Raw genomic sequence first — 56,106 nt, forward strand, 5'->3', positions numbered from 1 at the left:
GCTACCAGCCAGGTGCCAGCACCGGCGAGCCGCAAGACGTAGTGCTTTATGGTTTTGGTCGCATTGGCCGTTTGTTGGCGCGGGTTATGATTGAGAAGGCCGGTGGCGGCAATTTGCTGCGTCTTCGCGCTATTGTGGTGCGTGGCCGCGGGGATGTCGCCAAAGACCTGGAAAAACGCGCCAGCCTGCTGCGTCGTGACTCCGTCCATGGGCCCTTTGACGGCACCATCATGGTTGATGCAGAGGCCCGCACGCTAACGGTCAACGGCAATGTTATTCAGGTGATTTACGCCGATTCGCCCAGCGATATCGACTACACCGAGTATGATATCGATAACGCAGTGATTGTGGATAATACCGGTATTTGGCGCGATGAAGCGGGCCTGGGTCAGCACCTGCAATGTAAAGGCGCTGCTAAAGCGCTGTTAACAGCGCCGGGTAAAGGTGATATTAAGAATATCGTTTACGGCATCAACCACGAGTCTATCGGCGACAATGATTTAATCGTTTCCGCTGCGTCTTGCACCACCAACGCGATCGTGCCGGTATTGAAAGTGCTTAACGATGAGTACGGTGTGGTCAATGGTCACGTAGAAACCGTGCATGCTTACACCAACGACCAGAACCTGATCGATAACTACCATAAAGGTGATCGTCGTGGTCGCAGTGCGGCGCTAAACATGGTGTTGACCGAGACAGGTGCAGCTAAAGCGGTGGCCAAAGCACTGCCTGAGCTTGAGGGTAAGCTGACCGGTAATGCCATTCGCGTACCGATCCCCAACGTCTCTATGGCGATTCTTAACCTGACCCTAGACAAAACCACTGATGCTGTCGCACTAAATGATTACTTGCGGCGTATGTCGATTGACTCTGCCTATCAGAAGCAAATCGACTTTGTTGACTCGGCAGAAGTGGTGTCGTCGGACTTTGTCGGCAACCGCCATGCCGGTATTGTCGATGCTAAAGCGACTATCGCCAATGGTCATCACGCTGTCGTATACATGTGGTACGACAATGAATTTGGCTATAGTTGCCAAGTTGTACGTATTTTACAGCAGATGTCTAATGTGCGGTTTTTGAAGCTGCCTCGCTAACCTACGGGGGCGGATTGCCCTTATACGGGGCTCTCAGGCTCAACTCGGTTACCAACGCCACCTTCGGGTGGCGTTTTTTTTACCTCAATAAAGCCTTTTTTCGTTGTCTATAACACTTTAGGTGGCCCTCAGGGATGTGGTCATTGGCCGCGCTTATCTTTATAATACGATGGATTTTTCGGGGTGGTTCAAGTGCTGCTTGGGCCCGACTGGTAACAATCTGAACAGAAAACAACAATTCACTGAGCAGAAAAGAAGCATTCGAACCCCATACCTTCGTATATCCGATCCAACAACTGGGCGAGACTATGATCGAAGTCAAAAAAGGCCTGGATCTCCCCATCACGGGAGCGCCCGAGCAGCGTATTGAAGATGCGCGGTTTGTGCGCCACGTGGCAATCCTGGGAACTGACTACGTTGGCATGAAGCCGACAATGGAAGTACAGGAAGGGGATAAGGTCAAACTGGGCCAATTGCTTTTCACCGATAAGAAAATTGATGGTGTGCGCTATACAGCGCCCGCTGCCGGTGAAGTGCTTGCAATAAACCGTGGCGAAAAACGTCGTTTACTATCTGTCGTGATCAAAGTCGATGAAACTGAGGAAGCGGTTGAATTCGCAGCTCACGATCGTAATGCCTTGGCGCAGCTTGAGCGTCAGGTCGTCGTCGACCAACTGGTAGAGTCAGGACTGTGGACGGCTTTACGCACCCGTCCTTTCTCGCGTACACCGGCCATTGATAGCACTCCGGCCGATATTTTTGTAACCGCTGTGGATACTCATCCACTTAGCCCTGATCCTGCACTGATCATTAATGAACAGTCGCAGGCATTCGAAGATGGCCTCAAGGTGTTAGCGCGCCTGACCGAGGGCAACGTCTTCCTGTGTACAGGGGCTAGCGGTACAGGCGAAAATGCCTCAATTCCAGGCGGCGATGTGGACGGCGTAAAAGTCGAAAGCTTTGCAGGCCCTCATCCTGCCGGGCTTGTCGGTACGCATATTCACTACCTTTCGCCGGTCGCGCTGCATAAAAAGGTTTGGCATATCGGCTATCAGGACGTTATTGCGTTCGGTAAGTTGTTTGTCGAAGGGAAGCTGGATATGAGCCGAGTGGTTGCCATTGGCGGCCCGCGTGCTGAAAATCCTCGCTTGGTGCGTACACGTGTTGGCGTCAACACGGATGAACTCCTGGCAGGCGAAGTCATCAAACCCGATGACACCCGCGTTATCTCTGGTTCTGTATTCTCTGGTTTCGCCGCTGAAGGTAAGTTGACTTACCTTGGCCGGTTCAGCAATCAACTCAGTTTGCTGGAAGAAGGCAACAAGCGCACGTTTATGGGTTGGCTCTCTCCTGGTGCCAATCGCCACTCGGTCTTGGGTATCTACATCTCCAAGATCAAGGGCCTGAGCAACTATGCGCCAACTACCTCTACCAATGGCTCTGAGCGTGCTATGGTGCCGGTAGGTGCATATGAGACGGTGATGCCGTTGGATATCATGCCAACTCAGTTACTGCGTTCGCTGATCGTGGGCGACATTGAGGTTGCCATGCAGCTTGGGTGTTTGGAGCTGGACGAAGAGGATCTGGCGCTATGCACGTATGTTTGCCCTGGCAAATACGAATATGGCCCCATCCTGCGTGACAATCTCACCATGATTGAGAAAGAGGCCTGATAATGGGTATTCAACAGACACTCCAAAATATCGAGCCGCATTTCCACAAAGGCGGAAAGTACGAAAAGTTCTATCCGCTCTTTGAAGCGGTAGATACCATTTTCTATACGCCACCGAGCGTGGCTAAAACCACCGCTCACGTGCGTGACGGTATCGATCTAAAACGCATCATGATTACTGTATGGATGTGTACCTTCCCCGCCATGCTGTTCGGTATGTGGAACGCAGGCTGGCAGGCTAACACCGCCATCGACGCAGGTTACGCCTCTATGGCTGGCTGGCGCGAAGCAATTATGATGGTCTTTGCGTCCGGGCATGATCCCAGCAGTTTTTGGGCCAACTTTGTCCTTGGCGCTACTTACTTCCTGCCTATCTATCTGGTCACCTTTGTCGTCGGTGGCTTTTGGGAAGTGCTGTTTGCTATCAAGCGTGGCCACGAAGTTAACGAAGGCTTCTTCGTTACCTCGGTGCTGTTTGCGCTGATACTTCCGGCCACTATTCCGTTGTGGCAGGTGGCTCTGGGCATCACCTTTGGTGTGGTAATCGGTAAAGAGATCTTCGGTGGCACGGGTAAAAATTTCTTGAACCCCGCACTCACTGGCCGTGCATTCCTTTACTTTGCTTATCCTGCGCAAATCTCCGGTGACTCTGTATGGGTGGCCGCCGATGGCTATACCGGTGCAACGGCCCTCTCTATGGCGTTCCAGGATGGTATGTCTGCGCTGACAAACACCTTTAGCTGGTGGGATGCCTTCCTTGGCTTTATCCCCGGCTCAGTGGGGGAGGTCTCGACGCTAGCGATCTTTATCGGTGCTGCTGTGCTGCTGTGGACGCGAATCGCCTCCTGGCGAATCATGCTGGGTGTATTCCTGGGCATGGTGGTGACCAGCACGCTGTTTAATCTGATCGGCTCTGATACCAACCCAATGTTTGCCATGCCCTGGTACTGGCATTTGGTCATTGGTGGTTTCGCTTTCGGTATGGTGTTCATGGCGACTGACCCTGTGTCAGCCTCAATGACTAACCAAGGCAGACTGCTGTTTGGTGCGCTGATCGGTGTGATGACCGTCTTGATTCGCGTTGTGAACCCGGCTTTCCCGGAGGGCATCATGCTGGCGATTCTGTTCGCTAACCTGTTTGCACCGCTGATTGACCATTTCTTCGTTCAGGCCAATATCAAGCGTCGCGTGAAGCGTACCGGCGTACCGGCCGAGGAGACTGCCTAATGGCACAAGGTAACAACTCCATCAAGAAAATCCTGATTGTGGCGTTCTCACTGTGTATCGTGTGTTCCGTCATCGTCTCGACCGCTGCGGTCGCATTGCGGCCCATGCAGCAGCTTAATCAGGAGCTCGATCGCAAAACTAATATCCTGAACGTTGCCAAGCTTTATGAGCCGGGCATGGACGTTGAAAAGGTGTTTAGCGATGAGATCACTGCGCGAGTCGTTGACTTGGATACGGGCGAATACTCCGATGAGTTTGATCCTGATACCTACGATAGCTTTGAAGCCGCCCGTGACCCCGCCTCGGGTCGCACGCTTTCCGGCGATCAGGATATCGCAGGCCTATCACGCGTCGAAAACTACGCTACGGTTTACCTGATTGGCGGTGAAGACGATCCGGAACAGATCGTGCTACCTATTCGTGGTCAAGGTCTTTGGGGCCTAATGCGTGGCTTCCTGGCCGTAGAGGGTGATGGCAATACCATCGTCAGTATCACCTACTACGAGCACAGCGAAACACCGGGTCTAGGCGCTGAAGTAAACAATCCGCGCTGGCAAGCACAGTGGGAGGGTAAGAAAATTTACGATGAAGAGGGCGACCTCTCACCGGAAATTCACCTGACCAAAGGTGGCGCTAGCAGCGAATACGAAGTCGATGCGCTATCTGGCGCTACGCTAACCAGTAACGGCGTCACTAACATGCTGCAGTTCTGGCTAAGCGAAGAGGCTTTCGGTCCGTATTTGGCTAAATTCCGTAGTGGCACTGAGCCGGAAGACGCCGAAGAGTCCGATACCAACTTCGAAGACGTTGAGGGGGCCTGATCATGGCGGACGTAAATGCAAAAGGCGTTTTAACGGCGCCGATTTTTCACAACAACCCCATTGCGCTACAAATACTGGGGATTTGTTCGGCACTTGCGGTAACCACCAGCATGAGCGTATCGCTCGTTATGGCGCTGGCAGTTATTTTCGTAACATCGCTTTCGAATCTGTTCGTATCGCTGATCAGGAATCATATTCCCTCTTCGATTCGTATCATTGTGCAGATGACCATTATTGCCTCGCTGGTTATCGTGGTTGATCAGATTCTTAAAGCCTATGCCTATGAGATGTCCAAGCAACTCTCGGTATTCGTTGGCCTGATCATTACCAACTGTATCGTCATGGGGCGTGCGGAAGGTTTTGCGATGTCCAACACGCCAGGCATGTCGTTTTTAGACGGTATCGGCAACGGCCTGGGCTACGGTTTTGTACTGATGGTAGTGGGCTTTGTCCGCGAGCTGCTTGGTTCTGGCAGCGTATTTGGGTTTACCATCTTCCAGACTGTTCAAAACGGTGGTTGGTACGTTCCCAACGGCTTGCTGTTACTGCCGCCTTCTGCGTTCTTTATTATCGGTCTACTGATCTGGGTGATGCGCTCCGTTAACCCTGAGCAGGTAGAAGATAATGAGTTCAAAATGAAGGAAAACACCAAACCCAAGGAGGCCGTGTAACATGGAACATTATCTGAGTCTTTTTGTTGCCTCGGTGTTTGTTGAAAACATGGCACTGGCTTTCTTCCTGGGGATGTGTACTTTTTTGGCAGTGTCCAAAAAAGTCTCTTCAGCGATTGGCCTGGGCATTGCGGTTATTGTTGTACTGACTGTCACCGTACCGGTTAACAACCTCGTTTATACCTTCTTGCTGCAGGAAGGTGCGTTAACCTGGACCGGTATTAGCGGTGCTGAAAACATTGACCTTTCATTCCTTGGGTTGCTCTCCTATATCGGTGTTATTGCCGCGCTGGTACAGATCATGGAAATGTTCCTTGATAAGTATGTGCCGACGCTCTACAACGCGCTAGGGGTATTCCTGCCGCTGATTACCGTTAACTGTGCCATCCTTGGTGGCGTGCTGTTTATGGTGGAGCGTAGCTATAACTTTGGCGAAGCCGTGGTCTATGGCTTTGGTGCGGGCACCGGTTGGGCACTTGCCATTGCTGCCCTGGCGGGTATTCGTGAAAAGCTGAAGTACAGCGATGTGCCGGGTGGCCTCCAAGGACTGGGCATTACTTTTATCACCGTGGGGCTGATGTCGTTGGGCTTCATGTCCTTCTCAGGCATTCAGCTTTAAGCGCAGCCGGTTTTTCCCAGCGGTGCCAAGCGCTGCTGGGTAATAGAAAACCTCCAGCAATAGGAAACCGACATGGTTGATACAACAGTCATCTTGCTCGGTGTTGTCATGTTCACGGTCATCGTTATTAGCTTAACGGCGATCATTCTGGCAGCGCGCAGCAAGCTTGTGAGTAGCGGGGACGTGACCATCGAGGTCAACGGTGACCCCGAGCACACTTTAAAGACCCAGGCCGGTGGTAAGCTGCTAAACACGCTTGCCGCTAACGGCATTTTCCTCTCTTCCGCCTGTGGTGGCGGCGGTTCTTGTGCCCAGTGTAAGTGCCGGGTAGAAGAAGGTGGCGGCTCTATCCTGCCGACCGAAGAGTCACACTTCACCATGCGTGAGAAGAAAGAGGGCTGGCGCCTCTCTTGTCAGGTACCTGTGAAACAGGACATGAAAGTCGAAGTGCCAGAAGAAGTTTTTGGGGTGAAGAAGTGGGAAACGGAGGTTATTGCTAACCCCAATGTGGCCACCTTTATCAAAGAGCTGAACCTGAAACTGCCAGAGGGCGAAGAAGTTGCCTTCCGCGCCGGTGGTTACGTGCAGCTTGTTGCGCCGCCTTACGATATCAAGTTCTCTGACTTTGATATTGATGAGGAGTACCGGGGTGATTGGGAAAAATTTGATATGTTCAAAGTTTCCCATAAGAACAACGAGGAAGTGATTCGCGCCTACTCTATGGCGAACTACCCAGACGAAAAGGGTATCCTCAAGTTCAACATCCGTATTGCCACGCCGCCTCCCGGCACTAACCATCCGCCTGGCCTGATGTCCACCTTCGTCTTCAACCTGAAAGAAGGCGATAAGGTCACCGTTATGGGGCCGTTCGGTGAGTTCTTTGCCCGTGATACTGACGCCGAAATGATCTTTATCGGTGGTGGTGCAGGCATGGCGCCGATGCGTAGCCATATCTTCGATCAGCTCAAGCGTTTGAAATCGAAACGCAAGATCAGTTTCTGGTACGGTGCCCGCTCCTGGCGTGAAACCTTCTACAACGAAGAGTATGACCAGTTAGCCGAAGAGTTCCCCAACTTTGAGTGGCACCTGGCGCTGTCTGATGCCCAGCCGGAAGATAACTGGGAAGGGCCGACAGGCTTTATCCATAACGTGCTGTACGAGAACTATCTGAAGGATCACCCTGCGCCTGAAGATTGCGAGTACTACATGTGTGGGCCACCAATGATGAACGCCTCGGTTATCAAGTTGCTGCTTGATATGGGTGTTGAGCCGGAAAATATCCTGTTGGATGACTTCGGTGGCTAATCACCTGGCATGAATCGATAGTAGCTGTAAGCGGGGCTGGCCTTTTGGTCGGCCCCGTTTGTTTATAAATGAAGACTCGCCTCAAGCGCTGATATGAATAGCTTGGCTGAGGTACAATAGATCCAATTAATAAAGACTGTGAGGCACTTATCAGTACGGCTGTTGTCGGCAGGTGAGGCCAATAATTTAAAGCTAGGCAATGTAATGCTGGGAGGTTGATATGACGATTTGGCTACTGGTATTTGGTTTTATGGCACTGATCATGGGTGCTATGGCCGTGGGTGTCTTAATGGGCCGCAAGCCGATTGCTGGCTCTTGCGGTGGTTTAAACCAAATTGGCATGAAAGATGGTTGTGATATTTGCGGCGGTAAAGACGAAGTCTGTGAAGAAGAGAACCGCAAGCGTGGCAGTATTCGCCGCCGTAGCGACGAGAGCCGCGGCGCTGACTTAGGCTACGACGCCACCCGTCGATAAGAAAATCGTGTGGTAGAGAAAAGGGTCACGCTTAACAAACGGGAATAGGAGACGCAGAGAGTATGGCGGTTCACAATTACGATGTTGTGGTTATCGGTACGGGGCCTGCAGGGGAAAGCGCTGCTATTAACGCCGCAAAACATGGCAAGCGCGTAGCGATTATTGAGAAGCAGGCGCAGGTCGGTGGCAACTGTACTCACTGGGGTACTATTCCTTCTAAAGCGTTGCGCCATCAGGTCAAACAGATCATGGCGTTCAACACCAACCGGATGTTCCGCGATATTGGTGAACCACGCTGGTTCTCTTTTCCTAAAGTAATGGAGCGTTCACGCGGCACTATCGACAAACAGGTCGAAATGCGCACCACCTTCTATGCACGTAACCGCATTGACCTGTTTCACGGCGTCGCCCGGTTTAAGGATGAGCACACCTTAGTGGTGCGTGACAGTCAGGAAGGTATGGAAGAACTAGTGGCTAAAAAAGTGGTGATTGCCACCGGTTCGCGCCCTTATCGTCCTGCTGATATAAACTTCCGCCATCCGCGAATTTACTGCTCTGATACCATATTAAGTCTCTCGCACACCCCGCGCACCCTGGTGATTTTTGGCGCTGGCGTGATTGGTTGTGAATACGCCTCGATCTTTTCAGGCTTGGGTGTCAAAGTTGATCTCATTAATAACCGTGACAGCCTGCTGTCGTTTCTTGATGATGAAATTAGTGATGCGCTCTCTTACCATTTGCGCAAGCACGGTGTGTTAGTGCGACATAATGAGGAATATGAGAGCGTGGAGGGGGATGACTCAGGTGTTGTTGTGCGCCTTCAGTCAGGCAAGAAAATTCGTGCTGATGCTTTTTTGTGGGCCAATGGACGCACCGGCAATACCGACAGTCTAGGCCTTGAGAACATTGGCTTAACCGCTAATGGGCGCGGGCAGCTAAGCGTCGATGAGCATTATCGTACCGAAGTTCCGCACATCTACGCAGCGGGCGATGTGATTGGCTGGCCGAGTCTAGCGAGCGCTGCTTATGATCAAGGCCTGAATTCGTGCAATGAACTGCTTGATAAAGAGTATCGCTTTGTCAGTGATGTGCCCACCGGGATTTATACCATCCCCGAGATTAGCTCGTTTGGCCCAAATGAGCGTGAGCTCACGGAAGCAAAAGTGCCTTACGAGGTAGGTAAAGCCTTCTTTAAAGATACCGCTAGGGCGCAGATTACCGGCGATACCGTAGGTATGCTAAAAATTCTTTTCCACCAGGACACCCTGGAAATATTGGGGATTCACTGCTTTGGTGACCAGGCCTCAGAAATTTTGCATATCGGGCAAGCCATCATGCAGCAAGAGGGCGGGGCCAATACGCTCAAGTACTTTGTGAATACCACCTTTAACTACCCCACCATGGCAGAAGCATATCGAGTGGCTGCGCAGAACGGTTTAAACCGGGTTTTCTAATCGTGGCTTCCTTGTGCCTTCGAGGTTCAAGAGTCGCTGGGCTCGTGAATAAACGTTTGGGCGTAAGTTTGTGGGTCGTTGTAAGCTGATGGGGCACTGGGGGGCAACAGACTTTCAACACGGTTGCGCCCCAGTGCTTTGGCTTGATAGAGCGCTTTGTCGGCAAACGAATAAAGCTGTTCAAACGTCAGCGAGCCGCTTTGGCACGTCGTCACGCCGATGCTAATGGTTGGGTGGGCGTGAAGGTCTATACCAATCAGCGTATTGACTTCAATTTCTCGGCGCAGCCGATCTGCTGCCTGTAGCGCATCATGGGTAGCCGTGTTGGGCATCAATAAGCAAAACTCCTCGCCACCAATTCTTGCTAATGTGTCCGATGGACGGCATAGCAGGCGAAGCTGTTGACTAATCTGGCGCAAAACCTCATCGCCGGTAGGGTGCCCATAGGTATCGTTGACTTGTTTGAAGTGATCGATATCCAACAGCATTAAGCTGAGCGGTGCCTGATCACGCCGTGCCTGGGTGATCGCGGCGAAGGCGACATTAACCAAATGACGCCGGTTATATAGTCCGGTCAGCTCATCGGTCAGAAGTTGCTGATGCATGACGGTACGCTGACTGCGCAGGTAAATAACCGCCAAACAGAGCGTGGTCGCCGCACTAACCATGAGCACCAGTAGCACACTCACAGCGATTGATAGGCGCTGCATGATCAAACGTTGCTGACTGGCAATGGTGTGAACGTCTTCCAGCAGTTGATTATACAACCATACCTGAGAGGCACCGATCTCCATGGCCGTGGGCTGGAGCGCTTCGACCAGCTCTGGTCGCCGCTGGGCCTCGCGCGTTTGCTGGGTTAACTCAACAAGGTGGTTATTAAGCTTATTGAAATAGCTATTGAGATACTCGACATCTGCAATGAGGTAACGATGGCGTTCGATACTGCCCTGGATGTTATCTAAATGCTGTTTGGAAAGGGCAGTAAAATATTCGATATATTCGATATGCTCGCTATCAGGCCTACGGCTGCCTTCCTCCAGCGCGGCTCGTAACTGAGGTGTCGCTTGCTGAGCCAGTAAAATGTCGCTGATTAACGTGGTGTAGTCGGCACTGGCTTTTTGACACGCACTGTAGACGTAGCTACCCATCACCACGGACATTGCGCAGAGTATGACAGCAAAAATGGACGCAAAGCGCCCGCCAGGCTGATGAAAAAAGAGAGGCATCATCCTAAGATAATCAACGAGCTGGCAGTAATGATGCCCCTCTTTGCATACTGACGAGTAGGCGCAAGTACGATGGGCAATAAAGTGTGGTCATCAAAAAAGTGCTTCCGTAGCAAAGGGCAGTTCTGCATGGCACCTCTCCTGTTAATGGTTAGGTAATCCAATGAACAGCTTCAAGACATCATCCTTATGCAACTTAAGCACTCAGTTGCCATACATGCCATCCCACAACTTTACTAATTACAGGATCATACTTGTGCTCGTTATTATTAATAACGCTGTTAGTGTTTGATATTTAATCGTTATTTAGAGAGTCTAAGGCTAAGCGTGCTTTTCCCTGCCAGCTACCCTCAAGCGATGCTGCCTGGGTTAATGCCTCGCGCGCTTCCTCTGGCGCATCGTTTTGTAGCAGTAAAAGGCCGAGATTTAGCCAAGCGGCGCCCATGTTTTCATCCAGTTCGGTTGCCCGCTCAAAGGCCTTGCGTGCGTTGTCGGGTTGTTGATCAGCGTAAAGCGAGTTGCCCAGCGCAAACTGGCCCATTGCGTTACCAGGATGGTGCTCTATAAACGCTTGCCAGCTCGAAAGCGTGGCACGCGGCCCATGAGACTCCTCGTAGGCGCTAATTGCCTCTAGCGCGTTACGGGCTGTGATGCCCGTGGGTAGTGTTCCCGGCTCGGTGACCACAAACCCCCAGTGCTCCGTGCGTGCCCAAGTGGCATCGAAGCGGCTGAACGACATGCTATGACGCTCAATTTCGCCGCTGCGCAAGATGAGCGTTTCATTGGGCAGATCGTAGCCAATGGCGACGGCGTAGTGCCACATCGGGTAAATTGGCAACGACAAATTCTGCATGACGACCACCGGGTCGCCCGCCGCCAAATGGTTTAAGAGGACATCCATGGTGCCGCGAATAGGAAACGCCAGGCGCTCATGCCGCCGCACGGTAGCCAGCATTTCTGGCTGCACACTGCCATCGCGTCCGGGTAAAAACACCTGGGGGATCAATTGTTCGACGTTTGTGTCAACGCCCTGATGATTGAGTACCATCGCCAGCGTGGCAGGGCCGCACTGATATTCCGTTTGAGCATAAAACGGCACGCTGGAGATCTCTGCATGGGGTGGTAGCGCTTGATAGGTGCTTTGCAGCAATACCGGATTTCGCGCACAGCCGCTAAGCAGCAGCATAATAAAAACGCCCGCAAAGCGGGCGTTAGTAAGCAGGTTGGTCATGTACTGCCTATTGATTAACGAGTAAACGGGTAAACGTCGGTCAGGCCAAGAATATCGGTTACCAGCAGAATGATGAAAACGGCAAATAAAGCGCCTACAACGCCAGCACCAGCAGGCAGTTGCTCAAGCTGTTCGGCCATTTGCTGTGCTTCAGCATCGCTCAGTGCGGCAACACGAGCTTCGACTTCGTCCAAGTCAACACCTTGTTTTACCAGTTGATCTTGCACATCAGCGCGGGCCAGAATTTCGCTGATGCGCTCACGATCAGCGCCAGCATGGTCAGCTGCCAAAGCAGATTGGGTAGTGACTAAATCCATAGATTGAGGCGCAGTGGAAGCAGCTGCTACGGGTAAGCTGGTAATAACAAGCGCTGCAATCAGCAGGGTGGAGAGGTAAGCACGCAATGTCTTCATCGTCTTCTTCCTTATAGACTAGTCGGGATGGTGTGGAATGAGTATAGAAACAAATGGTTTGATTTTTAAGCTTAATATGCAAAATGCTAATTGTTTGCACTAATGCGATAGGTCCACGCGGATTCGGAGAGCAGCCCGCGGCCACCGGCCATGGTCATCGCCAAATCGTGCAGGCCAGGCCATAGCGGCACCGCCGCAGCGCCCTTGACGGCTAAATCGAGTCGTTGCGCCATTAACAGCAATTTGTGTAGTCGTTTCATGGACAAGCGGCCAATCGCTTTCTGGTACGCTGGGCGGCGCTTATCAAAAATCATCGGCTTTTGGGTTTTACAGGCATGGTCAAAACTCTGCCCCTGATCCAAGTGCTGGTGCAGCGAGAGCAGAGTGCGTAGTTCCCTGCTAAGCGCCCAGAGTACAATCGGGGCCTCAACGCCTTCGCTGCGTAGGCCATTGACAATGCGCGAAGCGCGGCTGGGCTCGCCTTTCAAGCAGGCATCGGCCAAGTTGAAAACATCAAAGCGAGTGCTGTCTTCGACCCCTTGGGCAATGCTCTCTACGTTCAAGCGCGTACCCTGAGGATGAATGAGTGCCAGTTTCTGAAGCTCCTGGTCGGCGGCCAGTAAATTGCCTTCGGTGCGCTCGCCTAGCAGTCGAGCGGCGTCCAGGTCAATCTGTAAGCCATGGAGCGATGCCCGGTCTCGCAGCCAGTAGCCCAAGCGTGAAGCATCCACCGGCCAAACGGGTACAAACAGGCCGTGCTTATCCAGCGTTTTGAACCAGGCGGTTTTTTGCTGCTTGGCGTCTAGTTTACCCATGCTGATTAGCAGTACGTCGTCGCTGTTATCCAGCGTTTCAGCGTACTGGGCTAATGCTTTACTGCCTTCTTGGCCTAGCTTGTGATTGCCGAGCCGCAGCTCCAGCAGCTTGCTGGTCGCAAACAGCGAGAGATTGCTCGACATTTCCATCAAGCGGCCCCAAGCGAAGTTGGGCTCGACATCAAGTACTTCGCGCTCTTCAACGCCCGCCTGACGCGCGGCAACCCTCACAGCATCGCAGGCGTCGCGATGCTGTAAGGGCTCATCTCCTGCGACAATGACTACGCGGGGAAGCTTTTTTGCCAACGCAGCGGGTAGCTGATCAGCAAATACCTTCACTGCATGCCCTCAACGTAAGCTAGGCGTTCGATAATGCGATCAGAGAGCTGGCGTGAAAGCGTTTGCTCAGCTTCCATCATCAGTGTTTCACGGTTGAGCAGGTCGTCATCGCTGACCCGAATACGCGTATCCGTGGACAGGGTCTGGTTATTGATGTGATAGGCATTGGACGCTCGCTCCTGTACCGAGAGGCGAATGCTGAGCGTTAGCTCGTGTTCGCGGCTTGCCCGGCCATCGCCACCCAAGCGACGTTCGGTTAAGGCAGGCGTGCCCAGCGTAACCCGCCAGGGCGCACCAGAGGCTACTTGGGTGCCTAGCTGTTGAAGGCGTGAGGCAACCTGCTGAGCGACGGCACTATTGGTGTTGCCCTCCAAGGACAGGGTTGGCAGGGTAGGTAGCGATGCTTGGCCACGAAGATGGAACCCGCAGCCGCTGAGCAGCACCGCCGCCGAGGTGGCGATGCTTGCGGTTAGAAAAGTGCGTCGGTTCATCCGCTCACCACGATATTAACCAGTTTTCCGGGCACTACGATCACTTTACGCACGGTGTTGCCCTCAAGATGGCGCTGAACGTTTTCGTGTTCCATCGCCATTTTTTCAATAGCCGCTTTATCGGCGCTTGCCGGTACTTCAAGGCGCGCGCGCAGTTTGCCGTTGACCTGTACCACCAACTCAATAGTGTCACGAGTAAGGGCAGACTCATCCACCACCGGCCAGGCTGCTTCAATCGCCGGGCCAGAGTGGCCAAGCGCTTCCCACAGACTATGGCACAGGTGCGGGGTGATCGGCGAGAGCAGCAGCACGCAGGCTTCCAGCGCTTCGCGGCTAACCGCTAGGCCAAGCTCTGAGCTATCGTCGAACTTGCCAATGGCGTTGGAGAGCTCCATCACCGCGGCAATGGCGGTATTGAAGGTGGTGCGGCGGCCAATATCGTCGCTGGCTTTCTTGATCGTCTCGTGGGTTTTGCGGCGCAGCGCTTTTTGATCGTCATTAAGCGCATCGCTGTTCAGCGTGCCCGGCGTACCCGCCGCCAAATGATCATTCACTTGACGCCATAGGCGTTTCAAAAAGCGGTGAGCGCCTTCAACGCCGGAGTCCGACCACTCCAGTGACTGTTCCGGCGGTGCGGCAAACATCATAAACAGGCGCACGGTATCGGCACCGAATTTGTCGATCATCGACTGCGGATCAACGCCGTTGTTTTTTGACTTGGACATCTTCTCAATGCCGCCCATCTCCACCGGCTCGCCGTCGCTCATCAAAATGGCGCTGAGCGGGCGACCTTTCTCGTCGCGCTTCACTTCCACATCAGCGGGATTAAACCACTGCTTGCCGCCGTTATCGGTAGGGCGATAGAAGGTTTCCGCAATAACCATGCCTTGGGTCAGCAGCTGCTGGAACGGCTCATCGGAATCAACCAAACCAAAGTCACGCATTAGCTTGTGGAAGAAGCGCGCATACAGCAGGTGCAGAATGGCGTGCTCGATGCCGCCAATGTAGAGATCCACCGGCAGCCAGTAGTTGGCGCGCTCATCCAGCATCGCCTCAGTGTTATCGGCACAGCAGAAGCGTGCGTAGTACCAGGAGGACTCCATAAAGGTGTCGAAGGTGTCGGTTTCCCGAGTCCAGCCATCGCCCAGATCAGAGAATGCCGGCATCTTTTTCAGCGGCGAGCCAGACGCATCCACAGTCACTTCCATGGGCAGCGATACCGGCAGCTCGTCGTCGGTGAGCGGCACGGTTTGACCTTCCGGGCCGTATTTGACCGGAATCGGCGCGCCCCAGTAGCGCTGGCGGGCGACGCCCCAGTCGCGTAGGCGGAAGTTGGTTTTAACTTCGCCACGACCAAGTTCCGCAAGCTTTGCGGCAATGGCCTCGAACGCTTGCTCAAAGCCCAGCCCATCGAACTCCCCGGAATTCACCACCGTGCCGTACTCGGCGTAAGCCGCTTCGGAAATATCCGCGGGCTGACCACTCTCATCAGCAATCACCGCTTTAATCGGGATGCCGTACTTGGTGGCAAACTCCCAATCACGCTGGTCGTGTCCGGGCACCGCCATCACCGCGCCGGTACCAAACTCCATCAGTACGAAGTTGGCCACATAGACAGGCACTTCATCGCCGGTCAGCGGGTGAACCGCTACATGGCCGGTGAGCATACCTTTCTTCTCTTTGGTGGCCATTTCGGCTTCAGTGGTGCCGCCCTTGGCGCACTCATCGCAGAAGGCAGCCAGCTCGCTATTCTGCTCATCCGCTTGCTTGGCCAGCGGATGACTCGCGGCAACGGCTACATAGGTCACGCCCAGCAGCGTATCCGGGCGGGTGGTATAAACTGCTAGCGGCTCATTGGCTTGGCCATCAGCGTCTTTAACATCAAAGGTCAGCTCGACGCCGCGGGATTTACCAATCCAGTTGCGCTGCATGGTTTTGACCTGCTCGGGCCACTCGACTTTATCCAGGTCGGCCAGCAGCTCATCGGCATAGTCGGTAATCTTCAAGAACCACAGCGGTATCTCTTTACGCTCAACCAGCGCACCGGAGCGCCAGCCGCGGCCTTCGATAACCTGCTCATTGGCGAGGACGGTCTGATCAACCGGATCCCAGTTCACCGTCGACATCTTTTTATATACCAAGCCCTTCTCCACTAGCTTGGTGAAGAACCACTGTTCCCAGCGGTAGTAGCTGGTATCGCAGGTGGCAAACTCACGGCTCCAGTCGTAGGCAAAGCCCAGCGCTTTTAACTGATTGCGCATGTAATCAATGTTTTGGTAGGTCCACTTGGCGGGCGGTACCTGGTTCTGGATGGCGGCGTTCTCCGCAGGCATACCAAACGCATCCCAGCCCATGGGCTGCATGACATTTTTACCCTGCATGCGCTGGAAACGGGACACAACGTCGCCGATAGTATAGTTACGCACGTGGCCCATGTGCAGCTTGCCGCTGGGGTAGGGGAACATGGAGAGGCAGTAGAACTTCTCGCGGTTGGCGTCCTCTACGGCTTTGAAGCACTGATGTTTGTCCCAGTACTGTTGGGCGTCGCGTTCGATATCACGAGGGCTGTAGTGTGCGTCCATCGGTTTATTAATGCCTTGGCGTATTCGCCCAAAAGGGGCGCAAAGTGAATGTTAGATGACAACTGTCAGATATGTGAGGTCGATTGTATCCTATGCGGGTGTATCCTTGAACGGTAAGCCGATGATAGATAACTGCACGCGTCGACAAAAGGAGAGGCACCATGAGTGAACAGCAGAATGACAATCGCCTACGCGAAGGCTACGAACGCTTGCTAGAGCGGATGCAAGGGGGCGCTAACGAGCTAACCTGGGAAAACTTGCAGAAGGATCTGGACGACGCGGTGGAGTTTGAAGCGGAGCTGGAAGAGTACACCAAGGACGAGCTTGCCCTGCTGCGCGCCTGGGTCGAGCGTGACCTAAAAGACATGCGCCACTACATGGCCGACACCGGTAAGCAGGTGGCCAGCTGGTTAGGCATCGATATCGATGGCCTTTCCCGCCGCGTGGCGGAGTCGCTACTGTCGATTGCTGACCGCAGCGTGGTCGAGCGCGAACGCTTTGAGGAAGATCTAGAAGCCGCCCGCGCCGACTACTGCGAAGGTGAAATGGCTGCACCCGGCCTAATGGCCTGCACCCACTGCGATGCCCAGGTAATGCTGCCATCTGTTGCCCGCCTGGAACCCTGCCATCAGTGCGGCCACCGCTACTTCTACCGCTTCCCCAATAAAATCATTGAGACCTGATCGATTAGGTAACCAGTAAGCTGACGCCTGCGATCGCTCCCAGCGAAAGCAGGCTCATCACCGCCGCGTAGAGCAGGTTATTTTTCATCATCCGGTAACCGCTCACCCCGTAGCGCCCCTGCAGTGAAAGATTAATCCCCGAAAGCGGGCCCACGCTGGTGCCTACCGCCCACGAGGTTAACGCCACAAACGCAAACACGGTCTGTTCGCCGCCCTGCAAATTGAGGATCGACGCCAGCACCGAGACGCCAATAATTGGATGTAAGCCTGCCAGTGCACTAAGCGTGATCGCCGCAAAGCTGAGCATCGCCTGCGGCGCCCCAAAGCGTGTGAACAGCGTCCAGTCGCTGCCAGCCGCGGCCGTGACCAGCGTCGAAAGGCCAATGGTTAATAACCCCGCCGCCAAAAATAGCGAAATCTCACCGCGCATAGCGGGTAAACGTGTAGTGGTGTGCTGACGAATGCGCCGTAGGGAAAATTTGGGCCCATGGGGGAGGTTACTTAGCAGCGCAACGCTAGGCAGCAGAAAGGTAATAATACTGACAATGGTCAGGGCAGGGGTAAGCACAAAGTGAAACAGCATTACCAACGCCGCCATGCCCACTGGCATAAACAGGCTGCGTGGCGCCAGGGAATAGCCATCCACTTCGCTGAGATCAAACCGGCGCCGTAACTCAAGCGTGGTTAACAGCCCCGACAGCATCGCCATGGGAAAGCCCACCACGGCAATTTGCGCGTACTCAACGTCGGGCACTAGTGCTATTACTACGCCCATGGAGGCAAAAAACGGTGACCATAGCGCCGCACTGGAGAGGCCCCGGTTAAGCGCCAACAGCTGCGGAGTCGCAAACGGCCCACGCCGAGCCAGCTTATCGCCTACCATAAACACGGTAGAGAGATTCAAAATCGTACCCAGGAAGTGCACCCCCAACCAGGTACTCATCACGCCGCTGGCACCGGTAACACGCTTACCCGACGCGCCCTTATTACCTTGCTTGCCAATCAGCGAGATAAAGCTAACGCCCACCAGCATCGCCGCCACAAACGAATTGCCCTGCAACATGGCGGGCCAGTCCACCTCGGCGCCATACACAAACCGCGCCACCAGCAACATGCCCGCCCCCAGCGCAATCAGTACGGCCGCCTGAATGCGCGAACGACGGGGAATATCCCGCCACAGCAACACAACTGCCGCCCACAGCAAATAGCTCACCGCATGGGCAGTGCTCAACCAGCCGGTAAAACCAATAATTTGCGCGATCAAACCAAGCAAAATCAGCACGCCTGCCAAGCGCTGCCGAGAAGTCGTCTCTTGCATGCCAAACCCTTAATAGTGAATTAGCAGGCTAATCGGATTTGCGGAGGAAGGCCAGCAGTAAGCAGAGAGTGAGGAGTAGATGCTTTTCGTAGCGCGCGGTAAGGAGCGCAGCGAGGCACCCGCGAAAGTACCGCGCAGCGGTACCAGGTCAATGCAACCAACGAGCTATTGGCTCCGAGAGGCAGCACTTTTTTTTGCATCGATACGTGACCTAAGCCAAATTTATGAATAAAGTATGATTAATTATCCAGGCACGGTCGCAATTGGCGCGTTTTTAACATAACCAAGGTGTGCCGTGGCGGTAGCGTGGTTAGAGTAAATATCTAATTGTCGGGTTCCTCGTGTTTGATCCAGCGGGCTGCTTCATTGCCGAGGAGGACAGCGAGGTCACCGGGGGCGATATTTTCGTTTTCCTACCCTTGGCACTCCGGCAATCTCACCTGTATCCAGGAGCTTTCCGTTTCCGCAGCATGCAGCAGGAAGCAGAGCGAAGCCCGCGCATTGATACAAATTCTAAAAATCGGCGGTGCTTGGTTGGTGGCCCACAAGGGGGCTGGCGCAGTCAAGTTTTATCAACGAATGGGGTTTCGTACAGCTGATTTATACGAGTTTCACTACGGTGCAATCACCTCATAACCAGTTGCGTCACGCAGATGCCCTTTACGCCGCTTCGTTTTGTAAAGACTAGTGGTGCGCTTTGCGTTAAAAATATAGGGAGAGTATATGGCTTACTGGGTGGCTCGCCTCATGGGAGAGGCAGAGCAAAATTTTTCTTTGGACTTACTGCACACGTTGTATGACGAGCTTTCCGGTGCCGATGGGGAACATACGGACGTATCTCTCACGCATGAGTCAGAGTGGTGTCTAGCTGCATTCTTTTCCGGTTTGCTTGTTTGGGAAAACGTCGCAGGCGAGGGTGAGCCAAAACATATGAAAGGCATCTCCCGTGAAAAAGTCCTCACCCTCTGGAAGTTGCTTGCGTCAGGCAGGATTGACGAGATTGATCAAGAGTCCTGGGTCTCGGGGTATGGACAATGAACTATTAACATGGAGCAGCAGTTCGCGCTTAATGGCCTCCGGCGCCCTTCCCATGGCTCCTTCGTCGCCATTTCAAGTGCGCCGCTGTGCTCAGCGTTAAAAACTATCGAGTATGGTATGAAGATTGGTTTGGGTATTGTTTCAGTGGTGCTTCTTGTGACTGTAATAGCCATTTGGTTCGCGCGCGTACCGTTCACCTATGATGATATGGATTTAAATCAAGATGGGTGGCTAGGCCTTTCCGAAGCAATGTACTTTTTTGACCATGGAGTCAGAAAAGTCACGGTTGAAGGTGAAGTCTGTACAGAGTACTACGCGCTCAAAGACGGCCTGCCTCTCAAGGTGGTTTGTGAAAACTAGCGGTTTTAACAATCGCAGGCATAGCAACGGCTTTTCCATTGAGGCTTCGCCTCCATTCCAAAACCGCGCATGCTGCAGGCGTTATAGCGCTTCAACGGAGACAGTTTAGTGCCAAAGATATGGTTATCACTCCTTTCCCTATTCCTAGTAGCTCTTTTGCTTTGGGCTGCACTGGGGGTATCTGAAACACAGCATCGTATAGCTATTCTGGCTATAGTTGGTGTTGTTCTTACTGCTATGAGCTCTGTGTTTACAATCGTTATTAACAATAAGGAAGCGCGGGATCGTGAGATCAGGTTATTGATACAGAAAGAGCAGCAGAAGGTATTTGAGCATTTCTATACAGCATTCTTTGAAATGCTCAAAGCTGCGAAGAGCTCCAACAAAAACCTGTTGACGAAAAATGCCATTAATGAAATGTACGAATTTAAACGAGGGCTCATGAACTGGGGAAGTGAGAAGTTGATCGCGGATTATCTGCAGTACGAAGCCGAAATGGAGGAAGCCTCTAGTCGGGGTGCGTCAGCAATGCTCCAAGTAGGAGATAAATTTCTAAAGAGCATGAGGAAGGAGTTAGGATTTGAAGATAAGGGCTCTGTTAATATCATGAGTATTATTTTGGACACGCAAGCGCGCAAGGAGTTAGTAAAGTGAGGCCGCGCTATAAAAAATAAAAGCAGCTCGGCCCTACGGGCCCAGACATCACTTCGCTTCCCCACTTTTTTGGGCGTTAAAAGCATCGAAATTGAAACCATCCGTTTACGGATAAGATAAGGAGCCATATGGTAACCTGCTATCTGCGTTATATCGTCGATCCATATCAACTGAATGAGTTTGAGTGTTACGCAAAGCTATGGATTCCGCTCGTCGAGAAGTTTGGGGGCCAGCACCATGGGTACTTTCTTCCTTCGGAGGGCGCGAGCAATGTGGCACTTGCACTCTTTACCTTCCCTAGCTTCGCAGCCTATGAGCAGTATCGATTGGAATCATTTGACGACCCGGAATGTCAAGCGGCCTTCAAGTATGCGGAAGATACCCGCTGCATTCTCAGTTATGAGCGGAGCTTCTTCCGGCCCGTTCTTGAGTGAAGCGGCTAACTAGGCCAAGCAAGGCGATGGAGTTTTTGTTGCGGCACTACAAAGTTGCGCGTGTTAGCGGCGTTATAGGCCAGGGGAGGGGTAGTGCACCTAGTCTTGTTTGACATAGACGGAACACTGGTTGAGTCATATGATTTCGATACGGAGTGCTTTCAAGCCGCTGTCGAGGATGTGTTGGGTGTGACGGTAGATCCTGATTGGAGTCGCTACAAACATGTGACTGATTCCGGCATTCTTGCCGAGTTGATCGATGAACTAGGGCTCAAAAGTGACGCTGATCGAATTACTGCGGAAGTTAAAGAACAGTTCTTGAGTCGAGTAGCAGATTACATCGCGTGTCATGATGTAGCACCGATATCCGGTGCACATGAGTTCTTATCACAACTTATCGCGCGGAAGAATGTCACGGTGGCTTTTGCAACTGGTGGCTGGAGTGAATCGGCGAGGATGAAACTTGTGGCTGCCGGGATTAACTTCTCGTCAATACCACTGGCCTCTTCCTCTGACCACTATAGCCGGACTGAGATTATGCGGTTGAACGAAAGGACTACAGGTGTTGAGGGTTTTGATTCTATTACCTATTTTGGAGACGGCCCTTGGGATCAAAAAGCATCTAAAACACTGGGCTATAACTTTGTTTTAGTAGGAAATCGCATTTCTAGCTCCCAATCTATTCAAGATTATACTAAAGCCGATGCAGCCCTTAAATACATTGGCTTATAACTAAGCCAAGCATGGCGATAGCTTTTCCGTTACGGCTTCGCCTCAACTACCAGGCTACGCGTGTCGGCGGCATTAACCTCAATGGATATCGAACAATTACGTCAAGTTCGGAACAAGAATGTTCAGCAGCAGAACCAACTGAAGTATCTTGAAATGAAACAGGAGGCCGAATCGTTTTGTGGTCAACCTGATATATACCCGTGGCTCGTGGCTGTATTGTTAAAGCATGGTCTTCGGCCATCTGATGGATTGCTTGTCTCCTGTTCATCCGTACCTGAGCAGGAGGGAAACGAGTGGATCGGAGTATGGATAACAGGTGATCGCCGATTCTTCGAATTTGACGTTATGGCCGACCGAGCGTCAGGTGAATTACTAAGAGTCGATGCATGGGAAGAGTTCAGCCCTGAAATGTCGGCTCATCGAAGAGGGATTGGGGAGACATTCGGGTATCTAGCGCTACGATTGTTAACTGCCTATGAAAGCTTGGAATAAAATTGCAATCTCTTTGGGTATCGTGGTTGTTGGTGTTCCGCTAGCAATCGCGGGACTCTTCATTTATGCGACCCGCGATATGTGTGGGAACGAGGTGTACTCTGAGTTATTGTCGCCCAATAGAGAACATAAAGTAATTGTGTTTCAAAGATACTGCGGTGCAACAACTGGTTTCAGTACTCAGATTTCAATACTCGATTCTGATGAAGAGCTGAAAAATAACAGTGGAAATATATACATTATCGATGGACACCCCAAGGATGTCTTGCCTGATGCGAGATGGGCTTCGAACACAGAACTGAGAATAGAGAGACGCTTGAACGGTTCTGAGTATAAAGCTGAATCTAGTTGGGGGTTTCTAGACGAAATTAAAGTTACTTATGGTGCAGGCAGCCGCTAAAATGTTTGTCAAAAGGACACTTTTGGCATCGAGTCTTTTGAAAAAAAGCATTAGATTTTTTTATCCAGTTTAGTGATGAATATTGAGAACGTTGAAAAAGCAGACTACCTTACACTGATAGAAATTTGGGAAGCATCGGTCAGAGCAACCCACGATTTTTTGGCTGAAGATGATCTACAGGAGCTAAAGCCGTTAATTCTGGAGCAGTATTTTGACGCTGTTGATTTAAGGTGCGCTAAAAACGGCGACGGCGAAATACAGGGGTTCTGCGGTGTACATGATAGTAATATTGAAATGTTGTTTATCTCACCTGATGCGCGCGGAAAATGTATTGGTTCTCTGTTAACGGCCCATGCTATCAAAGAACAGGGAGCATCAAAGGTCGATGTAAACGAGCAGAATGAAAAGGCGCTAGGTTTTTACCAGCATATTGGCTTTAAAGTGACAGGCCGCTCAGAAGTCGATGGGCAGGGTAAGCCTTATCCACTGTTGCATATGACGCTATAAAAATTTAACAAGGCCAGGCACGGCGACGCCTTTTTCGTTGCGGCTTGGCCTTCACTACAAAACTGCGCGTGGTTGCGGCGCTAGCACTAAAAGGAGATAGCACCTTGTCAACTAACGAAGGGTATAAGGACTTAACAAGTCTAACTGCTTGGGTTCGATACACGCTTTATGCACAAATCCTAATCGCTGTGATCTCAATAGTTTCTGGAAATTTGGAATATCAATTATTATCTGACTATCAAAATGAAATTTATACGTCTCAAGAACAAGCGATAGCTGATTGGGTGGCAAACAACCAACGCCAAGAACTAATCGAAACCCTCTATGTTATTGCGTTTGTAGTCTCAGGGTTTCTGATATTGCGATGGATTCATAGAGCAAACTACAACGCAAGACAACTGGGAGCAGAGAATATGAAATTCTCACCTGGTTGGTCTATTGGGTACTACTTCATTCCGATTCTGACATTATGGAAACCATACCAAGCAATGAAAGAAATATGGAAGGCGAGTAAAAGGCCTTCTGACTGGGGGGCGCAAGACACATGCGGTATTCTGCCGCTATGGTGGTTCTTGTGGTTAGTATCGATTTTTCTTGGCCAGGCAATTTTTAGGCTGTCCATGCAGGCAGAGGAGATTCATGAGTTAATAAAGCTTAACATTGTCACTCAAATAACAGACGCATTATATATACCTTTAGCATTGGTATTTTTGGCCATCGTAAACAGAATCCAAAGTATGCAGGTGAGACGACTGGCCAGTGCTAACAATCAAATGCAGCCGACTGCTGATAGCGTCGGCTGATTTAAGCGTTGAGTTTGTAGAAAAAAACACTGACTCCTAAGTTTTGGTAGGATCGAGAAAACAGACGAGGCTTGGTCAGCATGCCCCGCTTCAAACCCTATAACCACGATTAGAACGCTATGGTGGTGATCAACTACCTAGATCAGTCCCAACCAGGCACCTTTGAACACGCTGTGCACTACCTGATCGAGCGCAAACTCGACTTGTCCGTCCATTGCAAGGGAGCTGGCCGGCAAGTGCCTTTTATTATCGAGAACAAACGCTTACCCAATTACACCGGGTGGATAGCCCGAAGGGCAAGGAAACCTACAGTCATCGCATGTCAGTTGTAGAGCCGGTATTTGGCAATATTGGCACGACGAAAAGACTGAACCGCTTCAGCCTTCGGGGTAAGAAAAAGGTGCAAGGTCAGTGGCAGCTAATATTGAGAAGTTAGCGAATTACGGTCACTTAGCCGCGACATGAAGGGCTTAGAGCGGGATAAGTTGCTTTTTAAGAGCAAAAGACCGTCTTCAACAAGCTTTGGTTGGGCGCTCAAGTGGCTGAATGCTGATATTAGTATTACCCAACCAGGTGACTGGCTGGGTAAATGAATTAGGACGACAGGCGGTGGAGAGAGCTCTAAATCGGGTTTTCTACAGCCTCGTTATGTAAACGGAAACAACGATGTCATCAGTCCCAAAATCAAAAGATGAGCTGCTTTCCGCTATAAACTCGATATTTCCTAAGCTGATGGCTGACTATCAAGTTGTCCCTGAATCACAGTCACGCAAATGTGAAGTTGAAGGAAACGTAAAAGGAACACAAATTAGCATCTGTGACACCGTTGCTTATCTTGTTGGTTGGGGAAAATTAGTCTTAAAGTGGTATAGTTTGAAATCCCAAGGCTTGCCAGTGGACTTCCCTGAAACGGGTTATAAATGGAATCAACTTGGTCTGCTGGCTGTCAGTTTTCAAGACCAGTACAGCAACTGGAAATACAAAGACTTACTCGATGAACTGGACTCAACGATAAGTGAGCTAATCGCGTTAGTTTCAAGTTTAAGCAACGATGAATTGTATGAACGAACGTGGTACGAGAAATGGACGTTGGGACGTATGATCCAGTTCAATACATCTTCACCTATGAAAAATATACGAATTAAAATTAGACGATTTAATAAAAATAACGGGTTGCAGTGAAAAATTTACATAACAAAGCACGGCAGCATAGCATTCCATGCTTGTCTTGCTGTTCCTTATATAAATCATGTGCTTATGTCGTTTTTAGGGTCTTGCCTTGGGCGCCATTTCGATTTACCTCGAATCATCTCGCCTCATCGAGCCGCGCATCATCACTGATCTTGCCTGCCTTTCGATTCATGAGGATCACTCCTGAATTTCCCATCGATTTTCAAAGTTCACGCCACCAGTCTCTCGACCATCAAAACGATCGAGTGGATCTCCTGGATACAGTCGGCGTAGCCGAAGTGAGGAACCCGAACTTCCACGTCAGCGAGCCCCGCCAATTTCAATTCCATGGGGCTTCCTTTGGGCGAGCATGGCTGACGAGGATACCAAGCCTGCATGCCGATGCTTTCGATGTGGAACTGGAACGCGACATGTGCCGGCTGGATAGCCAATCGTCACCTTGCTAGCCTAGTGTGAGCGAAGCATACTATCGAATTACCACGCGAGCCCACCTCCAACATGAATGCACCGTGAATTTCGAGACGATTCTGATCATCGCCTGTGCATATCTTGTGGCTGCCTTCGTCAAAGGGGCAACCGGTCTGGGGTTCTCAACATCCGCGCTACCCATCCTCGCGCTTGGGCTGGGCCTCAAATCCGCCATGCCGCTGGTCATCATTCCCTCGCTGGTGAGCAATGCCATCGTGATGATGCAGGCAGGGCATTTTGGGGAGACGGTGCGGCGCTTCTGGCCGATGTTTCTCGCCACCATTCCCGGCCTGCTGATCGGGCTCGCCGTACTGGATCTGATCGATAGCTTCGTCGCCGGCGCGATACTGGGCCTGGTGCTTATCGGCTACGGCGCTTTCACGCTGTTTCGCCCTGGCCAACCGATGTCGGAGAGCCTGGGCCGCAAACTTGCTCCGGTTTCCGGCTTTCTCACCGGTGTGGTGAATGGCATGACCGGATCGCAAGTCATGCCGGTCTTGCCGTTCCTGCTGGCGCTTCAACTCGATCCCAAACGGTTTATCCAGGCGATCAATATCTCCTTTAGCCTTTCGAGCCTGATCATGGCGGTCGGCCTGGCGAAGCAGGGACTCATGACGGTCGAATCGATTTGGATCTCGCTGCTGGGGCTGATACCCGTCTACGTCGGCACCAAGATCGGCGGTATCGTGCGCCAGCGGATGGATGCCGATACCTTCCGCAAAGTGGTGTTGCTGATGCTGATCGCCTTCGGTGTCGTGCTAGTCAGCAAAACCGCCCTTGCATAGGGCGGGCAGCTCCTTTCGTGGCGGCTGTGGGATCTGATAGCGGCCGTGGCAGCATGACCGCCGATTCCCGAACAGCTTCCACTGGCGAGCTCTCTCTGTAGCTTGTATCCACGCTTTGGCGAGCAACGGGCATCATCGTCCCCTGTGGGCACCATCCTGCCATTATCTCGCCGCAATCTGCCTGAGCTGAAATCGTAAGTGATGGAGCTGGGCACCGGCTTTTTTCTTTGCCTCAGATGAGGCAGTAATAGATTCTGGCGAGTGGAAAGCTAAGTCCAGAGTGGCGAGCTAGACGGAATAAAATTGCTACGGACACTCGTAAGTTGATGGTGGTGCTTCTCAGTGATCTTGACTATGTTGATACGGTTCTAACCAAAGATGACTTTTTGAAACGATTCATCACTGATTGGCACACATATCAGATGGTTACTGTCACTGATGACAAACAGGCATAACCAAGCCATTTAATTCGCTCCCTTCGGTCGCAGGAGGCTCCTTCCTCGCGCTGTTTATGGAGGGCGTATGAGCCTAAAGAAAAAGGGGAACGAAATGAATGGTAATGAAAAATTGGTGAGCAATGCTTATCAGATATTCATGCAGGAAGCGCCGGAGCATGCTCAAGCATGGATGATAGCAGTCCAGAGTTTGGGCAATACCTGTGCTTTAGACAAGAAAACAGAGAGCCTTGCTTACTTAGCCGTATTGTCTGTTAAAGGCCTTGATAGTGGTGTTCAATTTCATGTGAAGGTTGCGAAGGAGGCGGGCGCATCTAGAGAAGAAATAATCAGTGCAATACTCGTTGGCCTGCCAGCAGCAGGCAACATAGTTATACGCTCGCTGCCTGTCGCCCTTCAAGCCTATGACAGCTAGAGCCCACTATGAAAAAACCGAACGCAGAGTGGCATCGCAACCATAGGATGCCTAAGAACCCTACCTTAGAGGAAAGAATTGAGTGGCACTTGGAGCATTTTAAAAACTGTTCCTGTCGCCCCATTCCGCAAAACCTTGAGGAAGTAATGAAAAGAAGAGGAATGATCGTATAACGAGCAAAATAAGCCTGACGCGTAAACGCTCCGCTATTTTGAGCGTTAGATCCTTATCGAACACATCAGCACCTATAAGGAAGTTTACGTAATGGACATCCCACGCATATTTAACGTTATGGAAAGTACCCACCGCATCCATAACCCTTTTACTCCCGAAAAGTTTGCCACTCTTGGCGCAGCCCTCCGTCTGGAGTCGGGTAGCCGTGTCCTTGATCTTGGTAGTGGCTCTGGAGAAATGCTGTGTACATGGGCGCGTGATTACGGTGTCATTGGCACCGGTGTCGACATGAGCCAATTATTTATTGAGCAGGCTATACTTCGTGCTGAAGAACTGGGCGTGGCCGATCAAATAAAATTCGTCCATGACGATGCTGCAGGCTATGTCTCAAAGGAAAAGGTCGATGTGGCAGCCTGTGTGGGTGCTACCTGGATCGGAGGTGGGGTCGCCGGGACGATTGAGCTTTTGGCTCGGAGCATGCGCACTGGTGGGATCATCCTTATCGGCGAGCCTTTCTGGCGGCAATTGCCACCAACAGAAGAGATTGCCAAGGGATGTCTCGCGAACGCGGTTTCCGACTTCCTGGTGTTACCAGAACTGGTCGCATCTTTCGGTCATTTGGGTTACGACGTTGTTGAAATGGTCCTGGCTAATCAAGATGGATGGGACAGATATGAAGCGGCTAAATGGCTCACCATGCGTCGATGGCTTGAAGCCAATACAGATGATGAATTAGCCCAAGAGGTGCGGTCAAAGTTGACCTCCGAACCTGAGCGCCATGCTAGGTACACACGCGAGTACCTGGGCTGGGGCGTGTTCGCGCTGATGCAGCGGAACTAACTTAAGCCGGCCTAACATTTCATTCAAACCGATGCCGCTTGGCGGTGCAGCTTAATTCAGGCGTTGAGGTTGTAGAAAAAACGCTGACGCTGAAATATTGACAGGATCGATAAAATAGACAAAAAGTGGGCAGCATACTGCGCTTCAAGCCCTATAACCACGATCAATACGCCATGGTGATGATTAACTACCAAGATCCGCTTTAGCCAGGTACCTTTCATGTAGCGCACTATCTGATCGAGCACTGACAGTTCTCCATCCTGAGGGATGTGCTTACAGTGGAATAATGTCACGGCAGATTGCGCATAATCATGCACCACCTCGGCAGCGGCTCAGATGAATGTCCAGGCCAATATCCGTGTGATCTTATTTCCCTGCTTCATCTCTATTTCCCGACTATCAACTGCCCCGAGCTTGCGAATCAGCTTCTTGGCAGGCTTAACATTGTCAGCTTTTGAAACCAGGCTGCTAAACCAGCGGCACTGAGTCGAATATGCTTCGCTTTCTCTTATTAGCTTTTTAAGAAACAGCTGTTCGCCTCCCTTGCACCAAAGCTCGGCCCCAAGCCCGCCAAAATTCAGCGTAGGCGATTGGGTGTTTGCTTTTTGCTCACCGCGACTACGCGCAAGGTTATTGAGTTTACGCTGGCTACCTTTAAGTGCTTCATCAAGCGAGGCGTGAAAGGGTGGGTTGCATACACTGACATCAAAAAACTCCCCCGCTTGAATGATCCCTTCAAATATGTGGTTTTTATCGTGTTGCGTGCGCAGCGTGAAGCAATCTTTGAGCGTGGGGTTGTGGGAGATAATCGTGGCGACGTTCTCAAGTGACTGAGGGTTAATGTCACTACCGACACACTGCCAGCCGTAAATTTGGCAGGCCAGTAGCGGATAGATTCCATTTGCTCCAGTCCCTATATCGAGCAGCTTGATGCTGGGCTGTTTATGTCCAAGCCCAAACTCCAATAAATCCGCCATGTAATGGATATAGTCAGCTCTGCCTGGGATGGGAGGGCAAAGCGCGCCCTCTGGAATATCCCAATCGACAATGTTGTAGTATCGGTTTAACAACGCGGCGTTGAGCGTTTTTACTGCCAGTGGATCTGCGAAATCGATGGATAGCTCACCATGAGCGTTCGGCTTCACATGGGAGGCTAGCGCTGGGTGACTTTTTACGAGAGCTGGGAAGTCATAGCCTTGGTTGTGTAGATTCTTTGGGTGCAGGCCTTTGCGAACAGGCTTGGCTCGGCTATTTTCACTTCTATGGTGGTTGTTGTTCACAGTAATAGGCTCGAGGCTTGGCGTTCATGTCGAGGGGGCTTAGACCGTGATTATAACCTTAAATGGTTGTGTTGAGCTTACTCGGTAGTTAGAGGATGGCGAGAGGAACTCCCTGAGCATATGGTAAACCCAGAGATACCAGATGAAGCAAGGCAGGCACAGTCAGTTGGTTCTTGCGACGTTAGTGTGGTCTATTGCGCCATTTTTGAGATGTCAGTAAAAAATACGTCTAACAAGCGCCGTATTCTGTCTTTTTTATGTAAAAGCAGCATGAGAATCGGCAGGTTGCTATACATTTGAGGCAGGTGTGAACTCCTGAGGGGCTATGATCGAAGACATTATTAGAGAAGAAATTATGAAGAGGATCAAAGACGCTGAAGCAGAGCATGGCGTCCGGGTTCTCTATGCGGTGGAGTCAGGTAGCCGAGCGTGGGGGTTTGCATCTCCTAATAGCGACTATGATGTCAGGTTTATCTACGCCCACCCAAAAGATTGGTATGTCTCTGTAGATTTAGAAGAGAAACGAGATGTAATCGAATATGAGATAGTGGATGAGATTGATATCAATGGGTGGGATGTCCGGAAGGCCCTCAGGCTCTTCCGGAAATCAAACCCCGCCTTCGTCGAATGGCTGCAGTCTCCTATCATCTACATTGAACGAGGTAGCTTTGCATCGAAAGCCAGAGACTTAATGGCGGAAACCTATTCGGTTGAGAAGGGCATCTATCATTACCGTAGTATGGCTAAAACGAATTACCGGGGGTATTTGAGGGAGGATACGGTACCCTTGAAAAAATATTTCTATGTACTTCGGCCTTTGCTTTCAATTATGTGGCTTGAGAAATATCGTGAGCCTGCGCCTATCGAGTTTGATAAGCTGCGCACCATTTTATCTGATAACGAGTGTATCACCAGGCAAATTGAGAAACTTCTTGAGAGAAAGAAACGCAGCCTTGAAAAAGAGCTTGCTCCTCCTGTAGCGGAGCTTAATAAGTTTATCGAAAGTGAGTTGGTTCGTCTGGAAAAATATAATGAACACCCAGGCTCGCGTGCTAATGATATCACAAGGCTTAATACGTTATTTCATGAGGTATTGATTTAGCAGATTGCCGAGTGTGAATGAATTTAGCTGGTGTTTTTTATTCAGTTGTCGCCAAAGTGACATTGCTAACAGTCTATTTCATTAGCTAAGCCTATGTGTTCCATATGCCTTTGTTTACCTATATGCCTTTGTTATGTGGTTGATTGATAGATGAAAGCCATTAGTAAAGCGCGTCAAAGTGGTGTATCTCTTTGTTTTCATGCCGGCATCGTTGTAGCGGTTTTTTTTCTATTGCCACCTATGCGAATGCAGTCTGGCCTGCGCTATATTTAGAACTGCGTCTATTCTCCTGGTGGGCAATATCTGTTGGCTTAGTGATTGAGTATTTTTTGTGCGCAAGCTTCTCCTGGCTTCGCCACAGAAAACTGTCTTAGCCACAGTTACGGCAAATATTGCATCTGCAGTTCTGGGTTTTTTTCTGATTCCTTTAGCAGGTGTTGTGTGGGCGATTTTTCCTGGGCTCGTTTTTCATTATCTTTTTAATATGGACGCTTTCCACCCCGTCACATGGGTGGTGACTTTCCTGTTTGCATGCGCAGTTAATGTTGTATTGTAAGTTTGGGTGTATAAAGAAGTGTTTAAGATTAATTTATTTTTTAAAAGCAAAGTATTTTTGTGGTTCATGTTAGCTAATGCGGAAAGTGTAGGTGTTGCTATGGCTAGTTTGGTGATGGTTTCGGTGCAGTCATGATTATGTTATTTGCCAATAAAGACCTTGTTCAGATAACACCTTCCGAAGACTATTGGGCTTTACTTATATCCTTTGTTGGGTATCCTGGATACGGAAAAGACTTTATCTTAAATAATTCAGATTATTGCCTAGTTGATCGTATTGGTGTTGAATGCAATGAAGAGAGCTTACAAAAGATGTTTACCAAGGCCTTTGAAGAGGAACTAGCGGAAAGCGTTGCTCCCAAAGAGAGGTGGCTGAATACCAGAGTTATGCAATATTTAAAGTCTACTTCAGGATTGATATTCATCCGCTGATTGCAGACCTTGCTCAACAGCCATTGCAGACTGGAGAACAGGATTCATACTAATTTCAGTGTTTTGGAGGCCGACAATGACAGTGGGCTTTAAAGCTGGGAGCATTGTCGATGAAATTGGCACTGCTGATTTCTTGCATGCCTTTTTCAGTACCGTCAGTTATAATCTTGAAGAAGGATGGGGAAGTCGCTTTCCTATTCTTTTGAATCATCTTTATCAGGGTGAATTGAAGACTAGCCTGGCTGAAGAAGCAGTCATAGAGCTCCAACTGATACAGCAGGAGCTTTCAGTGTTGGAGCTGGATAGGGTCATTTGGGATATCGAAAATATATCCAGGCAACCGCCATGGGGTGACGATATTTCACCACAAATCACATCATTGGCCAATTATTTTATTACATCTACTGGCCGTGATCTTATATTAACCTTACTTGAAGTGCTTGGCGAAGCTGCCGTAAGGAAACAAACCGTTACCATCGTTCAGTGCTAACGACGCTATGCGTAACGGTGGGGTGTTATGAACCTCGTTTAAGTATCATTAAAAGTAAGAAGTTGCTAAGGCCAATCAAGTTTCTCCTTTTCGATGATAGAATCCCCTTTGATATAGCCGATTTTTGGACGTTATATGATACCTAGCGAAATAGAAGCGATGGATAATTCAAGCACACTACGGGATGCTTTTGAACATTATACAGAGACGCTCAGAGAACATGGCTCTGCTACTCCAGAGGTCATTTTGTCCGCTTCAATTGAGGAGGTTGAAGCATTAAATAAATTAGACGGCGTGATGCTTCCCGAGTCAGTAAAACAATTTTTACTGGTTGCGGGAGGTTGTGACCACGTAAAAGAGAGCGAGCTTAACCTGTTTGAACCTCATTTCGCCTGGGGCATGCATTTGTTGTCGTTGAGCAGTATCGCCAGCCATTATGACAGTTGCGCAGGCTGTGGCGACGACGACAATCCCGATTATTGGCCTCTGGGTTTTGTTCCATTATTACAAGATGGTTGCGGCGGCTACCTGGTCGTAAATTGTATCGCGGGGTCTCCTACCTATGGAGGCGTGTATGACATGGGTGATGGAGTTGGCTGCAATCTTGTATCGCCGTCACTTGAAGCGTTTCTTGTTGGCGCAGCGAAAGAACTTGAGCTGAGAGTTCGGGTATTTAGCTGTGCAGATTTTTCAGAAGTGTCTCGATTTGAAACCTACTTAAAAGATGCTGCTGACATATTTGGGTATACACCCTATTTTTCCCGGGCGGGAAAAATGGATCAGCAGATTGTAGATTGGCACTAACAATATCTGATTGATTGGATGATTTAACATAAATAAACTTACAGGCTTTATTTTTTTGCCAATGCTAACCACGGTAGTTGAGTACATGCTTTATGAAACAGTTGATAATCGAACGTAGCGTTATATCCGCATTAAGGGCGCTTAATTATTCGATTCAAGTGGGGGGCAAAAGTAAGATCGTGGCTGATATGTCTGCACTTATTGAGGCGACCTCGAAACTGCCTCTTACCAATTTTGATTATTGGGAACATTTAATTCGTGCTGAGTATTCGGAAGCCTTCGCAAGACCGGCGTCGCCAAAATGGATGTTCTGGTCAAAACCGATGGAGAGGTTTACCTGGCTAGATTTGATTAGTGGAGACGGTTACCGGCGGGAGAAGACGTTACGCGCATTAACTGGGGCGGCACCCAATGCGTTTTTCCTGTCACTTGCTGTTCGCAGGATGAATGACTGGGTGCCTCAGGTACGGGAGGCTGCCAGAGAAAAGCTCCCCTTTATAGTCAATGCAACAGACCCGCATGATGCCGCTGAAGCGCTATGTATCGTACTGTCCAGTTGGCATTCATGGGGGCGGATCGAAGATGCAGATAAACAAGTGTTGTTGCAGATCATATCTGAAGGCCCGATAGCAGAGTTTCTTATCGCTCAGATAAAATATGCTACGTCCGGGCCAATGCCATCACTGCTTGCTCAGCTTGGCCGTACCGCAATTCTGGATGACCGACTTGAAGACATCGCTGAGCAATCCATACAACCTGCTGTTCGAGCAAAGGCGTACCGCAGCCTTTTCGAAGGTCGAATCACCTGGGTGGAAGAACGGAAGTGGCAATGGACGAACATCCGTGACGGTGAGGGTGGGATCAAGGAAGTGGTTTCTGAACGTGCATTGAAGGTTAATACGCCATTGCACGAGCTATTAAGAAATTCAGCTGAAGACCGCTCTTCGATTGTCAGGCGAGTGTCAGCAGAGATACTGATTCGCGAGCTAGCGACTATGGGGAGCATCGCTAAGGAGCTCGCAGAGAAGTTCGCATCAGATAAATCCAGCCCCGTCGCTGAAAGAGGGCAGTTTGCTATAAAAAAACTGAAGAATGTTGAGGATGTCGATATTTCCTAGGGCTTGTACGAAAAGTCGGTGGGCTCAGGCAGTTTTCGTGCAAAGCCTAATCAGTCACTGGGGAGGTGTTGATTGGCGTTGGTGCCGAGCGAGGTAACCATTGCCGTTTGATTCGTGTTAGGGGGGCATATAGAGGACAGGAGGCATCAATGTTTGCGGTAAAAGCAACCCAGCATGTGCTGGCAGTTAACGACCTTGAAAAGACCGAGAGTTACTTTCTCGACAAACTTGGCTTCTCGCTACGTTTCCGTGTGGATGGCTGGTCGTTTCTGAGTTTGGGTGGTTTTCACGTTATGCTGGGGCACTGCCCGGACGAACTTCCCGCCCGTGATACACACGAACATTCTTACTTTGCGTATGTAAACTGCGAGGGGATAGATGAGCTTCACCTTGATTATCAGCAGCGGGGCGTCGAGATTTTCCAGGCAATAGCTGATAAGCCATGGGGGCTGCGTGAGTTTGGTGTTGTAGCGCCGGAAGTGCATCGAATTATGTTCGGTCAAGACATCGAACCATCAGCAAGCTCGTAGCCTGTTGCTCAAATTAATTATCGAGAAGAGATTTACCATTGGCTTTATCTACGGCTTCGTTAGCGTTTGGGGAGGTTTGCATGGAACAAGTCGCTTATAGCCAAGAAGTCATTGATCTCTTGGTTGCTTGTGACCTGCCAGTTTCTGATTTGCGGGATGATAGTGACGTTTACTTCTTCGGCTTCCATCATGAAAGCGAGCTTTGGGGTGTCATAGGGGTAGAGGTGTGCGGTGATTTCGGTCTTCTTCGCTCGCTTGCGATTTCTGCAGCCCATAGAAGCAATCGTCTTGGACAAAAACTTGTAGCATTTTCTGAAGAGTGGGCAGCGCGCTCTCATTTAAAGGCGCTGTATCTTCTTACCACCACGGCGGATGGTTTTTTTGAGAGGTTGGGCTATGAGGTGCTAGATCGTTCAGACGCTCCAAAAGCCATCACTCAGACTCCCCAATTTGCTGGACTCTGCCCGGCGTCATCGGTTTTCATGGGTAAAGCGCTAGGCGCTGACTAAGCATTGCGCCAGAAAAACCGGTGTCTGCGGTGTTATACAGAAATAGTTTATAAAGGAGAATTTCAATGATTAAAGGGAGATCGAAGCAGTTAGGTCGTATATTTTCGGTTATCAGTGCTGCCGGGTTTTCAATCGTATTATTGCTAAACGTCGTTGCCATTTTTATGTTTGGAAAGCCCGAAGCTATTTATTTCTCCCCCGGGTGGTGGTTCCAGTGGTTTCCTGCTTATATCGCATGGTTCCCATTCCTGATTTTGGCTATCGTTTTTCGTACCAATGATAACTGTCGTGTTGATTGAGTTTTGACATCACAAATACTGGCGCGGGGCCGCCCTTTTGTCCATTGCACCTTTAGTTTTATTTCAATGGCGCACAAGCTGCAAGCGCTAGGCGCTGTTGTTGCATAGTGAGGAACAGGCTGGCGTAATGAAGATTGCTTCGTCTCCGCTTGCCTTGGATTAACTAAGGAGGCATTTATGCATACAGCGGAAACACTTTGCTCACAAGATGCAGTAATCGCCGTGGATGTGCAGAACGATTTTTGCCCCGGCGGGGCGCTGGGCATTGAAGGTGGCGATGCGGTGGTGCCTGTGCTCAACGATTGGTTGGCTAAGGCCGCTCGGCAGGGCGTTCTTGTTATTGCTTCCAGGGACTGGCACCCGGTGGCGCACTGCTCCTTTGAGAGCCAAGGTGGCCCCTGGCCAGAGCACTGCCTTCAGGACACCGAAGGTGCCGCCTTTCATCCAGGGCTGCAATTGCCACCGGACACTGTGCGAGTGAGCAAGGGCACAGCATTCGACCGCGATGCTTACTCCGCCTTCGACGGCACTGGCCTTCAGGGCTTTCTTGAGAGTCGAGGGATCAAGCGCGTTTGGATTGGTGGGCTGGCCTGCGATGTCTGCGTTAAGGCTACCGTGCTAGACGCCTGTAAATTCGGCTTTGAAACCCACTTAATCGCCGATGCCACCCGCGCAGTGAACCCGGAGCAATTGAGCGCCGTGATGGACGAAATGCGTGAAGCCGGGGCGATTATCGAAGACAACGCATGAACGATAGGTTGAACGAAGGTGCTCTGTTCAGTCAGCATTTCCAGTATTAGCCGTAGTAAAGGAAGCTTTCATTAGCGAGCGTCAGCTATGCGTCGTAATAGATGGGGGAGTTTATGAGCGATCAGAGCAGAATCCGCGTGGAGTGCGTGGTGGGCGATATTGCCCAACAGTCCGATGTGGATGCAGTGGTTAATGCTGCCAACGCGCAATTGCGAACCGGTGGCGGCGTCGCTGGGGCGCTTCATCGCGCTGCAGGCCCCGGCCTTGCTGAAGAGGGGCGGCCTATGGCACCCATCGCTCCGGGCCAAGCGGTACTCACTGGCGGCCATAATTTGCCCAATCGCTGGGTGATTCACTGCCTGGGCCCGGTATATGGCGTCGATAAGCCGGAGGATCAACTGCTGGCTGGCTGTTATCGCAATGCGCTGAAGTTAGCCGATGAGCACGGCATTGAGCGGCTGGCCTTCCCGGCACTCTCTACTGGTGCTTTCGGTTACCCAGCGGAAGCAGCTGCTCAAGTGTGCGCGGCTACCCTGGAAACCATACTGCCGACCTTGCACAAAGTGACCCTGATCCGTTTTGTACTATTCAACGAAGCGGCTGGGCAGATTCTCCAAGAAGCATTGGCTCAACGCTTAACCATTGACCCTTTAGAATTCTAGCTTCGGTATGTTTTTGGGCGAGATTTGCATAGCAGTACGCAGTGGCCGGATTACTTGTCAGCAGGCGCTTTATTGCCGCTGGTGAGCCTAGACGCTAGTGTCCACATGGAGATAATCGAATGCCGATTGATACATTTTTAGTCGAGTGTTCATGTGGCCAAGTTGCCGTTGAGCTTGTGGGAGCGCCAATTTATTGCACTGTGTGCCATTGTGATGATTGTCAATTTGCGGCAGATGAGCTTGCAAAACTTTTGCCGCCGGAGCCCGTCATGGATCAATTCCTGGGAACCCCCTATGTGCTTCATCGTAATGATCGATACGCTGTAGTGCGCGGTCAGGGGCTTCTACATCCTTATACATTTCGTGATAACTCGCCCACGAGACGTATGGTGGCAACGTGCTGCAATTCACCTCTTTTTGTTACGTTCGAAAATTCGCAGCACTGGATCTCGTTGTATCGCCAACGATTTGTAGGCGAAACCCCGGCTCTTCAGTCACGTATTGCAACCAAGTTTCTCAAGGATCCCAGTTCTCTTCCAACTGATCCACCTGCCTATAAGTCATTTCCTTTGAAGCTGATCGTTCGCCTACTTGTTAGTAGGCTTCAGATGATTATTGGCCGGTGATTATTCTACCCGATCAGATATGGGTAGCTTGGGGATCGAATATATGCTGGTGGGCCTCATCGCATGTCTGGTTGGTGTCAAGATTCGGGCCAGCATTAATCATACCAACAAAGCCTGTGAACTAAACCACGGGGGAAGCCATGCATCAGATCCTTGTTTACGCAGACTCATTAAGCTGGGGCATTATCCCGGATACCCGTAGTCGGTTAAATTTCGAACGCCGTTGGCCAGGAGTGTTGGAAAAGAAACTGCTTGAAGCGGGCATTTCTGTAAGGATTATCGAGGATTGCCTGAATGGACGTCGAACCGTGTGGGATGACCCTTACAAACCAGGACGCAACGGATTGGAGGGGATAGAGCAGCGCATAGAGATCAATTCGCCGTTGTCGCTGGTAGTTATGCTATTAGGCACTAACGACTTTCAATCTATGCATCATTTCAATGCTTGGCAATCAGCGCAGGGGTTAAAGACACTGGTTAGCGCCATTCGACGTGCTCCCATTGAGCCGGGCATGCCAGTGCCTCCGGTCATGCTCGTTGCTCCTCCCGAAATTCAAAAAGCGAAAGGCAATATAGCACCAAAGTTTGAAGGAGCCGAGGGAAAAGCGGTGGGATTATCTGCAGCCATTGAAGCAGTCGCCGAAGAGTGCGAATGCTACTTTTTCGATGCGGGACTGGTGACACCCACTAGCCGGATTGATGGCGTTCATTTGGACGAAGATCAGCACTACGCCCTTGGCTCGGCTTTGGCCAAAATAATTCATCCGCTGGTGTCGTAATGTTGCGGAATTATCAATCTAGCACGATGGCGGGGTTTCGTTGCCACTGGACCATGGCGAGAAAGCTAAGCGTGCTGTTATATACCCCTTTGAACCAAAATATACCCGCCCATAGCGGAAGGCCCTCATAGATTAAAAGGGGCCAATAGTTAGAGTGCAATTTTGAGCTATCTCGGCTTTTAAGGATTAAATACGATTTAAGTGTCATAACAACTGATGGAGACAAGCATGGCATCTACCACACAACTTCAGGGGGCTTGCCTGTGCGGTATAGTCAGCGTCACCGTTACCACCCAAAGCAACCATGTCGGCGTTTGCCACTGTTCGATATGTAGAAAGTGGGGTGGTGGCCCGTTGTTTGCGGTTGAGTTTGCCGGTGACGTGGACTTTAAAGGCTCAGAGCATATAGCCACCTTCAGTTCTTCTGAGTGGGCTGAGCGTGGTTTCTGCCAGCAGTGTGGCACCCACCTCTTCTATCGCTTAAAGCAGGATGGACATTACGCGCTTCCCGTTGGGCTTCTTGATGGTGCGGATGATTGGATAATAACCGAGCAAATATTTATCGATCAAAAGCCGCGCTTCTATTCACTAGCAGAAAAAACCAAGCAATTGACCGGCGAAGAAGTGTTCGCCCAGTTTGGTAAATAGAGGGGCAGTTTAGGAGGCGTCGGAACGACGCTCAGTGGCATACACCAACCCTGGCACCGCTGCGCGCTGCTCCCGCGGGAGGCGGCGGAACGGCGCCCAGTGGCAACCAACCAACAATGCCCACAAGAGCCAAATCCCGTCACCGCTGCACGCTGCTTCCGCGGGTGCGCTTCGCTTACCACGTGCTACGAAAATCATCGATCCCGCTTCGCGCACATACCGTGTGTGGCAACGAGAAAACGAGTTCTACGAGTGTTTAGAGGCCCCCATGGGTGCACATGAGGTTTATTTGATAACACTCTCACCCCGCGTATTTTCCAACTCCTCAATCATCCTGCGTGCCGCATTCGACAGCGTTCGGTTGGTATGCACCAAATACCCCAGCGGGCGGTAAATCGGTGGGGTGTCTACACTAAGCTCGACCAGTTCGCTGTCGATCATCTTTTCTGGCAGCAGGCTCCAGCCCAGCCCCACGCTGCACATCATCTTTAGCGTTTCTAAATAGTTGGTCGCCATGCTAACAGGCAAGTGCAAACCAGCTTCGCTGAAACGCTGCGCAATAAGTGACCCTGTAAAGGTCTTCGCCCCCGGCATCACGCAGTTGTATTCGCATAGGTCGATCAGAGAGAGTTCGCTCTGAGGAGGCTGATGGTTAAGAGGGTGATCGATAGCGCAGGCAAAACATAGCCGGTCGCGCCACAGTTCTACCACCTGCAGTTGTTCATGGGGGTGGGGGGCTAGCGTCACCACGGCCATTTCCAGGGTGCCATCCAACACGCCCTGGTAAGCCTGCTCTGAATCCAGAAAGTGCAGGTCTAGTGTGACCTCCGGGTGGCGCTGGGTGTACTGCTTTAATAGCGGCGGTAAGCGGTGTAGGCCAATATGGTGGCTGGTGGCAAGGGTCAACTTGCCGCCTACCTGGCCGGAAAGGTTGGCCAGCGCTCGGCGGCTGTCCTCAACGGTCAAAAGAATGCGCCGCGCTTGGGGGAGCAGCACGCTACCGGCTTCGGTTAGCGCAATGCGCCGACCAATGCGGTCAAATAGCCGTGTGCCTACTTGAGATTCCAAGGTGGCAATGCGCTTGCTTACCGCTGGCTGGGTAAGGTGCAGCTGTTCAGCCGCCCGTGAGAAACTTTGCGTATCTGCCACGGCCAAAAAGGCTTGTAAGCTTTGGGTGTCCACGGGCTGCTCCCTAATTAGCTATTCCAGTTTGGAATCTAAACTATGAATAACATGAATTGCTTTTATGCGCGAGTCGCGTGACACTGACTCCACAAGCAATTTAAGCAGCCCATAGAGGCGGCTATACCGAACTAGCAGGGCACTGCCCAGGAGAGACACATGTCAGGCCAAACGCTTTACGACAAACTTTGGAATCAACACTTGGTGAAGCAGCGTGATGATGGCACCGCGTTGATATACATCGACCGGCAATTGCTTCACGAAGTGACATCGCCCCAGGCATTTGAAGGGCTGCGTTTAGCCAACCGCAAGCCGTGGCGTTTGGATGCAAATTTGGCCACGCCTGACCATAACGTGCCAACGACCACTAAAGAGCGGGCGGAGGGCAACAGTGGGATTAAAGACCCGGTGTCATTGATTCAGGTGCAAACCCTGGACGACAACTGCCTTGAGTACGGCATCGAAGAGTTCAAAATCAACGATCCTCGTCAGGGTATCGTGCACGTAGTCGGCCCCGAGCAAGGCGCAACACTGCCGGGCATGACCGTGGTATGTGGCGACTCTCACACCGCTACCCACGGTGCCTTTGGCGCCTTGGCACATGGTATCGGCACCTCTGAGGTCGAACACGTGATGGCGACCCAGTGCTTGCTGGCGCAAAAAATGAAGAATATGCAGGTGCGCGTGGAAGGCGAGTTGGGCCTGGGCGTGACTGCGAAAGACGTAGTGCTGGCGATTATCGGCAAAATTGGTACCGCTGGCGGCACTGGTTACGCCATTGAGTTTGCCGGTAGTGCTATTGCTTCGCTCTCTATGGAAGGGCGCATGACCGTGTGCAACATGGCCATTGAGGCGGGCGCACGGGTCGGTTTGATCGCCGTGGACGACACCACCATTGATTACTTAGCCAAGCGTCCTTTCGCGCCCACGGCAGAGCAGTGGGAAGCCGCCGTGGCGGACTGGCGCAATCTGGTCTCCGACACCGATGCAGAGTTCGATAAGGTCGTCACCCTGAAAGCGGAAGAGATCGAGCCGCAGGTGAGTTGGGGTACCAGCCCGGAAATGGTCACCGGTATTTCCGGCCAAGTGCCTGACCCGTTGGCCGCACTGGATGAAACCGTGCAACGTAGCCACACCCGCGCACTGGAGTACATGGGCCTTCAGCCCAACCAGAAAATCACCGATATCAAGCTGGATAAGATCTTTATCGGTTCCTGCACCAACTCGCGTATCGAAGACCTGCGTGAAGCCGCCAAGGTGGCCAAAGGCAAAAAAGTGGCTGATTCGATCAAACTGGCCATGGTGGTGCCGGGTTCGGGCTTGGTGAAACGCCAGGCGGAAGCTGAAGGCTTGGATAAAATCTTTATTGAAGCCGGTTTCGAGTGGCGCGAGCCGGGCTGCTCCATGTGTTTGGCCATGAACGCGGACAAACTGGGTGCTGGTGAACACTGCGCTTCGACTTCTAACCGCAATTTTGAAGGTCGCCAGGGCTACGGTGGTCGTACGCACTTGGTTAGCCCTGCCATGGCAGCGGCCGCGGCAATCGCCGGTCACTTTGTTGATGTTCGCAGCCTGCCCGCTAACGACGCCACTCACGCTCAGGAGGCCTAAGCCATGAAAAAATTTGAACGCTTTGAAGGCGTGGTTGCGCCCCTTGATCGCGCCAACGTCGATACCGATTTGATTATCCCGAAACAGTTTTTGAAGTCGATCAAGCGCACTGGTTTTGGCGTTAACTTGTTTGACGAACTGCGTTACCTGGATGAAGGCCAGCCGGGCCAGGACTGCTCGCAGCGCCCGCTCAACCCTAATTTCGTTTTGAACCAGCCGCGCTTCAAAAATGCTGAAGTGCTGCTTGCCCGGCGTAACTTTGGCTGCGGGAGCTCACGTGAGCATGCGCCATGGGCGCTGGAAGATTTCGGTTTTAAAGTGGTGATTGCGCCCAGCTTTGCGGATATTTTCTACAACAACTCGTTCAAGAACGGTATTTTGCTGATTACCTTCCCAGAAGACGTGGTCGATCGGCTGTTTGCCGAAGTGGAGGCCAACGAAGGCTACCAGTTGGATGTGGATCTGGAGAACCAACGCGTAGTCACCCCTAGCGGTGAGATTTTAGAGTTTGAAGTGGATGAGTTCCGCAAGCACTGTCTGCTGGAAGGGTTGGACGATATTGGCCTGACGCTCAAAGACGAAGACGCCATCCGTGCCTTTGAGCAGAAGCATAAAGCCGCACGCCCCTGGTTGTTCCGGCAGTCTGCGTAAGCCAGTCTCCAATAATTAAATGCTAAGGAAGTTGCATGACACACAAGATCCTATTGCTGCCGGGTGACGGTATTGGCCCCGAGATTGCCGCTCAAGCGGCGCGTTTGTTGAAGGCGTGCCAGGAAGCGGGCTTGGATATTGAAGTCGAAGAAGGGCTAGTGGGTGGTTCTGCCTACGATGTTCATGGCGAGCCGCTGCCCGCGGAAACTCTGGAAAAAGCCAAAGCCGCCAGCGCTATTTTGTTGGGTGCGGTGGGTGGCCCCAAGTGGGATAAAATTGAGGATCTCGCCAAGCGCCCGGAGAAAGGCCTGCTGGGGCTGCGCAAAAACTTGGGGCTGTTCGGTAATTTGCGCCCGGCCATGCTCTACCCGCAGTTGGCCAGCGCTTCAAGCCTGAAGCCTGAACTGGTCGCCGGACTGGATATTATGATTGTCCGCGAGCTCACGGGCGGCATCTACTTCGGTCAGCCCCGAGGCATTGAAGAGCGCAACGGCGAGCGAGTGGGTTTTAACACCTATATCTACTCCGAGAGCGAGATTGAGCGCATCGGCCGTGTTGCCTTTGAAATGGCCCAAAAACGTGGCAAAAAACTCTGCTCGGTAGATAAAGCCAACGTATTGGAAGTGACCATTTTGTGGCGTGAAGTGATGGAGCGTTTGGCGCCGGAGTATCCGGATGTCGAGCTTTCCCATATGTACGTGGATAACGCCGCCATGCAGCTGGTGCGTGCGCCCAAGCAGTTTGATGTGGTGGTCACTGGCAATATGTTCGGCGATATCCTTTCCGATGCCGCTGCGATGTTGACCGGTTCCATCGGTATGCTGCCTTCTGCATCATTAAACGAGAGCGGGCAGGGCATGTACGAGCCATGCCACGGCAGTGCACCAGATATCGCCGGTCAAAACGTGGCTAACCCGCTGGCGATGATGCTTTCGGTGGCCATGATGCTACGCTACTCGCTGAATGAGAATGCCATGGCAGAGCGTATTGAAGCCGCTGTGGGCAGTGTGCTGGATGACGGCCTGCGCACCGCTGATATTGCATCTGAGGGCATGCAGACCATCGGCACCGATGCCATGGGCGATGCCGTGTTAGCGGCGTTTTCAAAGCAGTGAGAGAAGTCGTCGGGCTACCCCGGCGACCTTGTTTACTCTTTCGTTATCATGGAGCCGCTTTGGGCGGTTTCAAAATCACTGTGAAGAAGTGTGTATAATATAGGGACTCATTCTTTGCAGGAGGGCTTCATATGTTGAAAGTCGGTTTCGTGGGATGGCGCGGTATGGTGGGCTCAGTGCTCATGCAGCGCATGCAGGAAGATGGTGATTTTAACGGCATTGAGCCGGTATTCTTCACCACCTCCCAGGTTGGTCAGCCCGGTCCCGACATCGGTGTAGACGTGCCTCCGCTGAAAGACGCCTTTGATATCGAAGCGCTCAAAGCGCTGGATGTTGTCGTCACCTGTCAGGGCGGTGATTACACCAAGCCGGTCTATAAGGATCTGCGCAGCGCAGGCTGGAAGGGCTACTGGATCGACGCCGCCAGTACCCTGCGTATGGAAGATGAAGCGACCATCGTGCTGGATCCCGTCAACCGCAAGGTCATTGACGATCAGCTAGCCAAAGGCGCTAAAACCTTTGTAGGCGGCAACTGCACCGTAAGTTTGATGTTGATGGGTCTGGGCGGCTTGTTCGAAGCCGATATGGTCGAATGGATGACTTCCATGACTTATCAAGCGGCTTCTGGCTCCGGTGCCAAGCATATGCGCGAGCTGCTCAACCAAATGGGCCAGCTTCGCGATAGCGTGGGCGAAGAGCTAAAAGACCCGTCCAGCGCGATTCTGGATATCGATCGTAAAGTAACGGCAGCCATGCGCAGCGGTGACTTCCCGACCGATAACTTTGCCGCGCCGCTGGCGGGTAGCTTGCTACCTTGGATCGATACCAAGCTAGATAATGGACAGAGCCGCGAGGAGTGGAAGGGCAGCGTTGAGACCAACAAGATTCTTGGCCTCGACAACAACCCGATCCCCATCGATGGTCTGTGCGTGCGTATCGGCGCCATGCGTTCGCATAGCCAGGCATTCACGATCAAGCTCAAGCACGATGTGCCGCTGGATGAAATCGAAGACCGCATCGCCAAGCACAACGAGTGGGTCAAGCTGATTCCTAACGATAAAGACGCCACCATCGCTGGCCTAACGCCTGCGGCTTCCACAGGTACGCTGCAAGTGCCAGTTGGCCGTCTGCGTAAGCTGCAAATGGGGGGGGAATACCTCTCAGCATTCAGCGTGGGTGACCAGTTGCTGTGGGGCGCCGCAGAGCCGCTGAAGCGGATGCTGAAGATCCTGCGCGAACAGTAATTGTTTGTTGTAGTACGTTATTTAGCACGTCATCTAGTACGCCAGTCGAAAACGGGAAGCTGTTCGCAGCTTCCCGTTTTTTTTCGCCCTTATCTACCACGTTAGTGGGAAAAAACGCGCTATTTCGTTAAGTTATGATAAAACACGCGTAATACAATAATCTGGTATCAATAGTTAAAAGTAACTAAGCGATAGTTAAAATAAGTAGGCGATCGGGGTACATTCATGAAAAAAACACTGACATGGATTGCATGGCTCTCGTTGAGTTCAGTGAGTCCTATTGTGCTAGCCGTTGGCTTAGGGCAGGCGAATGTCAGCTCGTATCTGAATGCTCCTTTAGATGCCTCGATCCCGCTATTGGAAAGCAGTGATTATGCGCTAGACAATATTCGTGTAGCCATTGCCGACCGCTCTGATTTCGCAACAGCAGGCCTTGAGTGGACGCCGTTAGCTGCCAGTGTTCGTGCTCAGGTGGTGGAGCGTCAGGGCCAGCGACAGGTGCGCTTAAGTTCTGATCAAACGATGCAAGAGCCCTGGCTTGATTTGCTGTTAACGGTTGAATATCCAGGCGGGCAACAATTACGCGATATCACACTGCTGTTTGACCCCCAGGGCTATTCTCAACAGGGCTATTCTCAACAAGGTCAGTTGCCACAGGGCCAGAGGCAAACCGCTAGTGCCTCAGCGGTTGCCACCCCAGTTGCTGAAGCCAGGCCTGCAGCGTCCGCTGGCGTCCACGGCAATGCCAGTAGCACTTATATTGGCAGTGGCGATACGCTATGGAGTGTTGCCGAACGTATTAAGCCTGACAAGACAAGTGTCCAGCAGATGATGGTCGCGCTACTGGAGGCCAACCCAGAGGTCTTTCCTTCAGGCAATATCAACGACATGCGCGCTGGCAGAATGCTAGAAGTGCCTGACGCTCAACGCATGCTGGCACGTTCTCATGCCGATGCCGACGCTGCGATTAAAGCCATGAATGAAGCCTGGCAGGCGCGCCGCAATGGCTCGTTGCAGGCAGTGCCGCTACCGGCGATTGAAGCCGCACCTGTTGCTGATACCGCCATAGCGGCCGTCCAAACCCTCCAGGCTAATGGTTCTCGTCAACCTGATAGCGCGCTTGCCGCTGGCGGTTTGGAAACGGTCGTGCCAGACGGCTCAGAACCCGGTGAGCCGGAAGTGTTAACTCGTGCAGAGCTGACCGAGCAACTGCGCCTTAGTCAAGCGACGCTTCAGCAGGTGCTTGAAGAGCGTAAGTTGATGCGCTCAGAGCTTGATGAACTGCGTGGTGAAGTCGCCTCGCTGACCCAGGCGATAAGCGAGGCATTGGCGGTTCAAGAGTCGTCGCCAGAGCCATTCGCTGACACTTTAATTGATACAGGCAGGAGCGTTACTGACAGGAATGAGGCGGATAGCCCGGGCATGGCGGCTTTAATTGAACGTTACCAGTGGCCGCTGGCGTTGGCGACCATTGCACTGCTGGTAGCGCTATTAGTGTGGCTACGTAAGCGCCGGGAACAGACCTGGGATGAGGCCCCGCTTGTTGAGCCAGTGGTGAAGCCAACGGTGTCGCCTAGCGCGGCGCCCGAGGTAACGCCTATGCCGGAGGGTGTGGTTGTCGCGACTCCAAACCTACCCAATAATGATGCAGTGGGCGAGCCCCATAATGACAGCGGCAAATCAGTCGCGTTTGACCACGAACCAGAGCCCAAGACTAAAATCACTATTCCTGCTACTAATGACGAGCTATCAATAGATACTGACCAATGGCTGGTTGACGATAAAGCGCAGCCGCCAGCGCAAGATGACACGCTTCGCTATCATAAAAGCCAGGCATCCGGGCTGGCAGAGCAGGGCCGTCAGCGGCGGCTTGGGCTGCATGCTGTGGCCACTGATAGTTCTGAAAGCGTTTCATTAGCACCACCGCCGAGTGCCGCGCCTATGAGCCAACTGCTGGCTTCTATCGCTGCGGGTTTACCCGCGTCTGAGCCAGTGGCGGCTGTGCAGCAAACCGAGTCTGCCCCTGAAACAGCCGAGGATCCAGGCCATCGCTTTATCGATTACCACCCGCCGATCTTAAATAGCCCCTCAAATAGCCCTTCAAATAGCTTTTCAGGCAGACAAGATAACCTGCGCAGCGAAACGCCCATTCAGCCCACGGTAGAGTTCACCAGTGAGCCGCATGCAGAGCCGGTGCCACCTGCTAGTCAGCCGCGTCGGCCAGTTGAGGAGGAGTGGGAAATTGAAGAGGTAGCATTCAAGCCGCGAGGGCTGGATAATAGCGATCCTTCAAAATCTTCAACATGATGTGGCTTGATGACGCTGTTCTATCACTTCGATGAAAAAATTCCGCTTACCGGCCGCTTGGCAATGGGTATCGAGTACGACGGTACCCGTTACTGCGGCTTTCAGCGCTTAAAACACGCCGCATCGGTTCAGGCATCATTAGAAGATGCGCTGTCCAAGGTGGCCAACGAGCCCATCCAGGTAAGTGCCAGTGGCCGCACCGATTCGGGTGTGCACGCGACACGTCAGATTGTACATTTTGACCCACCGGTTGGGCGCTCCGAAAAAGCCTGGATCTTTGGCGCTAATACCCATTTACCCCGCGATATCGCCGTGCGCTGGGTAAAGCCCGTAGGAGACGACTTCCATTCACGCTTGTGTGCCTTGGGGCGTCGTTATCGCTATGTGCTGCTGAACCAGATTAGTCGCCCGGTATTGGAGCGGGCCAATGTGACCTGGTGTCGCGACCCATTAGACGCCGATGCCATGCACCGAGCCGCCCAGGCGCTGGTAGGGGAGCACGATTTTTCCAGCTTTCGCGCCGCGGGCTGTCAGTCCAAAACCCCCTGGCGGCATATGCACTTTGTTGACGTAAAGCGTTACGGTCAACTGGTGATGATCGATATTCAAGGCAATGCGTTTTTGCACCATATGATTCGTAACATCGCCGGGGCACTGGTAAGTGTCGGACGCGGTGCTCAGGATGAAGCTTATATTGGTGAACTTTTAGCGCTTAAAAACCGTCGCAAAGGTGACGTTACAGCACCCGCCTGCGGGCTGCACTTTGTCGATTCGGTTTACGATGAGCGGTTTGACCTGCCAAAAGAGCCGCTGGGGCCCCATCTGCTCTCGTTTACCGGTGAATGGACGGGAGAGCGTGAGCTTCCTGATACGCCGCGGGTGGCCTATCGGCGCAATCGCTCGCTGCGTAATCCGGCAGCGACTACTGAACAGGAGGCGTCGTCATGAGTGCTACTGAGCTAACCCGTACCCGCATCAAGTTCTGTGGTTTTACGCGAGGTGAGGATGTTGACCGCGCCGTGGCGCTGGGCGTGGACGCCTTGGGTTTCGTCATGTGGCCGAAAAGCTCGCGTAGCGTGAGGGTTGAGCAACTGGCCGCGCTGTCCGCCCGGGTGCCTGCCTTTGTGACTCGCGTGGGGTTGTTCGTGGACCAGCCTGCGGAGTTCATTGAGCAGTGCTTGCCCTATCTGGATATGCTCCAATTTCACGGCAATGAAACGCCGGATGAGTGCCAGCGCTTTGCGCTACCCTGGATGAAAGCGCTGCGTATGCGCGATGAGATTGATCTAGGCCATGAGGCACAACGCTACCATCAGGCCCAGGCGCTATTGTTAGATGCCTATCGACCGGGAACGCCGGGGGGCACCGGGGAGACCTTTGATTGGTCGAGAATCCCCGCAAATCTTGCAAAACCTGTTATCCTCGCCGGTGGGTTGAGTGCTGATAACATTGCTGACGCTGTGCGTCAGGTAGCACCTTATGCAGTCGATGTATCCGGCGGTATTGAAGTTTCCCACGGCTGTAAAGATGCCGACAAGATGGCGTCTTTTGTGCGTTATGTAGCGTTAGCCGACGCTCGTTAAAGTACGCCGCGCAGATACCTGTACTGAATCTGCTGCGTTATTAGTGAGTTCATTTATTGTTTGCCTGTTCTGGCGATCTTGTGAGGTATCTCTGTGACAGTTTCTGCGACGCCTGCTCCGAAAACTAAATTCAGCGATCTGACCCGAATGCCGGATGCCCGTGGTCATTTTGGCCCCTACGGCGGTCGGTTCGTGTCAGAAACTCTCAGCTTTGCGTTGGAAGAGTTGGAGAAGACCTACCTAAGCCTGCGTGATGACCCCGACTTCCAGGCCGAGTTTGACTATGACCTTGCTCACTACGTGGGGCGCCCGTCACCGCTTTACCACGCCAAGCGCTGGTCGGCGAGTCTTGGCGGTGCGCAGATTTGGTTGAAGCGCGAAGACCTTAATCATACCGGCGCTCACAAGGTCAACAACACCATCGGCCAGGCACTGCTGGCCAAAAAAACCGGCAAGCCGCGCATTATCGCTGAAACCGGGGCGGGCCAGCATGGCGTTGCCTCGGCAACCGTGGCCGCTCGTTTAGGGCTTGAGTGCGACGTTTATATGGGCGCTGAAGACGTCCAGCGTCAAAAGCTCAATGTCTATCGTATGCGCTTGCTGGGCGCGCGGGTGATTCCGGTGGAGTCCGGTACTCGCACGCTTAAAGATGCCATGAACGAGGCGCTGCGTGACTGGGTCACCAACGTTGATAACACCTTCTATATCATCGGTACCGTGGCGGGCCCGCACCCTTATCCGCTACTGGTGCGCGATTTCAATGCGGTGGTGGGGCGTGAAGCGCGACGTCAGTCGCTGGAGCAGATCGGTCGTCTACCCGATGCGCTGATTGCCTGTGTGGGCGGTGGCTCCAACGCCTTGGGTCTGTTCTACCCGTTTGTGGAAGATGACGACGTGGCCATGTACGGCGTCGAAGCCGGTGGTGATGGCGTGGAAACCGGCCGTCATGCGGCGCCGCTGGCATCCAATGCCCCCCGCGGCGTACTGCACGGTAACCGCACCTACTTAATGTCGGATGAAGCCGGGCAGGTGTCTGATACGCACTCTATTTCAGCAGGCCTAGATTATCCGGGCGTAGGCCCTGAGCATGCGCTGTGGAAGGATGTGGGGCGGGTTTCCTATGTAGCGGCAAACGATAAAGAAGTGCTGGAAGCGTTTCGCGAGCTGACCCATATGGAGGGCATTATGCCTGCCCTTGAGTCAGCTCACGCGCTGGCTCATGCCAAGGTGTTGGCGCCCACCATGCGTCCTGACCAGCATATCGTGGTCAACCTCTCCGGGCGTGGCGACAAAGACATCATGACCGTTGCTAAGATTGACGGCATCGAATTTTAAGGGCAGCTTTTTTTAAGGGCGAGCATGAACCGTATTGATCAGCGTTTCAGTGAACTTAAGCAGCAGGGTCGTAAGGCCCTGATCCCCTATATCACCGCCGGGGATCCAGCGCCGCAGTACACCGTAGGGTTTATGCATGCCCTGGTGGAGGCGGGCGCCGATGTCATTGAACTAGGCGTGCCTTTTTCCGATCCCATGGCCGATGGCCCGGTGATTCAAAAAGCCTGTGAGCGTGCCTTAAAGCAGGGTACGCGGCTGGTTGACCTTATGCAGATGGTCAAAGAGTTTCGCCAAACCGATACCACCACGCCGGTGGTGCTGATGGGGTACTTGAATCCTATTGAACGAATTGGCTACGAAAACTTTGCCGATCAAGCCGCCAGTGTGGGCGTAGACGGCGTTCTGATAGTGGATATGCCTCCGGAAGAGGCTGATGAGATTGGACCACTGCTGAAATCACGGGATTTAGCCGCGATTTTTCTCGTTGCGCCTACCACTTCGCATCAGCGTGCCGCTACAATATGCGCCCATGGTGAAGGCTATCTCTATTATGTTTCGCTGAAAGGCGTGACCGGAGCCGCCACCCTCAACGCAGACGATGTAGCCGAGCACTTGGCGCCGCTGCGGGGGATGACCGATTTACCGCTCTGTGTTGGTTTCGGCATTCGCGATGGTGTGACCGCTGCGGAAGTCGCTAAAGTCGCCGATGGTGTGATTGTAGGCAGTGCTTTGGTTAACCGTATTGCCGAAAGCGCCGATGCGCCGGAAACCATTGCGGGTCATTTGAAAAGTGTACTAGCAGAGATGCGTACGGCGATGGATGCCTAAAGCGAAATGCTTTATCGCCTATACTGAATTGATTAACGACACTCATCAAGCCTGGTTTTTTCCAGGCGTTGACGTATAACGGAAGCCTTTTTGATATGAGCTGGTTAGACAAGATCGTACCCTCCATGGGTCGTATCCAGCGTAAAGACCGTCGCGCTAGCGTGCCCGACGGCCTCTGGCGTAAATGTCCCAAGTGCGAAGCGGTTCTCTACCTCCCTGAGCTAGAGAAACATAACAGTGTCTGTCCCAAGTGCGATCATCACCTGCGCTTGACGGCACGCAAACGCTTGGACTGGTTCTTGGATAAAGCAGGACGCGAAGAAATTGCGGCGGAAATCGAGCCTGTTGATCGATTGAAGTTCCGCGACTCTAAAAAATACAAAGACCGCCTGACCGCGGCACAAAAAGACACCGGCGAGAAAGATGCGCTGGTTGCTATGCGCGGTGAGTTGGATGGTCTACCGGTGGTCGCCGTTGCCTTTGAGTTCACCTTTATGGGCGGCTCAATGGGGGCGGTCGTCGGCGAGAAATTTATTCGCGCCGCTACCCTGGCCCTGAATGAGAATATCCCGCTGGTGTGTTTTGCCGCCTCCGGTGGTGCACGCATGCAGGAAGCGCTGTTCTCGTTGATGCAGATGGCCAAAACCTCTGCCGCGCTCGAAAAGCTCAAGCAAGCGGGGGTGCCGTACATTTCGGTGCTCACGGATCCTGTCTTTGGTGGTGTTTCCGCCTCGCTGGCGATGTTGGGTGATTTGAATATTGCCGAACCCAATGCCTTGATTGGTTTCGCAGGCCCGCGGGTTATCGAGCAAACGGTGCGTGAAACCTTGCCAGAAGGTTTTCAGCGCAGCGAATTTCTGCTTGAGCACGGCACCGTCGATATGATCGTCCATCGCCATGAAATGCGTGCCCGCGTGGGCAGCGTGCTGCGTAAGCTAACGCACCACGAAGCGACGCTGGATACTTCGACAACCCCTGATGATGCTGAAGTGGTTGAGCCGATCGTTGAAGAAGCTAGCTTAGCGGACACTGCTAACGTCACTTTTGACAAGGTCGATGCGACCAAGAAGGACGCTGCTTCCGTTAAGAGTGATGATAATTCACGCAATGCCTGACTCTCTAGAACCACACGCTCTCCAGCCGTCTTCTGTGCCGCTATATTCTTTAAAACAGTGGCTTGAGCATTTGGAAACCCTGCACCCGGTGGGGATCGAGCTGGGCCTAGAGCGGGTCTCACAGGTGGCAAAACGTATGGGGCTGCTTTCATGCCCCATCGCCCCTTGTGTTATTACAGTGGCAGGTACCAATGGCAAGGGCTCAACCCTTGCCATGATTGATAGTATTGCCCGTGCCCATGGTTGGCGCGTGGGTACCTACACTTCCCCCCATTTATTGCGCTACAACGAACGCGTTAAAATCGACGGCCAGGAAGCCGACGACCAACTGCTTGTGCAGGGGTTTGAACAGGTGGAACGTGCGCGCTTGCAGGGTAGTGAAATCAGCCTCACCTATTTTGAAGCGGGTACGCTGTGTGGTCTGTGGTGCCTGGTCAATGCAGAGCTTGATCTTGCGGTACTGGAAGTCGGGCTGGGTGGGCGCCTTGATGCGGTCAATATCATTGATGCGGATGTGGCTATCGTCACCACCATTGCTCAGGATCACGCTAACTTCTTGGGCACCGACTTAGCCCAGATTGGGCGTGAAAAAGCCGGTATTTTTCGTCCCAATCGACCCGCCGTGTTAGGTAGCCAAACGCTTCCTCCGAGTGTTGCTGAGTGTGCTCAGCTGCTATCGGCACCCACGTTTAGTTTGGGCCAGCAATTCACCCATCAGGCGATGGCGGGTGAGGCTTGCCAATGGCGCTGGCAGGGCCAGCATGCGGATGGCCAGCGCGTCGTGATTGATGAGCTCGCAGATCCCGGACTGCCTATCGATAACGCCGCTACGGCTTTGCAGGCACTTTTGCTTGCCGGGCTCGAGTTAGAAAAATCGCCTGTGCAAGCAGCGCTTGGTTCGGTGCAGTTGGCAGGACGGATGCAATGGATTGGATCCTGGTGCCTGGACGTGGGGCATAATCCTCATGCCGCCGAATATGTCGTTCGCCATTTGCCATCACCGCCGGAAGGTGGTCGCCAGTGGTGCCTTATCGGCATGTTGAATGATAAGGATATTGACGGTGTCATAAAAACGTTAGCGTCCCGCATTGGTGATTGGGTATGCGTGTCGCTGAGTGGGGAGCGAGGTTGCCGGGCAAGCGAGTTGTCGCAACGTATTATTGCTCAGGGAGGGCGGGTGCATTTTTGTGCGGATTCGCCGCAAGCAGGCGTCGATTGGCTCGCGCAAATGTTAACGCCCAATGATCGTGTCTTGGCCACCGGGTCGTTCTTTACAGTCGCGGCACTGTTAGCTCGACCACTGCCAACAGGCGCTGCGTCGCTTGATGGAGGCGAAAATGAAATACGGTAAAACGGAACGCATTAGCGGCATTGTGATTCTACTCGCGTTACTGGCGATCTTTGTGCCGTGGTTAATGAGTGACCCCGCGCCGAGAGAAGAGCGCCCCCAGCCGAGCTTTGTAATTGAGCAGCCGGTTGAAGTTGAGCGCCGTGACGTTCCTGCACCGGAACGGCCTGCAACCATTGGTGAATTATCGGCCCCGCAGGGAGAGGGTGAAGAGGGCGATATCCCTATTGACGCCAATCCGCGGTTGCCGGACACCGATCAAATCGCGGCTTCGTCTTCCCGCCCTGAAGCGGCGGGCTCCAGTGAACCGGATGAAGCCCCAGCCAGCTCCAATAGCGACCCTATCGCGGACTTAATCGCCAGCAATAGCGGCAGTGGTCAAAGCAACGCTGGAGGCACGTCGCAGAGCTCTTCACAAAATTCTTCCCAAAGCTCTTCACAAAGCTCTTCACAAAGCTCTTCACAAAGTACGTCGCAAAGCTCGTCATCTAGCGCACCGAGCCCCTCATCCAGCGCTCAGGGAGAGTGGGCCGTTCAGGTTGGCAGTTTTGGTGAGCCCGGCAATGCGCAGCGCCTAAGCGAACAGCTTTCTGGTGAGGGCTTTACTGTTTATCAGCGTCAGCGCGATAACAATATGACCACTGTCTTTGTGGGCCCTTATGCCACCTCGGAAGAGGGCGAGTCCGCGATGTCTTCGATTAAACAGCGGGCTAATGTGCAGGGCCTGCTTGTGCGGGTAAGAGACTAACCCATGGCGTTAACCTGGATTGACGCGCTGTTCTTAGCCGTGTTGGCGTTGTCGATGCTGGCTGGTTTCGTCAGAGGATTTGTTCGCGAAGCCTTGGGGTTAGCCGCCTGGGTAGTGGCGTTAATGGTTGCCCGAGTGCTCGCCGAGCCGGTGGCCGAGCTGATGAGCGGGTTTATCGAAAGCTTTGATGCCCGCCTGGTACTCGCTTTTATACTTGTGATCTTTGCCGTTATTTTGCTTTGCGGCATCGTGATTCGCTTAGTGCACGCCGCGATTGAGTGGGTGGGCATGGGGCTTTTGAACCGCGTGGCGGGGGCCGCTTTTGGCGTTGCCCGCGGGGCGGTTATTTTGCTTATTGCCACCGTGCTGATTACCCTTACGCCGCTGGCGGAGCTGCAGGCGTGGCAACAGGCGGAGCTGCGGCCCACCTTTATTCAGTTGCGCGATTGGGCGGTGAGCCAGTTAGACCAGTGGGATCGTGAGCTACCTGAGGCGCCAGCGTCACTGCGCGACATTTCTCTACCCGAACTGCGCATGCCTGGTGCGGCAGAGCGAGAAGTTATCCCGACAGGTGATTGACCTGTTACTGAAGAAGTTGATTCTACGAACGTTCGGGCTTGCATAGTTAGGTGACTTAGGTAAGTGACTTAAACAAGCCATGGCATTAAGCGAGGTAACGTGAATGTGCGGTATAGTGGGCCTTCTGGGCAAGCAGGCGGTAAATCAGGGAATCTACGATGCCCTGACCGTACTTCAGCATCGTGGCCAGGACGCTGCCGGCATGATGACATGGAGCGAGGGACGCTTCCTACTGCGCAAGAGTAACGGCTTGGTGCGTGATGTTTTTCACACCCGCCATATGGCACGCCTAAAAGGTAATCTAGGCATTGGTCACGTGCGTTACCCAACGGCAGGCTCTTCCAGCGAAGCCGAGTCGCAGCCGTTCTATGTGAACTCTCCATACGGCATTGCGCTGGCGCACAACGGCAACCTGACCAACTCTGAGCAGTTGAAGCAGGAGCTGTTCTCCACCGATCTGCGTCATATCAATACCAGCTCCGATTCCGAAGTGCTGCTCAACGTGTTTGCCCACGAGCTGGGCAAGCAGGGCTTGCACCTGGAAGCGGAAGATATCTTTGACGCCGTGCGTCGAGTTCACCGTCGCTGTAAAGGTGGCTATGCCGCGGTGGCAATTATTAACGGCTTCGGTATGGTGGCATTCCGTGATCCTTTCGGTATTCGCCCGGTGGTGTTTGGTACCCGCGAAGAAGAAAACGGCCAAGCGGTAATGATCGCTTCCGAATCCGTTGCCCTGGATGTCGGCGGTTTCGAGCTTGAACGTGATCTATCGCCGGGCGAAGCCATTTTTGTCGATATCGAAGGCAATATTCATACGCAGGTGTGCGCGGATCGTCCGCAGCTGCGCTCGTGTATTTTTGAGCACGTGTATCTAGCGCGTCCGGATTCACTGTTGGACGGCGCCTATGTGTATGGCACCCGGATGCAGATGGGCCGTAAGCTGGGCGACCGCATTCTCAACGAGTGGCCGGATCACGATATTGATGTGGTGATTCCTATCCCCGATACCTCGCGCACCTCCGCCCTTGAAATGGCGCAGCATTTGGGTGTGACTTATCGCGAAGGGTTTATGAAGAACCGCTATATTGGTCGCACCTTTATTATGCCGGGGCAGACCCAGCGTAAAAAATCGGTACGTCAGAAGCTGAATGCCATCGACGTTGAGTTTAAGGGCAAAAACGTCCTGCTCGTAGACGACTCTATTGTGCGCGGCACCACCTGCAAGCAAATTATTCAGATGGCCCGCGATGCCGGGGCGCGCAAGGTCTATTTCGCCTCGGCGGCGCCGCCGGTTCGCTTCCCCAACGTGTACGGCATTGATATGCCCGCGGCCTCTGAGTTGATAGCTCATGGCCGTAGCGAAGAGGAAGTGGGGGATCTGATTGGCGCTGACCGCATCTTCTATCAAAACCTGGACGATCTAAAAGCGGCCTGCCGTGAAGTGAATCCTGAGATGGAAGAGTTTGATTGCTCGGTGTTTGACGGCAACTACGTGACGGGTGATATCGACGACGCCTACCTGGCCGCCCTGGAAGCTAGCCGCAATGATTCTGCCAAGGATCAAAGCGCCGGTGACCATGCTCTGGTCGATATGCACAATCAGGACGATGACCTGGACGATTAGGAGAGACGCCTTATGCATGATGATAATCACCAGGAAAACAGTCACCAGATAGACAGTCATCAGGACGA

At 52.3% G+C, this 56,106-nt stretch carries 63 protein-coding genes (2 of these 63 cut by a window edge); 52 read left to right on the forward strand and 11 right to left on the reverse strand.

The features are described from left to right. The 9 genes from A6R74_RS05500 to sthA all read left to right on the forward strand — a co-directional run. Positions 1-1,094 carry the 3' portion of a glyceraldehyde-3-phosphate dehydrogenase gene (locus A6R74_RS05500; protein WP_064233446.1) on the forward strand. Its footprint begins 361 nt before the window's first position, so only the last 1,094 of its 1,455 coding nucleotides appear in the window; its start codon lies beyond the left edge, outside the window; its stop codon occupies positions 1,092-1,094. A 308-nt stretch (positions 1,095-1,402) separates the two neighbouring features. Further along, the gene (locus A6R74_RS05505) at positions 1,403-2,767 is read left to right on the forward strand and encodes a Na(+)-translocating NADH-quinone reductase subunit A (RefSeq protein ID WP_064233447.1); all 1,365 of its coding nucleotides are present in this window, start codon (positions 1,403-1,405) and stop codon (positions 2,765-2,767) included. A 2-nt stretch (positions 2,768-2,769) separates the two neighbouring features. Beyond that, a complete protein-coding gene (locus A6R74_RS05510; RefSeq protein ID WP_064233448.1) occupies positions 2,770-3,993 on the forward strand; it encodes an NADH:ubiquinone reductase (Na(+)-transporting) subunit B in 1,224 nt (407 codons plus the stop codon). Continuing rightward, the gene (locus tag A6R74_RS05515; RefSeq protein WP_064233449.1) at positions 3,993-4,814 is read left to right on the forward strand and encodes a Na(+)-translocating NADH-quinone reductase subunit C; all 822 of its coding nucleotides are present in this window, start codon (positions 3,993-3,995) and stop codon (positions 4,812-4,814) included. The genes A6R74_RS05510 and A6R74_RS05515 overlap by 1 nt, the downstream gene beginning before the upstream one ends. 2 nt (positions 4,815-4,816) lie before the next feature. Then, positions 4,817-5,485 (forward strand): NADH:ubiquinone reductase (Na(+)-transporting) subunit D, encoded by a 669-nt coding sequence (locus A6R74_RS05520; RefSeq protein WP_064233450.1) that lies wholly within the window; start codon positions 4,817-4,819, stop codon positions 5,483-5,485. A gap of 1 nt (position 5,486) precedes the next feature. After that, positions 5,487-6,104 carry an NADH:ubiquinone reductase (Na(+)-transporting) subunit E gene (gene nqrE, locus A6R74_RS05525; protein ID WP_064233451.1) on the forward strand — a complete coding sequence of 206 codons (618 nt, stop codon included), beginning with the start codon at positions 5,487-5,489 and terminating at the stop codon, positions 6,102-6,104. A 72-nt stretch (positions 6,105-6,176) separates the two neighbouring features. After that, on the forward strand, positions 6,177-7,409 hold the full coding sequence (nqrF, locus tag A6R74_RS05530; RefSeq protein ID WP_064233452.1) for an NADH:ubiquinone reductase (Na(+)-transporting) subunit F: 1,233 nt from the start codon (positions 6,177-6,179) through the stop codon (positions 7,407-7,409). Positions 7,410-7,629: 220 nt separating this feature from the next. Beyond that, complete coding sequence (gene nqrM / locus A6R74_RS05535) at positions 7,630-7,884, forward strand: (Na+)-NQR maturation NqrM (protein WP_064233453.1); 255 nt, start codon at positions 7,630-7,632, stop codon at positions 7,882-7,884. Between the two features lie 62 nt (positions 7,885-7,946). Further along, a complete protein-coding gene (gene sthA / locus A6R74_RS05540; protein ID WP_064233454.1) occupies positions 7,947-9,338 on the forward strand; it encodes a Si-specific NAD(P)(+) transhydrogenase in 1,392 nt (463 codons plus the stop codon). A gap of 26 nt (positions 9,339-9,364) precedes the next feature. Here sthA and A6R74_RS05545 read toward each other — a convergent pair whose 3' ends face one another. The 6 genes from A6R74_RS05545 to leuS form a co-directional block, all read right to left on the reverse strand. Then, positions 9,365-10,567, reverse strand: a complete 1,203-nt coding sequence (locus A6R74_RS05545; protein ID WP_064233455.1) for a GGDEF domain-containing protein — start codon at positions 10,565-10,567, stop codon at positions 9,365-9,367. Between the two features lie 292 nt (positions 10,568-10,859). Continuing rightward, the gene (locus tag A6R74_RS05550; protein ID WP_064233456.1) at positions 10,860-11,795 is read right to left on the reverse strand and encodes a PA2778 family cysteine peptidase; all 936 of its coding nucleotides are present in this window, start codon (positions 11,793-11,795) and stop codon (positions 10,860-10,862) included. A gap of 14 nt (positions 11,796-11,809) precedes the next feature. Beyond that, positions 11,810-12,208 carry a PA2779 family protein gene (locus A6R74_RS05555; RefSeq protein WP_064233457.1) on the reverse strand — a complete coding sequence of 133 codons (399 nt, stop codon included), beginning with the start codon at positions 12,206-12,208 and terminating at the stop codon, positions 11,810-11,812. An 86-nt stretch (positions 12,209-12,294) separates the two neighbouring features. Beyond that, positions 12,295-13,362 carry a DNA polymerase III subunit delta gene (holA, locus tag A6R74_RS05560; RefSeq protein WP_064233458.1) on the reverse strand — a complete coding sequence of 356 codons (1,068 nt, stop codon included), beginning with the start codon at positions 13,360-13,362 and terminating at the stop codon, positions 12,295-12,297. Further along, a complete protein-coding gene (locus A6R74_RS05565) occupies positions 13,359-13,853 on the reverse strand; it encodes an LPS-assembly lipoprotein LptE (protein ID WP_064233459.1) in 495 nt (164 codons plus the stop codon). The genes holA and A6R74_RS05565 overlap by 4 nt, the downstream gene beginning before the upstream one ends. Next, the gene (leuS, locus tag A6R74_RS05570) at positions 13,850-16,435 is read right to left on the reverse strand and encodes a leucine--tRNA ligase (protein ID WP_064233460.1); all 2,586 of its coding nucleotides are present in this window, start codon (positions 16,433-16,435) and stop codon (positions 13,850-13,852) included. The genes A6R74_RS05565 and leuS overlap by 4 nt, the downstream gene beginning before the upstream one ends. Positions 16,436-16,596: 161 nt before the next feature. On the opposite strand from leuS, the gene A6R74_RS05575 reads away from it, so the two are divergent. Continuing rightward, entirely contained in the window at positions 16,597-17,118 is a 522-nt protein-coding gene (locus A6R74_RS05575; protein ID WP_064233461.1) for a zinc ribbon-containing protein, read from the forward strand. A gap of 4 nt (positions 17,119-17,122) precedes the next feature. Here A6R74_RS05575 and A6R74_RS05580 read toward each other — a convergent pair whose 3' ends face one another. Continuing rightward, positions 17,123-18,436, reverse strand: a complete 1,314-nt coding sequence (locus tag A6R74_RS05580; protein WP_064233462.1) for a hypothetical protein — start codon at positions 18,434-18,436, stop codon at positions 17,123-17,125. A 723-nt stretch (positions 18,437-19,159) separates the two neighbouring features. On the opposite strand from A6R74_RS05580, the gene A6R74_RS05585 reads away from it, so the two are divergent. The 14 genes from A6R74_RS05585 (at position 19,160) to A6R74_RS05650 (ending at position 28,184) form a co-directional block, all read left to right on the forward strand. Beyond that, positions 19,160-19,474, forward strand: coding sequence for a hypothetical protein (locus A6R74_RS05585; protein ID WP_064233463.1), 315 nt, complete (start codon positions 19,160-19,162; stop codon positions 19,472-19,474). 9 nt (positions 19,475-19,483) lie between these two features. Next, positions 19,484-19,834, forward strand: a complete 351-nt coding sequence (locus A6R74_RS05590; RefSeq protein ID WP_064233464.1) for a hypothetical protein — start codon at positions 19,484-19,486, stop codon at positions 19,832-19,834. A gap of 108 nt (positions 19,835-19,942) precedes the next feature. Further along, on the forward strand, positions 19,943-20,488 hold the full coding sequence (locus tag A6R74_RS05595) for a hypothetical protein (protein ID WP_064233465.1): 546 nt from the start codon (positions 19,943-19,945) through the stop codon (positions 20,486-20,488). A gap of 128 nt (positions 20,489-20,616) precedes the next feature. Next, complete coding sequence (locus A6R74_RS05600) at positions 20,617-20,922, forward strand: NIPSNAP family protein (RefSeq protein WP_064233466.1); 306 nt, start codon at positions 20,617-20,619, stop codon at positions 20,920-20,922. A gap of 93 nt (positions 20,923-21,015) precedes the next feature. After that, positions 21,016-21,654: an HAD family hydrolase gene (locus A6R74_RS05605; RefSeq protein WP_064233467.1), complete on the forward strand. Its 639-nt coding sequence runs from the start codon at positions 21,016-21,018 to the stop codon at positions 21,652-21,654. An 81-nt stretch (positions 21,655-21,735) separates the two neighbouring features. Then, complete coding sequence (locus A6R74_RS05610) at positions 21,736-22,146, forward strand: hypothetical protein (protein ID WP_064233468.1); 411 nt, start codon at positions 21,736-21,738, stop codon at positions 22,144-22,146. Further along, positions 22,130-22,546 (forward strand): hypothetical protein, encoded by a 417-nt coding sequence (locus A6R74_RS05615; protein ID WP_064233469.1) that lies wholly within the window; start codon positions 22,130-22,132, stop codon positions 22,544-22,546. Before A6R74_RS05610 ends, A6R74_RS05615 begins: the two co-directional genes overlap by 17 nt. A gap of 75 nt (positions 22,547-22,621) precedes the next feature. Then, positions 22,622-23,053 (forward strand): acetyltransferase, encoded by a 432-nt coding sequence (locus tag A6R74_RS05620; protein ID WP_064233470.1) that lies wholly within the window; start codon positions 22,622-22,624, stop codon positions 23,051-23,053. 104 nt (positions 23,054-23,157) lie between these two features. After that, complete coding sequence (locus A6R74_RS05625) at positions 23,158-23,856, forward strand: DUF4328 domain-containing protein (RefSeq protein ID WP_064233471.1); 699 nt, start codon at positions 23,158-23,160, stop codon at positions 23,854-23,856. A 280-nt stretch (positions 23,857-24,136) separates the two neighbouring features. Beyond that, entirely contained in the window at positions 24,137-24,292 is a 156-nt protein-coding gene (locus A6R74_RS22910) for a transposase (protein ID WP_240488171.1), read from the forward strand. A gap of 230 nt (positions 24,293-24,522) precedes the next feature. After that, positions 24,523-25,038, forward strand: a complete 516-nt coding sequence (locus A6R74_RS05635) for a ClbS/DfsB family four-helix bundle protein (RefSeq protein WP_064233473.1) — start codon at positions 24,523-24,525, stop codon at positions 25,036-25,038. 518 nt (positions 25,039-25,556) lie between these two features. Continuing rightward, positions 25,557-26,300 carry a sulfite exporter TauE/SafE family protein gene (locus tag A6R74_RS05640; protein WP_064233474.1) on the forward strand — a complete coding sequence of 248 codons (744 nt, stop codon included), beginning with the start codon at positions 25,557-25,559 and terminating at the stop codon, positions 26,298-26,300. Between the two features lie 522 nt (positions 26,301-26,822). Continuing rightward, complete coding sequence (locus A6R74_RS05645) at positions 26,823-27,170, forward strand: carboxymuconolactone decarboxylase family protein (RefSeq protein ID WP_215117433.1); 348 nt, start codon at positions 26,823-26,825, stop codon at positions 27,168-27,170. 264 nt (positions 27,171-27,434) lie between these two features. Further along, on the forward strand, positions 27,435-28,184 hold the full coding sequence (locus A6R74_RS05650) for an SAM-dependent methyltransferase (protein WP_064233475.1): 750 nt from the start codon (positions 27,435-27,437) through the stop codon (positions 28,182-28,184). A gap of 56 nt (positions 28,185-28,240) precedes the next feature. On the opposite strand, the gene A6R74_RS22915 is transcribed toward A6R74_RS05650, so the two are convergent. Both A6R74_RS22915 and rlmF read right to left on the reverse strand, forming a co-directional pair. Then, on the reverse strand, positions 28,241-28,429 hold the full coding sequence (locus tag A6R74_RS22915) for a hypothetical protein (RefSeq protein ID WP_064233476.1): 189 nt from the start codon (positions 28,427-28,429) through the stop codon (positions 28,241-28,243). Between the two features lie 87 nt (positions 28,430-28,516). Further along, positions 28,517-29,464 carry a 23S rRNA (adenine(1618)-N(6))-methyltransferase RlmF gene (gene rlmF, locus A6R74_RS05660; RefSeq protein ID WP_064233477.1) on the reverse strand — a complete coding sequence of 316 codons (948 nt, stop codon included), beginning with the start codon at positions 29,462-29,464 and terminating at the stop codon, positions 28,517-28,519. 325 nt (positions 29,465-29,789) lie between these two features. Between rlmF and A6R74_RS05665 the strand changes: the two genes are divergently transcribed. The 13 genes from A6R74_RS05665 (at position 29,790) to A6R74_RS05720 (ending at position 38,768) form a co-directional block, all read left to right on the forward strand. Further along, positions 29,790-30,566: a nucleotidyltransferase domain-containing protein gene (locus tag A6R74_RS05665; RefSeq protein WP_064233478.1), complete on the forward strand. Its 777-nt coding sequence runs from the start codon at positions 29,790-29,792 to the stop codon at positions 30,564-30,566. A gap of 687 nt (positions 30,567-31,253) precedes the next feature. Next, positions 31,254-31,553, forward strand: coding sequence for a hypothetical protein (locus A6R74_RS05670; protein ID WP_064233479.1), 300 nt, complete (start codon positions 31,254-31,256; stop codon positions 31,551-31,553). 76 nt (positions 31,554-31,629) lie between these two features. After that, positions 31,630-32,043: an Imm70 family immunity protein gene (locus A6R74_RS05675; RefSeq protein WP_064233480.1), complete on the forward strand. Its 414-nt coding sequence runs from the start codon at positions 31,630-31,632 to the stop codon at positions 32,041-32,043. Between the two features lie 135 nt (positions 32,044-32,178). Beyond that, positions 32,179-32,847: an SMI1/KNR4 family protein gene (locus tag A6R74_RS05680; protein ID WP_064233481.1), complete on the forward strand. Its 669-nt coding sequence runs from the start codon at positions 32,179-32,181 to the stop codon at positions 32,845-32,847. Between the two features lie 92 nt (positions 32,848-32,939). Further along, positions 32,940-33,965 (forward strand): hypothetical protein, encoded by a 1,026-nt coding sequence (locus A6R74_RS05685; protein WP_064233482.1) that lies wholly within the window; start codon positions 32,940-32,942, stop codon positions 33,963-33,965. A 149-nt stretch (positions 33,966-34,114) separates the two neighbouring features. Continuing rightward, entirely contained in the window at positions 34,115-34,495 is a 381-nt protein-coding gene (locus tag A6R74_RS05690; RefSeq protein WP_064233483.1) for a VOC family protein, read from the forward strand. Positions 34,496-34,575: 80 nt separating this feature from the next. Next, complete coding sequence (gene arsN2, locus A6R74_RS05695) at positions 34,576-35,004, forward strand: arsenic resistance N-acetyltransferase ArsN2 (RefSeq protein WP_064233484.1); 429 nt, start codon at positions 34,576-34,578, stop codon at positions 35,002-35,004. A gap of 65 nt (positions 35,005-35,069) precedes the next feature. After that, entirely contained in the window at positions 35,070-35,303 is a 234-nt protein-coding gene (locus tag A6R74_RS05700; RefSeq protein WP_064233485.1) for a hypothetical protein, read from the forward strand. Between the two features lie 177 nt (positions 35,304-35,480). Continuing rightward, positions 35,481-36,053 (forward strand): nicotinamidase, encoded by a 573-nt coding sequence (locus tag A6R74_RS05705; protein WP_064233486.1) that lies wholly within the window; start codon positions 35,481-35,483, stop codon positions 36,051-36,053. 113 nt (positions 36,054-36,166) lie between these two features. Continuing rightward, a complete protein-coding gene (locus tag A6R74_RS05710) occupies positions 36,167-36,715 on the forward strand; it encodes a macro domain-containing protein (RefSeq protein ID WP_064233487.1) in 549 nt (182 codons plus the stop codon). Between the two features lie 119 nt (positions 36,716-36,834). Next, positions 36,835-37,341, forward strand: coding sequence for a GFA family protein (locus A6R74_RS22625; protein ID WP_125410287.1), 507 nt, complete (start codon positions 36,835-36,837; stop codon positions 37,339-37,341). 140 nt (positions 37,342-37,481) lie between these two features. Further along, positions 37,482-38,120 (forward strand): SGNH/GDSL hydrolase family protein, encoded by a 639-nt coding sequence (locus tag A6R74_RS05715; RefSeq protein WP_064233488.1) that lies wholly within the window; start codon positions 37,482-37,484, stop codon positions 38,118-38,120. A gap of 228 nt (positions 38,121-38,348) precedes the next feature. Beyond that, positions 38,349-38,768 carry a GFA family protein gene (locus tag A6R74_RS05720; protein WP_064233489.1) on the forward strand — a complete coding sequence of 140 codons (420 nt, stop codon included), beginning with the start codon at positions 38,349-38,351 and terminating at the stop codon, positions 38,766-38,768. A gap of 9 nt (positions 38,769-38,777) precedes the next feature. Here A6R74_RS05720 and A6R74_RS22630 read toward each other — a convergent pair whose 3' ends face one another. Continuing rightward, positions 38,778-38,966, reverse strand: coding sequence for a hypothetical protein (locus A6R74_RS22630; protein WP_125410288.1), 189 nt, complete (start codon positions 38,964-38,966; stop codon positions 38,778-38,780). 87 nt (positions 38,967-39,053) lie between these two features. Beyond that, positions 39,054-39,950: a LysR family transcriptional regulator gene (locus tag A6R74_RS05725; RefSeq protein WP_064233490.1), complete on the reverse strand. Its 897-nt coding sequence runs from the start codon at positions 39,948-39,950 to the stop codon at positions 39,054-39,056. A gap of 159 nt (positions 39,951-40,109) precedes the next feature. Here A6R74_RS05725 and leuC point away from each other — a divergent pair, with 159 nt between their 5' ends. The 15 genes from leuC to A6R74_RS05800 all read left to right on the forward strand — a co-directional run. Next, entirely contained in the window at positions 40,110-41,561 is a 1,452-nt protein-coding gene (gene leuC, locus A6R74_RS05730) for a 3-isopropylmalate dehydratase large subunit (RefSeq protein WP_064233491.1), read from the forward strand. 3 nt (positions 41,562-41,564) lie between these two features. Further along, positions 41,565-42,212 (forward strand): 3-isopropylmalate dehydratase small subunit, encoded by a 648-nt coding sequence (leuD, locus tag A6R74_RS05735; protein ID WP_064233492.1) that lies wholly within the window; start codon positions 41,565-41,567, stop codon positions 42,210-42,212. A gap of 35 nt (positions 42,213-42,247) precedes the next feature. Further along, positions 42,248-43,327, forward strand: a complete 1,080-nt coding sequence (leuB, locus tag A6R74_RS05740; RefSeq protein ID WP_064233493.1) for a 3-isopropylmalate dehydrogenase — start codon at positions 42,248-42,250, stop codon at positions 43,325-43,327. Positions 43,328-43,458: 131 nt separating this feature from the next. Then, entirely contained in the window at positions 43,459-44,571 is a 1,113-nt protein-coding gene (gene asd / locus A6R74_RS05745) for an aspartate-semialdehyde dehydrogenase (protein WP_064233494.1), read from the forward strand. Positions 44,572-44,796: 225 nt separating this feature from the next. Continuing rightward, the gene (locus A6R74_RS05750; RefSeq protein ID WP_064233495.1) at positions 44,797-46,878 is read left to right on the forward strand and encodes a type IV pilus assembly protein FimV; all 2,082 of its coding nucleotides are present in this window, start codon (positions 44,797-44,799) and stop codon (positions 46,876-46,878) included. A gap of 9 nt (positions 46,879-46,887) precedes the next feature. Next, positions 46,888-47,826 carry a tRNA pseudouridine(38-40) synthase TruA gene (truA, locus tag A6R74_RS05755; RefSeq protein ID WP_064233496.1) on the forward strand — a complete coding sequence of 313 codons (939 nt, stop codon included), beginning with the start codon at positions 46,888-46,890 and terminating at the stop codon, positions 47,824-47,826. Next, positions 47,823-48,461 carry a phosphoribosylanthranilate isomerase gene (locus A6R74_RS05760; protein WP_064233497.1) on the forward strand — a complete coding sequence of 213 codons (639 nt, stop codon included), beginning with the start codon at positions 47,823-47,825 and terminating at the stop codon, positions 48,459-48,461. Before truA ends, A6R74_RS05760 begins: the two co-directional genes overlap by 4 nt. 147 nt (positions 48,462-48,608) lie before the next feature. Further along, positions 48,609-49,796, forward strand: a complete 1,188-nt coding sequence (gene trpB / locus A6R74_RS05765; RefSeq protein WP_171051224.1) for a tryptophan synthase subunit beta — start codon at positions 48,609-48,611, stop codon at positions 49,794-49,796. A 24-nt stretch (positions 49,797-49,820) separates the two neighbouring features. Then, on the forward strand, positions 49,821-50,624 hold the full coding sequence (gene trpA, locus A6R74_RS05770; RefSeq protein ID WP_064233498.1) for a tryptophan synthase subunit alpha: 804 nt from the start codon (positions 49,821-49,823) through the stop codon (positions 50,622-50,624). 95 nt (positions 50,625-50,719) lie between these two features. Then, positions 50,720-51,739, forward strand: a complete 1,020-nt coding sequence (gene accD, locus A6R74_RS05775) for an acetyl-CoA carboxylase, carboxyltransferase subunit beta (protein ID WP_064233499.1) — start codon at positions 50,720-50,722, stop codon at positions 51,737-51,739. Then, positions 51,732-53,090 carry a bifunctional tetrahydrofolate synthase/dihydrofolate synthase gene (gene folC / locus A6R74_RS05780; protein WP_064233500.1) on the forward strand — a complete coding sequence of 453 codons (1,359 nt, stop codon included), beginning with the start codon at positions 51,732-51,734 and terminating at the stop codon, positions 53,088-53,090. Before accD ends, folC begins: the two co-directional genes overlap by 8 nt. Continuing rightward, positions 53,077-53,835, forward strand: a complete 759-nt coding sequence (locus tag A6R74_RS05785; RefSeq protein ID WP_064233501.1) for an SPOR domain-containing protein — start codon at positions 53,077-53,079, stop codon at positions 53,833-53,835. Before folC ends, A6R74_RS05785 begins: the two co-directional genes overlap by 14 nt. 3 nt (positions 53,836-53,838) lie before the next feature. After that, complete coding sequence (locus tag A6R74_RS05790) at positions 53,839-54,414, forward strand: CvpA family protein (RefSeq protein ID WP_064233502.1); 576 nt, start codon at positions 53,839-53,841, stop codon at positions 54,412-54,414. 103 nt (positions 54,415-54,517) lie between these two features. Continuing rightward, a complete protein-coding gene (gene purF, locus A6R74_RS05795) occupies positions 54,518-56,038 on the forward strand; it encodes an amidophosphoribosyltransferase (protein WP_064233503.1) in 1,521 nt (506 codons plus the stop codon). Between the two features lie 12 nt (positions 56,039-56,050). Further along, on the forward strand, positions 56,051-56,106 hold the 5' portion of the coding sequence (locus A6R74_RS05800) for an O-succinylhomoserine sulfhydrylase (protein WP_064233504.1). Its footprint extends 1,171 nt past the window's final position; the window shows 56 of its 1,227 coding nt (coding positions 1-56); the start codon lies at positions 56,051-56,053; the stop codon falls past the right edge of the window.

This window comes from Halomonas sp. ALS9 (assembly GCF_001651035.1).
Lineage (GTDB): Bacteria > Pseudomonadota > Gammaproteobacteria > Pseudomonadales > Halomonadaceae > Vreelandella.

What these genes read in the sequence shown, in the direction of transcription:
- A6R74_RS05505 (WP_064233447.1), top strand. Translation starts at nt 1,403, where the DNA reads ATGATCGAAGTCAAAAAAGGCCTGGATCTCCCCATCACGGGAGCGCCC.
- A6R74_RS05510 (WP_064233448.1), top strand. Translation starts at nt 2,770, where the DNA reads ATGGGTATTCAACAGACACTCCAAAATATCGAGCCGCATTTCCACAAA.
- A6R74_RS05515 (WP_064233449.1), top strand. Translation starts at nt 3,993, where the DNA reads ATGGCACAAGGTAACAACTCCATCAAGAAAATCCTGATTGTGGCGTTC.
- A6R74_RS05520 (WP_064233450.1), top strand. Translation starts at nt 4,817, where the DNA reads ATGGCGGACGTAAATGCAAAAGGCGTTTTAACGGCGCCGATTTTTCAC.
- nqrE (WP_064233451.1), top strand. Translation starts at nt 5,487, where the DNA reads ATGGAACATTATCTGAGTCTTTTTGTTGCCTCGGTGTTTGTTGAAAAC.
- nqrF (WP_064233452.1), top strand. Translation starts at nt 6,177, where the DNA reads ATGGTTGATACAACAGTCATCTTGCTCGGTGTTGTCATGTTCACGGTC.
- nqrM (WP_064233453.1), top strand. Translation starts at nt 7,630, where the DNA reads ATGACGATTTGGCTACTGGTATTTGGTTTTATGGCACTGATCATGGGT.
- sthA (WP_064233454.1), top strand. Translation starts at nt 7,947, where the DNA reads ATGGCGGTTCACAATTACGATGTTGTGGTTATCGGTACGGGGCCTGCA.
- A6R74_RS05545 (WP_064233455.1), bottom strand. Translation starts at nt 10,567, where the DNA reads ATGATGCCTCTCTTTTTTCATCAGCCTGGCGGGCGCTTTGCGTCCATT.
- A6R74_RS05550 (WP_064233456.1), bottom strand. Translation starts at nt 11,795, where the DNA reads ATGACCAACCTGCTTACTAACGCCCGCTTTGCGGGCGTTTTTATTATG.
- A6R74_RS05555 (WP_064233457.1), bottom strand. Translation starts at nt 12,208, where the DNA reads ATGAAGACATTGCGTGCTTACCTCTCCACCCTGCTGATTGCAGCGCTT.
- A6R74_RS05565 (WP_064233459.1), bottom strand. Translation starts at nt 13,853, where the DNA reads ATGAACCGACGCACTTTTCTAACCGCAAGCATCGCCACCTCGGCGGCG.
- leuS (WP_064233460.1), bottom strand. Translation starts at nt 16,435, where the DNA reads ATGGACGCACACTACAGCCCTCGTGATATCGAACGCGACGCCCAACAG.
- A6R74_RS05575 (WP_064233461.1), top strand. Translation starts at nt 16,597, where the DNA reads ATGAGTGAACAGCAGAATGACAATCGCCTACGCGAAGGCTACGAACGC.
- A6R74_RS05580 (WP_064233462.1), bottom strand. Translation starts at nt 18,436, where the DNA reads ATGCAAGAGACGACTTCTCGGCAGCGCTTGGCAGGCGTGCTGATTTTG.
- A6R74_RS05585 (WP_064233463.1), top strand. Translation starts at nt 19,160, where the DNA reads ATGGCTTACTGGGTGGCTCGCCTCATGGGAGAGGCAGAGCAAAATTTT.
- A6R74_RS05590 (WP_064233464.1), top strand. Translation starts at nt 19,484, where the DNA reads ATGGAGCAGCAGTTCGCGCTTAATGGCCTCCGGCGCCCTTCCCATGGC.
- A6R74_RS05600 (WP_064233466.1), top strand. Translation starts at nt 20,617, where the DNA reads ATGGTAACCTGCTATCTGCGTTATATCGTCGATCCATATCAACTGAAT.
- A6R74_RS05610 (WP_064233468.1), top strand. Translation starts at nt 21,736, where the DNA reads ATGGATATCGAACAATTACGTCAAGTTCGGAACAAGAATGTTCAGCAG.
- A6R74_RS05615 (WP_064233469.1), top strand. Translation starts at nt 22,130, where the DNA reads ATGAAAGCTTGGAATAAAATTGCAATCTCTTTGGGTATCGTGGTTGTT.
- A6R74_RS05620 (WP_064233470.1), top strand. Translation starts at nt 22,622, where the DNA reads ATGAATATTGAGAACGTTGAAAAAGCAGACTACCTTACACTGATAGAA.
- A6R74_RS05635 (WP_064233473.1), top strand. Translation starts at nt 24,523, where the DNA reads ATGTCATCAGTCCCAAAATCAAAAGATGAGCTGCTTTCCGCTATAAAC.
- A6R74_RS05645 (WP_215117433.1), top strand. Translation starts at nt 26,823, where the DNA reads ATGAGCCTAAAGAAAAAGGGGAACGAAATGAATGGTAATGAAAAATTG.
- A6R74_RS05650 (WP_064233475.1), top strand. Translation starts at nt 27,435, where the DNA reads ATGGACATCCCACGCATATTTAACGTTATGGAAAGTACCCACCGCATC.
- A6R74_RS05665 (WP_064233478.1), top strand. Translation starts at nt 29,790, where the DNA reads ATGATCGAAGACATTATTAGAGAAGAAATTATGAAGAGGATCAAAGAC.
- A6R74_RS05670 (WP_064233479.1), top strand. Translation starts at nt 31,254, where the DNA reads ATGATTATGTTATTTGCCAATAAAGACCTTGTTCAGATAACACCTTCC.
- A6R74_RS05675 (WP_064233480.1), top strand. Translation starts at nt 31,630, where the DNA reads ATGACAGTGGGCTTTAAAGCTGGGAGCATTGTCGATGAAATTGGCACT.
- A6R74_RS05680 (WP_064233481.1), top strand. Translation starts at nt 32,179, where the DNA reads ATGATACCTAGCGAAATAGAAGCGATGGATAATTCAAGCACACTACGG.
- A6R74_RS05685 (WP_064233482.1), top strand. Translation starts at nt 32,940, where the DNA reads ATGAAACAGTTGATAATCGAACGTAGCGTTATATCCGCATTAAGGGCG.
- A6R74_RS05690 (WP_064233483.1), top strand. Translation starts at nt 34,115, where the DNA reads ATGTTTGCGGTAAAAGCAACCCAGCATGTGCTGGCAGTTAACGACCTT.
- arsN2 (WP_064233484.1), top strand. Translation starts at nt 34,576, where the DNA reads ATGGAACAAGTCGCTTATAGCCAAGAAGTCATTGATCTCTTGGTTGCT.
- A6R74_RS05700 (WP_064233485.1), top strand. Translation starts at nt 35,070, where the DNA reads ATGATTAAAGGGAGATCGAAGCAGTTAGGTCGTATATTTTCGGTTATC.
- A6R74_RS05705 (WP_064233486.1), top strand. Translation starts at nt 35,481, where the DNA reads ATGCATACAGCGGAAACACTTTGCTCACAAGATGCAGTAATCGCCGTG.
- A6R74_RS05710 (WP_064233487.1), top strand. Translation starts at nt 36,167, where the DNA reads ATGAGCGATCAGAGCAGAATCCGCGTGGAGTGCGTGGTGGGCGATATT.
- A6R74_RS22625 (WP_125410287.1), top strand. Translation starts at nt 36,835, where the DNA reads ATGCCGATTGATACATTTTTAGTCGAGTGTTCATGTGGCCAAGTTGCC.
- A6R74_RS05715 (WP_064233488.1), top strand. Translation starts at nt 37,482, where the DNA reads ATGCATCAGATCCTTGTTTACGCAGACTCATTAAGCTGGGGCATTATC.
- A6R74_RS05720 (WP_064233489.1), top strand. Translation starts at nt 38,349, where the DNA reads ATGGCATCTACCACACAACTTCAGGGGGCTTGCCTGTGCGGTATAGTC.
- A6R74_RS22630 (WP_125410288.1), bottom strand. Translation starts at nt 38,966, where the DNA reads ATGATTTTCGTAGCACGTGGTAAGCGAAGCGCACCCGCGGAAGCAGCG.
- leuC (WP_064233491.1), top strand. Translation starts at nt 40,110, where the DNA reads ATGTCAGGCCAAACGCTTTACGACAAACTTTGGAATCAACACTTGGTG.
- leuD (WP_064233492.1), top strand. Translation starts at nt 41,565, where the DNA reads ATGAAAAAATTTGAACGCTTTGAAGGCGTGGTTGCGCCCCTTGATCGC.
- leuB (WP_064233493.1), top strand. Translation starts at nt 42,248, where the DNA reads ATGACACACAAGATCCTATTGCTGCCGGGTGACGGTATTGGCCCCGAG.
- asd (WP_064233494.1), top strand. Translation starts at nt 43,459, where the DNA reads ATGTTGAAAGTCGGTTTCGTGGGATGGCGCGGTATGGTGGGCTCAGTG.
- A6R74_RS05750 (WP_064233495.1), top strand. Translation starts at nt 44,797, where the DNA reads ATGAAAAAAACACTGACATGGATTGCATGGCTCTCGTTGAGTTCAGTG.
- truA (WP_064233496.1), top strand. Translation starts at nt 46,888, where the DNA reads ATGACGCTGTTCTATCACTTCGATGAAAAAATTCCGCTTACCGGCCGC.
- A6R74_RS05760 (WP_064233497.1), top strand. Translation starts at nt 47,823, where the DNA reads ATGAGTGCTACTGAGCTAACCCGTACCCGCATCAAGTTCTGTGGTTTT.
- trpB (WP_171051224.1), top strand. Translation starts at nt 48,609, where the DNA reads ATGCCGGATGCCCGTGGTCATTTTGGCCCCTACGGCGGTCGGTTCGTG.
- trpA (WP_064233498.1), top strand. Translation starts at nt 49,821, where the DNA reads ATGAACCGTATTGATCAGCGTTTCAGTGAACTTAAGCAGCAGGGTCGT.
- accD (WP_064233499.1), top strand. Translation starts at nt 50,720, where the DNA reads ATGAGCTGGTTAGACAAGATCGTACCCTCCATGGGTCGTATCCAGCGT.
- folC (WP_064233500.1), top strand. Translation starts at nt 51,732, where the DNA reads ATGCCTGACTCTCTAGAACCACACGCTCTCCAGCCGTCTTCTGTGCCG.
- A6R74_RS05785 (WP_064233501.1), top strand. Translation starts at nt 53,077, where the DNA reads ATGAAATACGGTAAAACGGAACGCATTAGCGGCATTGTGATTCTACTC.
- A6R74_RS05790 (WP_064233502.1), top strand. Translation starts at nt 53,839, where the DNA reads ATGGCGTTAACCTGGATTGACGCGCTGTTCTTAGCCGTGTTGGCGTTG.
- purF (WP_064233503.1), top strand. Translation starts at nt 54,518, where the DNA reads ATGTGCGGTATAGTGGGCCTTCTGGGCAAGCAGGCGGTAAATCAGGGA.